Source organism: Neobacillus sp. 114 (genome assembly GCF_030127045.1).
GTDB classification, from domain to species: Bacteria; Bacillota; Bacilli; order Bacillales; family Cytobacillaceae; genus Neobacillus; species Neobacillus rhizophilus.
Window position 1 is genome coordinate 100001 of sequence record NZ_CP126144.1, and the last position, 56438, is coordinate 156438.

Below are 56438 nucleotides of genomic sequence, written 5' to 3' on the forward strand. Positions count from 1 at the left end.
GGCAGAGGATTCACCATATGGTGCCGTTTTATTATCCGAAAATGAAGAAGTTAGTATAATGATTAATGAAGAGGATCATATTCGGATTCAATGCCTATTTCCTGGGCTGCAGCTAAAAGAAGCATTAGATGCTGCCAACGAAATAGACGATTGGCTTGAAAGACATCTCCAATATGCTTTTGATGAAAAATACGGTTATTTAACAAGCTGTCCAACAAATGTCGGAACTGGTCTTCGGGCATCGGTGATGATGCATTTGCCGGGTTTAATTTTAACGCAACAGATTAACCGGATTATTCCAGCTATCAATCAATTAGGGTTTGTGGTTCGAGGAATTTACGGTGAAGGAAGTGAAGCACTCGGCAATATTTTCCAAATTTCCAATCAAATTACCCTTGGAAAATCTGAAGAAGACATGTGCCGCGATTTAATGGGTGTTGTCAGCCAGTTAATTTCACAGGAAAGGTCGGCACGTGAAGCATTACGAAAAACTTCGAACATACAATTAGAAGACAGGGTGTTCAGGTCCCTAGGGGTCCTAACCAACAGCCGGATTATTGAAACGAAGGAAGCTGCAAAATGTTTATCGGATGTTCGTCTTGGAATAGATATGGGATATATAAATTATGTATCAAAGAACATCTTAAATGAATTGATGATTTTAACGCAGCCTGGTTTTCTTCAGCAATATGCTGGAGGACCATTAAGACCGCATGAAAGAGACATAAGGCGGGCGGCATTAATTCGGGAACGTTTTATAATGGAATCTAAAAATATTGGTGAGGAGTGATAGTATGATGTTCGGCCGTTTTACTGAAAGAGCACAAAAGGTTCTAGCTTTAGCACAGGAAGAAGCAATTCGTCTTGGGCATAACAACATTGGAACTGAGCATATTTTATTGGGATTAATCCGCGAAGGTGAAGGGATTGCAGCTAAAGCTCTTTATGGCCTTGGATTAGGCTCAGATAAGATTCAAAAAGAAGTGGAAAATTTAATTGGCAAAGGGCAGGAAGCCTCACAGATTATTCACTACACTCCGAGAGCCAAAAAAGTTATTGAACTTTCAATGGATGAAGCGCGCAAACTAGGACATTCCTATGTCGGGACAGAGCATATTCTGCTTGGACTGATCCGTGAGGGAGAAGGGGTGGCTGCCCGCGTCCTTAATAACCTAGGGGTAAGCTTGAATAAAGCGCGCCAGCAAGTACTGCAATTATTAGGCAGTAATGAGAGTGGCGGGCAGCATGGCGGTGCATCCGTCAGTGCCAATACGCCGACACTTGACAGCTTAGCAAGAGATCTAACAGCCATCGCCAGGGAAGGCAGCCTTGACCCAGTGATTGGCCGCAGCAAGGAAATTCAGCGCGTGATCGAAGTGCTGAGCCGTCGGACTAAAAACAACCCGGTATTGATTGGTGAGCCAGGGGTTGGTAAAACAGCCATTGCGGAAGGCCTTGCCCAGCAGATTGTCAATAATGAGGTGCCAGAGATCCTTCGCGATAAGCGTGTTATGACACTTGATATGGGGACGGTAGTTGCCGGAACGAAGTATCGCGGCGAGTTTGAAGACCGTCTGAAAAAAGTAATGGATGAAATCCGCCAAGCCGGAAATATCATCCTGTTCATTGATGAATTGCACACATTAATCGGTGCCGGCGGTGCAGAAGGTGCCATTGACGCTTCCAATATTTTAAAACCATCGCTTGCCCGCGGCGAGCTGCAATGTATCGGGGCGACAACCCTTGATGAATATCGCAAATATATTGAGAAGGATGCTGCCTTAGAGCGCCGCTTCCAGCCGATTCGGGTGGATGAACCGACTGCGGAAGAATCCGTTCAAATTTTAGAAGGGCTGCGTGACCGCTATGAGGCCCACCATCGTGTTTCCATTACCGATGAGGCGATTGAAGCAGCGGTAAAGCTTTCCGACCGATATATCTCAGACCGTTTCCTGCCAGATAAAGCGATTGATTTAATCGACGAAGCAGGGTCGAAGGTTCGCCTCCGTTCTTACACCACACCGCCAAACTTAAAAGAGTTGGAAGTGAAGCTTGAGGAAGTGCGGAAGGAGAAAGATGCAGCCGTGCAAAGCCAGGAATTCGAAAAGGCGGCATCATTAAGAGATTCAGAGCAGCGCCTGCGTGAGCAACTTGAAGAAACGAAGAAAAGCTGGAAGGAAAAGCAGGGCAAAGAAAATAGTCAAGTAACAGTTGAAGATATTGCTAGCGTTGTATCCAGCTGGACTGGAATTCCGGTCTCCAAACTTGCAGAAACAGAAACGGCAAGACTGCTTAACTTAGAAGAAATCTTGCATTCCCGCGTGATTGGCCAAGAAGAGGCAGTCTTGGCTGTGTCCAAAGCGGTCCGCCGTGCGAGAGCAGGATTAAAAGATCCAAAGCGGCCGATTGGCTCCTTTATCTTCCTTGGCCCAACTGGGGTGGGGAAAACAGAATTAGCCCGTGCCCTTGCTGAAGCAATGTTTGGCGATGAGGATGCGATGATCCGTATCGATATGTCAGAATATATGGAGAAGCATTCGACATCCCGCCTTGTTGGTTCTCCTCCAGGATATGTAGGATATGAGGAGGGCGGACAATTAACCGAGAAAGTCCGCAGAAAGCCATATTCAGTTATCCTCCTTGATGAGATTGAAAAGGCGCATCCAGATGTGTTTAATATCCTTCTTCAGGTATTGGAAGATGGACGCTTAACTGACTCGAAGGGAAGAACAGTCGATTTCCGGAATACGGTTTTAATTATGACTTCTAACGTTGGTGCGGAAGCCCTGAAGCGGAATAAGTATGTTGGCTTTAATATTCAGGATTCTGCCGCTCAGGACTACAAGGACATGAAGGGCAAAGTCATGGAAGAACTGAAGAAAGCATTCCGTCCTGAATTCCTGAACCGGATTGATGAAATTATCGTCTTCCATGCGCTTGAGAAAAAGCATCTGGAGGAAATTGTCACCCTATTATCTGATCAGTTAATTAAGCGATTAAAGGAACAAAATATTGATATTGAATTAACACCTGCGGCAAAAGGGAAAATTTCCGAAGAAGGCTATGACCCTGAGTATGGGGCAAGACCACTTAAACGGGCTATTCAAAAACATATTGAAGACCGCCTGTCCGAAGAGCTGCTAAAGGGAAATTTATTGACTGGCCAGCTTGCTATTATTGACGTCGAGAATGGTGAATTTGTTGTCAGGTCAGCTGAGCACACGAGCTTGGCAAAATAATCATGTAAGATGAAACCAACTAAGGGAGGTACACGTAAATAATGTAAAATCGTGTACCTCTTTTTCCATGTAAGGGAACGTCTTTTTCGCACAGAGAGGAAGAGCAAGAATGGTAAAGCGAAAAACAAAATTCATGTGTCAGGACTGCGGATATGAGTCACCAAAATGGATGGGAAAATGCCCAGGGTGTGGCGGCTGGAATCGAATGGTCGAAGAAGTAGAGGTTACCGGGACACAAAGACGGGGAGCATTTGCCCATTCTCAGGGCGGTTCAGGCATTCTTTCTAAACCAGTTCCGATCACTTCGATTGAAACGGTCAGCGAGCCGAGAATCCATACTGATTTAAAGGAATTGAACCGCGTTCTTGGCGGCGGAGTCGTTAAGGGGTCATTGGTGTTAATTGGAGGCGACCCGGGCATCGGAAAATCAACGCTCCTTCTGCAAGTATCTTCACAGCTAGCAAAAAAAGATCATCAGGTATTGTACATATCCGGTGAGGAATCCTTACGGCAAACCAAGCTTCGGGCGGAACGATTGAACATCGCCTCGCCAAATTTAATGGTATATGCGGAGACAAACCTTGAGGAAATTAACAGGACCATTGAAAGCACTAATCCAAGCTTTGTCATTATCGATTCCATCCAGACGGTTTACCACCCGGAGGTTACCTCAGCACCCGGTAGTGTTTCTCAGGTTCGCGAATGTACGGCCGAATTAATGAGAATTGGCAAAACGAAAGGGATTGCTATCTTTATTGTCGGGCATGTTACAAAAGAAGGGTCGATTGCCGGTCCTAGGCTGCTCGAGCATATGGTGGATACGGTCCTTTATTTTGAGGGTGAAAGACACCATACCTACCGAATTTTACGTGCTGTAAAAAACCGCTTTGGATCTACAAATGAAATGGGAATATTTGAAATGAAGGAATTTGGTCTTGAAGAAGTCGAAAATCCATCGGAAATATTTTTGGAGGAGCGCTCTAGAGGTGCGGCAGGATCGACTGTTGTCGCTTCGATGGAAGGAACCCGCCCTGTTCTTGTGGAAATCCAAGCACTTATTTCGCCCACCAGCTTTGGGAACCCGAGAAGGATGGCAACAGGGATTGACCACAACCGGGTACCGCTCTTAATGGCTGTTCTAGAGAAGCGGGTCGGAATGCTTCTCGCCAATCAAGATGCCTATTTAAAGGTAGCCGGCGGAGTGAAATTGGATGAACCGGCAATTGATTTGGCGATTGCCGTAAGCATTGCTTCGAGTTTTAGGGACAAACCAACAAGGCCGACAGATTGTATTATTGGGGAGGTCGGCTTAACGGGAGAAGTCAGACGAGTTTCAAGAATCGAGCAGCGTGTTCAGGAGGCTGCCAAAATGGGATTTGAGCGGGTTATCCTGCCGGCTAATAATCTTAGTGGCTGGAATGGGCCAATAGGTGTAGAACTCATCGGTGTTTCGTCGGTCAGCGAGGCGCTGAAGGTGGCTTTGGGAGGGTAGCGGATGGACAATAAAAGATCAGGGGAACTATCCATTCATGATGTAGTACAGTTAATTGCACCGGGTACCCCTATTCGAGAAGGACTTGATAATGTTTTACGGGCCAATACCGGCGGCTTGATTGTAATTGGCTATAACGAAAAAGTAAAAGCGATTGTCGACGGGGGATTTGAAATTAATTGTTCCTTTTCACCAAGCTTTTTATATGAATTGGCGAAAATGGACGGGGCAATAATCTTAAATGAAACCGGAAATAAAATTTTGATTGCTAACGCCCAACTTGCCCCAGATACTGATATTGCCTCTACGGAAACAGGGATGCGGCACAGAACAGCCGAACGGGTAGCCAAGCAGACAAAAGCGCTTGTGATTGCAATTTCCCAGAGAAGAAATGTTATTACTTTGTATCAGGGGAATTTTCGTTATGCCCTCAAAGACATAGCTGTCATTTTAACAAAGGCGAATCAGGCCATTCAAACACTGGAAAAATATAAATCCGTCCTGGAACAAAGCATTACCAATTTAAGTATTTTAGAATTTGAGGATTCTGTTACGTATAATGATTTTCTGCTTGTCCTCCACCGCTTCGAAATGGTCTTAAAGATTAAAAATGAACTACTTGGTTTCCTGTATGAACTGGGGACTGAAGGCCGGCTGATTCGGCTGCAGATGAATGAAATATTGACAGAACTGGAAGAAGAAATGATGCTGATTATGAAGGATTATGCGTTTAATAGAGATGTAAAACCAAACGAAGTCCTGCAGCGGATGCAGACTATGACGTCGAGCGGGACCATAGACGACATAGTTTTGTTAAGGCTATTGGGGTACCTCGGCTATGTGCACCTCGATGAATACCGCAATCCGTGTGGATACCGGATTCTTAATAAAATCCCCAGGCTTCCTGCTGTCATCATCGAAAATCTTATCAATAACTTTGGTAATCTGACAAATATTCTTAATGCAACAGTTGAAGACCTTGATGACGTGGAGGGCATAGGGGAAATACGTGCGAATAAAATCAAAGAGGGCTTCAAATTAATTAGAGAGCGATTATATACGGATCGACATCTATAAAACTATTGAAATAATCTAAAAGGCTATGTTAAAATAAATGTTTTTCATTTATTTGACACTCCTATTTTTCGATGCTACCCTAGATTTTAACGTAACAAATTTGTTTCAAAATCAATACAATTTGGAAAAATAATCTTACTTGCAACGTTTCAATTTTCCTATTGTGTTTATAATGAAAAAGAGGAGGTGAAGGAATGTTAAAACGAATTGTGCAGGCGTGCTTTCTCATTACAGGGGGAACGCTTGGAATTTTGTTTTTGCCGCAATTACTTGTTCTACTTCATCTAAATGATAGCCAACTTATCAATAATTCCTATGTCACTGCTATTTTAGGTGCTATTATTTTTTATCTTATAACCTTTTGGGCAGTAGATTACGTTATTAATTTTATTAAATGGGCGGAAGATTCATTAGTAAAGATTCCTGTTACAGATGTTTTATTTGGAAGTATTGGTCTAATATTTGGCTTGTTGGTTGCCTTCTTGATCGGCTTTGCCCTAAATGCCGTACAAGTACCAATCTTAAATGAAGTGGCCCCGATTCTATTGACCTTGCTATTTGGGTATTTAGGATTCCAGGTGGGATTTAAAAAACGCGATGAACTTCTCGGTTTGTTTGGCCGAGGCAGCGGCAAGAAAAAGGCCTCTGAAGAGGAAACCGATAAGGCAGAATTTAAATCTTTAAAAATATTGGATACAAGCGTCATTATTGATGGACGCGTAGCTGATATTTGCCAAACGGGATTCTTGGATGGGACGATTGTCATTCCCCAATTTGTGCTTGAGGAATTGCAGCATATTGCGGACTCTTCTGACGTGTTGAAACGCAATCGCGGCAGACGAGGATTGGATATCTTAAATAGAATCCAAAAGGAGCTGGCTGTAAAGGTAGAGATTTACGAGGGAGATTTTGAGGAAATTCAGGAAGTCGACTCGAAGCTCGTTAAGCTGGCGAAAATAACGAACGGAATTCTTGTGACGAATGATTTTAACTTAAATAAGGTTTGTGAATTGCAAAATGTCTCCGTTTTGAATATCAATGACCTGGCAAATGCTGTGAAGCCTGTCGTTCTTCCAGGAGAGGAATTAACTGTTCAAGTAATCAAGGATGGTAAAGAATATCATCAAGGTGTTGCCTATTTGGATGATGGGACGATGATTGTCGTGGAAGAAGGAAGAGAATATATCGGCAAACGAATTGATGTCCTCGTAACGAGCGTCCTGCAGACATCTGCCGGCAGAATGATTTTTGCCAAACCGAAACTTTTAGAAAAAGCATTATAAAAAAGGATTGTGTTATATATGACTTACAAAGTCATTCTCCCTGCCGCCGGTTCTGGAAAACGAATGGGGGCGGGGAAAAACAAGCTTTTGCTTGAACTTGAAGGTGTGCCAATCCTCATTCATACACTTAAAGTTTTTGCGGATGATGAGGATTGCGAGACCATTATTTTAGCGGTAAATCCGCAGGATGAAAAAGAATTCACGGATTTAATCAATAAACATCATATTGAAAAGTCCGTCAGTATGGTTCCGGGCGGTTCTGAACGCCAGCACAGCATTTATAATGCGTTAAAAACCATCAAAACCGATGGAATAATTCTTGTTCATGATGCCGCCAGACCGTTTATCAAAAAAGAGCATATCCTCCGTTTAACGGGAGTAACAGAGGAGGCGGGTGCTGCCATTATTGGCGTGCCTGCAAAAGATACGATGAAAAAAGTCATGGGCGGTACTGTAACAGAGACTGTGGAACGTTCAAGCTTGTGGGCAGTGCATACCCCGCAGGCTTTTCGCATTTCCCTCCTCCATGAGGCCTATGAAAAAGCAGAAATAGACAGCTTTCTCGGCACTGATGATGCCAGTTTGGTAGAAAGATTGGGACATCCAGTGGCGATGGTGGAAGGCGATTATGATAATATCAAAATTACAACACCAGAGGATTTATTTTTTGCAGAAGCGATTTTAAAAAAGAGAAATATAAAAGCGGAAGCGCCTTGACCAGGGGTGACAGGCAGAAGACAAGCCTTCTTGACGGATTGGCTTCTGACCCCGAACCCCTAGGCGCTGTAGCTGGATAAAAAGGAGTTTGAATTATGTTTCGAATTGGTCAGGGCTTTGATGTTCATCAATTAACCGAGGGACGCCCTCTGATTATTGGTGGTATCACTATTCCGTATGAAAAAGGGCTGATGGGGCATTCCGATGCCGACGTATTATTACATACCGTCTCCGATGCCTGTTTAGGGGCAATTGGCGAAGGTGACATCGGAAGGCATTTTCCTGATACCGATCCAAACTTTAAGGACGCTGATTCGGCCAAGCTGATGGAGCATGTCTGGGGAATCGTGAGAGAAAAAGGTTATGAGCTTGTTAATGCTGATTGTACAATCATTGCCCAAAAACCAAAGATGGCTCCCTATATTGGCGAGATGCAGGCGCGGATTGCCGAGCTTCTCGAGGCATCTCCGGAGCAGGTCAATGTGAAAGCGACCACAACCGAAAAGCTCGGGTTTCCTGGAAGAGGTGAAGGGATTGCGGCCCAGGCGGTTGTTTTGTTAAAAAAGGTTGGGGTTTAGACTTTATTGAGGTTCTGCCAAGTGATAAAATATATCGGTATGAGAACCAAATGGAAAAAGTGGAGGCATTATGATGTCAAATGATATTAGAGTAAGGTACGCTCCAAGTCCAACCGGACATTTACATATCGGGAATGCCCGTACGGCACTGTTTAATTATTTGTTTGCCCGCAATAAAGGCGGCAAGTTTATTATCCGAATTGAGGATACCGATAAGAAACGTAATATTGAAGGCGGCGAGCAAAGCCAATTAAAATATTTAAAATGGCTTGGAATGGACTGGGATGAAAGTGTTGATGTCGGCGGTGAATACGGTCCGTACCGCCAATCGGAAAGAAACGATATTTATGAAACCTACTATAAGCAGCTTTTAGAGAATGGAAAGGCTTATAAATGCTACTGTACAGAAGCGGAATTGGAGAAAGAACGGGAAGAGCAAATTGCCCGTGGTGAAACCGCCCATTACTCCGGTAAGTGCCGGCATTTAACTCCGGAAGACCGTTCCCGTTTGGAGGCAGAAGGCCGCAAGCCAAGCATCCGCATTATTGTTCCGGAAGGGGAGACGTATACCTTTGATGACATGGTTAAAGGAACCGTATCCTTTGAATCAGATACGATTGGCGGAGACTGGGTAATGGTTAAAAAGGATGGAACGCCAACCTATAACTTTGCGGTTGCCATCGATGATCAACTCATGGAAATCTCGCATGTTCTGCGCGGTGATGACCATATCTCCAATACGCCAAAGCAATTGGTGGTATACCAGGCATTGGGCTGGGAGCCGCCAATTTTCGGACATATGACACTAATTGTGAATGAAAGCCGTAAGAAATTAAGCAAGCGGGACGAGTCCATCATTCAATTTATCGAGCAATATGAGGAATTAGGATATCTGCCAGAAGCATTATTTAACTTTATTGCTTTGCTCGGCTGGTCGCCTGCAGGGGAAGAGGAGATTTTCGCGAAAGAAGAATTTATTCAAATCTTTGATGCGCAGCGACTGTCCAAATCACCGGCATTATTTGATAAACAAAAGCTTGCCTGGATGAACAATCAATATATGAAAAAAGTAGAGCTAGAGCGGGTAGTGGAACTTTCCCTGCCGCATCTATTCAAGGCCGGCCGTGTCAGCGAGAACCTGTCAGAGGAAGAACAACAATGGGTCCACACTTTGGTTTCTCTCCTTCAGGAAAAAATGAGCTTTGGCGCGGAAATCGTCGAGCTTTCGGATATGTTCTTTAAGGATGAGGCAGACTATGAGGAAGAAGCGAAGGAAGTACTCGCAGGCATTCAAGTTCCTGAAGTGTTAAAGGCTTTTGCACAGGAGCTTGATCAGCTTGCTAGCTTCCAGGCAGAAGGCATTCAGGCCGCGATGAAGGCTGTCCAAAAATCAACAGGTCAAAAGGGGAAAAACCTGTTTATGCCAATACGAGCAGCTGTTACCGGGCAAACCCATGGACCAGATTTGCCAAAATCGATTGAACTTTTAGGCCGCGAGAAAGTTCAAAATAGAATTAAGCAAATTATTAGTTAACATTCAAGAAAAAATGTAATATAGTATAAGTATTATAAAACGAGCTAAAGCTTTGATGAGGAAAAGTAGAAAAATGATGCTTGAAAGAGAGAACCATCACCGGCTGAAAGTGGTTTAAGCCGCTCATTTTTTGAAAATGCACCTCTGAGCCCCGCTTCGAAACAGATTGCCTCTGGAGTAGATTTGGGCGGAACCTTTCCGTTAACAGGTAGAGTGAGGCCATATAAAATGCGCACACAGTTTCTGTGTTAGTATTCATTGTGACCTAATCAGAGTGGAACCACGTTAAAATCAAGCGTCTCTGTCTTTATGACAGAGGCGTTTTTTATTTTATAAAAAGGGGTATAAAACAAAAGGGGGAGTATCAATGTTCAAAACATTGAAGGAGGATATTGATGTAATATTTGACCAGGATCCGGCAGCAAGAAGCTATTTGGAAGTAATTCTAACTTATTCAGGTCTGCATGCCATTTGGGCTCACCGCTTGGCGCATGGGTTCTATAAGAGAAAATTGTTTTTCATTGCTCGAGTTATTTCACAAGTAAGCCGCTTCTTCACAGGAATTGAAATTCATCCAGGGGCAAAAATAGGCAGGAGATTTTTTATCGACCATGGAATGGGTGTTGTTGTTGGGGAAACCTGTGAAATTGGCGATAATGTTACGATTTATCAAGGGGTCACACTAGGCGGTACAGGGAAAGAAAAAGGAAAGCGTCATCCGACTATTAAGGATAATGTTCTCATCTCCACTGGTGCCAAGGTTTTAGGCTCGATTACCATCGGTGAAAATTCCAAAATCGGCGGCGGATCGGTAGTTTTAAAGGAAGTTCCGCCAAACTCCACGGTCGTGGGAATTCCGGGAAGAGTCGTCATGAAGGACGGCATTCGTGTTGGTAAAGATTTAAACCATTCCGACTTGCCAGACCCGGTTGCGGATCGCTTTAAAGATTTGCAAATGGAACTGGATCATATGAAAAAGGAACTGGCAGAATTAAAAGAGGAAAGGACAAAAGTCAATGGCCATTCAACTGTATAATACACTTACCCGCAAGAAAGAGAACTTTGTACCGCTTGAAGAAGGCAAGGTCAAAATGTATGTTTGCGGGCCAACTGTCTATAATTATATCCATATCGGAAATGCGCGCCCGGCAATTGTATTTGATACGGTCCGCCGTTATTTAGAATACCGTGGTTACGACGTCAAATATGTATCCAACTTTACGGATGTCGATGATAAATTGATCCGCGCTGCTAATCAGCTCGGAGAAGATGTTCCAACGATTGCGAATCGGTTTATTGAGGCCTATTTTGAAGATGTTTTGGCACTAGGCTGCAAAAAGGCAGATGTCCATCCGCGTGTCATGGAAAACATGGATATCATTATCGACTTTATCAGCCAATTAATTAAGAAGGGCTACGCCTATGAGTCTGAGGGGGATGTTTATTACCGGACGCGCCACTTTGAGGAGTACGGCAAGCTTTCCCACCAGCCAATTGATGAACTGCAGGCAGGAGCTAGAATTGAAGTAGGCGAGAAAAAAGAAGATAACCTGGACTTTGCTTTATGGAAAGCAGCCAAGGAAGGGGAAATTTTTTGGGAGAGCCCGTGGGGTCCGGGAAGACCGGGCTGGCATATCGAATGCTCAGCGATGGCGAAAAAATATCTTGGTGAGACCATTGATATCCACGCTGGCGGACAGGATTTAACCTTCCCGCACCATGAAAATGAAATTGCCCAATCCGAGGCATTAAGCGGAAAAACCTTTTCCCGTTATTGGATGCATAATGGCTATATTAATATTGATAATGAAAAAATGTCAAAGTCACTTGGCAACTTTGTGCTGGTCCATGACATTATTAAGCAAATAAATCCGCAGGTGTTACGATTCTTTATGCTGTCCGTTCACTATCGCAATCCAATCAATTACAGTCAGGAGCTATTGGAGAGCACAACGGCAGCCCTTGAGCGGTTAACCACCTCCTATCAAAATTTAAAACACCGCCGTGAGAATAGCGCAAACTTGACGGAAAATAATCAAGAATGGCTTGATAAAATCAGCAGACACCGCGATGAATTCATCGAAGCGATGGACGATGATTTTAATACAGCCAAGGCCATTTCAGTTTTATTTGAGTTATCGAAACTGGCAAATTATTACCTCATGGAAAAAAATACAGCGGTAGAAGTCATTGATGCGTTTACAGCGCAATTCGAAGAGCTGTTTGCTGTTCTTGGTCTAACTTTTGAACAAGAAGAGTTACTGGATGAAGAAATTGATGACCTAATTGAACAGCGGATTCAGGCCAGAAAGGACCGTAACTTCCAATTGGCTGACCAAATTCGTGACCAGTTAAAGGAAATGAATATCATTTTAGAGGATACCCCACAAGGTACAAGGTGGAAAAGAGGCTAATTTAAATGCTTGATTACGATAAAACAGTCGATGCCAGCCAATTGAATAGTCTCGCACTTGCTTACATGGGTGACGCTGTTTATGAAACATATGTAAGGCGTCACCTCTTGTTCAGCGGGCGAGTTCGGCCTCATCAGCTGCACAGAGAAGGGACGAGGTATGTTTCTGCAAAAGCACAATGCCAGATTCTTTTTCAAATGATGGATGAAGGGCTTTTGCTAGAGGAGGAGATGGCGGTTGTTATGCGCGGCAGAAATGCGAAATCAGGAACTGTCCCGAAAAATACCGATGTTCAAACCTACCGATATAGCACTGCCTTTGAAGCCTTAATCGGCTATTTATATTTAACAGGAAGGAAGGACCGCTTAGAAGAACTCGTCCGTCAGTCGTTTTTCTATGTGGAAAATAAGAAAGGAGGAACGCCAACATGAATCAGGAACAAGAATACATCGTAGGTAAAAATCCGGTGATTGAGGCGCTAAAATCAAAACGGGATATCAATAAAATTTTAATTGCAGAAGGGTCACAGCGCGGGCAAATGCAGCAGATTACCCAATTGGCCAAAGAAGGAAATGTCCTCGTGCAATTTGTCCCAAAGAAAAAAATTGACCAGATTAGTGACCAGAACCATCAGGGTGTCCTTGCCTATGTCGCAGCCTATCAGTATGCCGAATTGGATGATTTGTTTGCGGCAGCGGAAAAGAAAAACGAGCCTCCTTTCTTTTTACTGCTGGATGAGATTGAGGATCCTCATAACCTTGGCTCGATTATGAGAACTGCGGATGCAGTCGGAGCGCACGGAATCATTATTCCAAAGCGAAGGGCGGTTGGCTTAACGGCAACAGTCGCCAAAGCTTCGACAGGCGCCATTGAATATATACCGGTTGTCCGGGTAACAAACATGTCGCGTACTATTGATGAACTAAAGGAACGGGGAGTCTGGATTGCCGGGACAGATGCGAAGGGAAAACAGGATTACCGGCAAATGGACGGAACGCTTCCGCTTGGCCTTGTGATTGGCAGCGAAGGAAAAGGAATGGGGCGGTTAATCCGTGATAAGTGTGATTTTCTCATTAATCTGCCAATGGCGGGTCATGTTACATCCTTAAATGCTTCTGTTGCGGCGGCACTGCTGATGTATGAGGTATACCGGAAACGGCACACTTTAGAGGGATAGTATATGGATATCCTGCTAGTCGATGGCTATAACATTATCGGGGCGTGGCCGGAGCTTAAAGCATTAAAGGACCGGGACCTTCCGGCAGCAAGGGACCGATTGGTGGAAAAAATGGCCGAATACCAGGCCTTTTCCGGCTTTCGGGTAATCGTTGTCTTTGATGCCCATTATGTAAAAGGAACGGAAAAAAAGTATAAAAATCACATGGTCGAAGTCATTTTTACGAAGGAAAATGAATCAGCGGATGAACGGATTGAAAAAATGGCGATCAGCCTGAGTAATCGAAGAACACAAGTTCATGTGGCCACTTCTGATTTCACAGAGCAATGGCAAATTTTTGGACAGGGTGCTTTAAGAAAATCTGCCCGTGAATTAGAAATAGAAATGTCTTCCATTGAAAAAGGCATTGAGAAAAAGGTAAAAAAAATTCAAGAGAAAAAACCTTTCTACAAAATACCGATTAGCGAGGAAATGGCAGAAATTTTTGAAAAATGGCGTCGAGGACAGAAGTGAGCTCTCGACTTCAAAAATTTTCTAATGTATAATAATACTATCTATGCTTGTTCGGTGGAGGGGATCTTAAGTTGAGTGCGGACTTCGGGACAAATGTTAACGAGCAGTTTTTCGTAATGGAAGACGAGGAAATTGTCGATTTGGTTCACCAAGGCGACAGCGAAGCATTGGATTTTTTAATCCATAAGTATCGAAATTTTGTACGTGCGAAAGCAAGATCCTATTTTTTAATTGGCGCGGATAAGGAAGATATTGTTCAAGAAGGAATGATTGGTCTGTATAAGGCGATTCGCGATTTTAGGGAGGACAAGCTGACCTCCTTTAAAGCATTCGCCGAATTATGCATTACACGGCAAATCATCACAGCCATCAAAACGGCAACAAGGCAGAAGCATATTCCGTTAAATTCCTATGTTTCTTTGGACAAGCCTATTTACGATGAAGAATCAGACCGAACGTTGATGGATGTATTATCGGGTGCAAAGGTTCTCGACCCGGAAGAGCTAATCATCAACCAGGAAGAGTTTGACCATATAGAAGTAAAAATGACGGAATTGCTAAGTGATTTAGAACGAAAGGTATTGGCCTTGTATTTGGACGGGCAATCGTACCAGGAAATTTCTGAAGAACTTAACCGTCATGTGAAATCGATCGATAATGCCCTGCAGCGTGTAAAAAGAAAGCTAGAGCGGTACCTGGAGTTTCGTGAGTTTTCACTATAAAGTTTGTATGCGCTCCCAGAATTATGTCAGTTCATTGAATCTCCTGTCGAATGTTATTGACAATAAATAGGTGTCATGTTACATTTTTAAGGATATATTGAGGGTGTCTAAGAATGAGTAAAAAGAGAGTTCTTGCCTGCACAGTCTGCGGCTCAAGAAATTATTCCACTGTCAGTAAGGATACACAAACTGAGAGATTGGAATTAAATAAATATTGTAAAACCTGTGGTGAGCATACTGTCCATCGTGAAACGAAATAAAAGATTAACATTCTAGCATTGCTATTTACGATAGTTGGGGGTTTACTAAATGTCTCGCATAAAGAATTTCTTCAGTGACGTAGTTCGTGAAATGAGAAAGGTCAGCTGGCCAAAACGCGGAGAACTGACTCGCTCTACTGTTACCGTTATAACAACTGTTGCTTTTTTCGCCGTTTTCTTTGCTGTTTTAGATTTGGGAATTTCAAAATTGATTCGTTTAATTCTTGAATAATAACTTGTACTTCATGGTATAATGGAAAACACAAGGAATTTTTAGCAGAAAACCCGTCATTAGCGGGTTTTTTAATTTGCTCAAAAAAATAATTGAATTTAAATTAGGGAGGGACGGACGCACAAGTCCTCTTAAATGGAAAAGAATTGGTATGTTGTTCATACTTACTCAGGCTATGAGAATAAGGTAAAGGCTAATTTAGAAAAACGTGTGGAATCCATGGGCATGGCAGATAAAATCTTTCGTGTCGTAGTTCCGGAAGAAGAAGAAACAGAAATTAAAAACGGTAAGAAAAAGGTTGTCAAACGTAAGGTATTCCCTGGTTATGTGTTGGTTGAGCTAGTGATGACCGACGATTCTTGGTATGTCGTACGGAATACACCGGGTGTAACAGGGTTCGTTGGTTCTGCTGGATCAGGTTCAAAACCGACGCCGCTGCTTCCGGAAGAAGTGACCGGTTTGCTAAAACGTATGGGCGTAGAAGAAAAACGTGTTGACGTTAACTACGAAATCGGCGAAACCGTCAAAGTTAAAGAAGGCCCATTCGCCAACTTCACAGGAGTCGTCGAAGAAATGGACAAGGACAAAGCCAAACTTAAAGTACTAGTCAACATGTTCGGCCGCGACACCCCAGTAGAACTTGAATTCACACAAATTGATAAGCTTTAAATAAAAATAATAATAAAAAGTTGAAGATAGGTTTTCTCCCCTGTTGATTGGAGTGGAGGGCACGAAGACTCCTGCGGGAGTACGGTTCAGGGGAGACCCCGCAGGCGCGATAGCGCCGAGGAGGCTCCCCGAAACGCCCGCGGAAAGCGAAGTGCCCGGAGCTCCAATCAACAGCCCTTTTTCGGAGCATAAAAAGCCAATTTTAAAGAAATATTATCTGATATTGTAAAAAAACTTGAAATCAGTTTTAAAAAATGATAATATTTCATAGGTCAGTATGTCTAAGGAAAACTCCTTGGACAAGACTTTTGTCAAGCTCTTTGTATTCATATAAAGACTTCAGATGAGTGGGAGGGTTAATACCCTATTAACCACATCACGGACTTTAAGGAGGTGTGTCTCGTGGCTAAAAAAGTAATTAAAGTTGTTAAATTACAAATCCCTGCTGGTAAAGCAAACCCTGCGCCGCCAGTTGGTCCTGCACTAGGTCAAGCCGGTGTAAACATCATGGGATTCTGTAAGGAATTTAACGCTCGTACAGCAGATCAAGCTGGATTGATTATTCCTGTTGAAATCACGGTGTTTGAAGACCGTTCATTTACATTTATTACGAAAACTCCTCCTGCTGCCGTTCTTTTGAAAGTAGCAGCTGGAATCCAGTCTGGTTCAGGCCAGCCTAACCGTAATAAAGTAGCAACAGTAAAGCGTGATAAAGTACGCGAGATTGCGGAACAAAAAATGCCTGACCTAAACGCAGCTAGCGTTGAAGCAGCAATGCGCATGGTTGAAGGTACTGCACGCAGCATGGGTATCGTTATCGAAGACTAATCCATGTAAGTAACTGTTATGTTGTAATGAAGGGGTTGCGCAGTTTTAAAACACTCGCAACCTTTTTCGTGGGAGTTATACGACGTTAAAACCACAATTTAGGAGGAAATAAAAATGGCTAAAAAAGGTAAGAAGTACCTAGAAGCTGCAAAGCTTGTAGATCGCTCAAAAGCTTACCCAATTGCAGAAGCAATTGAACTTGCTAAGCAAACAAATTTTGCAAAATTCGATGCAACTCTTGAAGTTGCCTTCCGCTTAGGCGTAGATCCTAAGAAAGCTGACCAGCAAATCCGTGGAGCAGTTGTGCTTCCAAACGGAACTGGTAAAACTCAACGCGTATTAGTATTCGCGAAGGGTGAAAAAGTGAAAGAAGCAGAAGCAGCTGGCGCTGATTATGTTGGCGATGCAGAATACATCAACAAAATCCAACAAGGTTGGTTCGAGTTCGATGTAATCGTAGCAACACCTGACATGATGGGTGAAGTTGGTAAATTAGGTCGTACTTTAGGACCTAAAGGCTTAATGCCAAACCCTAAAACAGGCACAGTTACATTTGATGTAACAAAAGCAATCAATGAAATTAAAGCAGGTAAAGTTGAATACCGTGTTGACAAAGCTGGAAATATCCACGTGCCTATCGGTAAATCTTCTTTCGAAAACGAAAAGCTTGTTGAGAACTTCACTACTGTGTTCGAAACAATGTTAAAAGTAAAGCCATCTGCTGCTAAAGGTACTTACATGAAGAACGTAACTGTTACTTCAACAATGGGACCTGGAATCAAGGTAGATCCTTCTACTGTTGCAGCAAAATAAGGTAACTAATTTTACCAATTGACAATCGAAATTAGATTTTATATAATCAATTTTGTTGTTTAATATAACAAACATTTGTACCGTAGACAGCAGGGGCTTATGTGCTTAATAATCCTGCCGAGGTTATGCGATAAATTAAGCTATCTTTTTAGCTGATTATGCTGCCTCTATGTCTAATTTATGATATAGAGGCATTTTACTGACCGGTATAAATGTAGACATTCTACAGGAGGTGTTAAGATGAGCAGTGCAATCGAAGCTAAAAAACAGGTTGTCGAAGAAATTGCTGAAAAACTAAAAGCTAGCGTATCAACAATTGTTGTTGACTACCGTGGTCTTACAGTTGGTCAAGTGACTGAACTTCGTAAACAGCTTCGCGAAGCTGGCGTTGAGTTCAAGGTTTATAAAAACTCTATGACTCGCCGTGCGGCTGAAGAAGCAGGTCTTGCTGGCTTAAACGATGCATTAACAGGTCCTAACGCAATCGCGTTCAGTACTGAAGATGTAGTAGCACCAGCGAAAATCTTAAACGATTTTGCTAAAAAGAACGAAGCGTTAGAATTAAAAGCGGGTGTTATCGAAGGTAACGTCGCAACTGTTGAAGAGGTTAAAGCTCTTGCTGAACTTCCTTCACGCGAAGGCTTGCTTTCTATGTTACTCAGCGTGCTTCAAGCACCAATCCGCAACCTTGCTCTTGCAGCAAAAGCAGTTGCAGATCAAAAAGAAGAACAAGGCGCGTAAGTTAAAACTTATCGCTTAACCAATAACGGAATGAAAATTAAGGAGGAAAATTAAAATGACTAAAGAACAAATCATTGAAGCAGTTAAATCTATGACTGTTTTAGAACTTAACGATCTTGTAAAAGCAATCGAAGAAGAATTCGGCGTAACTGCTGCTGCTCCTGTAGCAATGGTTGGCGGCGCAGGTGCTGCTGCTGTTGAAGAGCAAACTGAGTTTGATGTAATCCTAGCTTCTGCTGGCGATCAAAAAATCAAAGTTATCAAAGTTGTTCGTGAAATCACTGGTCTTGGACTTAAAGAAGCAAAAGACCTTGTTGACAACACTCCAAAGCCTGTTAAAGAAGGCGTCTCTAAAGAAGAAGCTGAAGAAATCAAAGGCAAACTTGACGAAGTTGGAGCAAACGTTGAAGTTAAGTAATCTTAACGTTATAAAAAAGTCCGCTGCATAAGCGGGCTTTTTTTGGCTATCTTAAAAAAGGTCCTGGTACCTCATTGTCTTCTATCCTATATCCTCGGGAGGTGAGTCGTTTGACTGAACACTACTATTCTCGTACCCAAAAGGTTGAAAGTGACCCGAAGTATTGGGACTTCACCTTAAAAAACCATCAATTTCGGTTTAAAACGGATAACGGAGTTTTTTCAAAAAGAGAGGTAGATTTTGGCTCACGTCTATTAATTGAATCTTTTACGATTCCGGAAATAAACGGTCCCATTCTAGATGTTGGCTGCGGATATGGCCCCATTGGTTTATCTATTGCAAAGGCCAACCCTGACCGGATTATTCATATGGTTGATGTGAATGAACGGGCTCTTGAATTGGCGGGGGAAAATGCCCTTCTCAACAAAATACAGAATGTAAAAATCTATGAAAGTGACCGGCTGCTTAGTGTAAAGGAAGATTCTTTTTCCGCTATTTTAACTAATCCCCCCATTCGTGCCGGGAAAAAGACTGTTCATGATATTTTTGAACAAGCTTATGAGCGTCTTGCTTCCCGCGGTGAATTATGGGTAGTCATTCAAAAGAAGCAGGGAGCTCCCTCAGCGATGGAGAAAATGAAAGAACTGTTTTCTAATGCTGAAGTAATTGACAAATCAAAAGGATATTTCATCATAAGGGCTAAAAAACAGTTGACTTGATATTGTCGTTGTGATAGCATTATAAAATGCCATCATAATATTTACCGAATTATTCCTATAAATACATTTTGCCAGTATAAAATAGGGATAAAAAGGAAATGATGACAAAATAATACTCAAAATGTGAAAATGTGGTTTTTGGGAAAAAACCCTTTTTCTTTTTGTCTTTTGGATAGGGCTTTAAAGCGCTGCTCAAAAGATGTGCATAGATTTTTAAATTACGCTTGATTTGAGGGGTGAATCAGTTGACAGGTCAACTAGTTCAGTATGGACGCCACCGGAAGCGGAGGAGTTACGCACGAATCAGTGAAGTTTTAGAGTTACCAAATCTTATTGAAATCCAAACCGCTTCTTATCAGTGGTTTCTTGATGAGGGATTGCGTGAAATGTTCCAGGATATTTCACCGATTGAAGATTTTACAGGTAACCTATCACTGGAATTTATTGATTACAGTCTTGGCGATCCAAAGTATTCTGTAGAAGAATCAAAAGAACGGGACGTTACATATTCTGCTCCATTGCGTGTCAAAGTACGTCTTGTAAACAAAGAAACAGGCGAAGTGAAGGATCAAGATGTATTCATGGGTGATTTTCCGTTAATGACGGAAACCGGCACGTTTGTTATTAATGGTGCAGAACGCGTTATTGTTTCGCAGCTGGTGCGCTCACCGAGCGTTTATTTCAGCGGAAAGACCGATAAAAACGGAAAAAAGGGCTACACAGCTACTGTCATTCCGAACCGCGGCGCATGGCTTGAATATGAAACAGATGCCAAGGATGTCGTATATGTCAGAATCGATCGTACTCGGAAACTGCCCGTTACGGTTCTTTTGCGTTCGCTTGGCTTCGGCTCTGATCAAGAAATTCTTGAATTGATTGGTGATAACGAATACCTCCGCAACACGCTTGAAAAAGATAATACGGAAGGTATTGATAAAGCGTTACTTGAGATTTACGAACGTCTTCGTCCAGGTGAACCTCCGACTGTTGAAAATGCGAAGAATTTATTAATTTCTCGTTTCTTTGATCCGAAACGATATGACCTGGCTAATGTAGGCCGCTATAAAATTAATAAAAAGCTTCACATTAAAAACCGCCTTTTCAATCAGCGCTTGGCGGAAACGCTGGCAGACCCTGAAACAGGTGAAATTATTGCAGAAAAGGGAACTGTTTTGGACAGAAGAAACCTCGACAGGATCCTGCCTGCACTTGAGAAAAATGTCAATTTCAGAAGCTACAACCCTGTTGGTGGTGTGGTGGAAGAAGAAATCATTATGCAGGGCATCAAGATTTACGCTCCTGGCGATGAAAATGAAAAGGTTATTAATGTCTTAGGCAATGCCTATGTGGCAGAACCGATTAAAAATATCACTCCTGCCGATATTATTGCGTCAATCAGCTACTTCTTTGATTTGCTGCACGGAGTAGGCGATACAGATGATATCGACCATTTGGGGAACAGACGTCTTCGTTCTGTTGGTGAGCTTTTGCAGAACCAATTTCGAATTGGATTGTCCCGGATGGAGCGTGTTGTTCGTGAGAGAATGTCTATTCAAGACACAGCAACGATAACGCCGCAACAGTTAATCAATATTCGTCCAGTTATTGCTTCCATCAAAGAGTTCTTCGGAAGTTCACAGTTATCACAGTTCATGGATCAGACAAACCCGCTTGCGGAATTAACCCATAAGCGTCGTTTATCAGCGCTTGGACCAGGTGGTTTAACACGTGAACGTGCCGGTATGGAAGTTCGTGACGTTCACTACTCTCACTATGGCCGGATGTGTCCGATTGAAACACCGGAAGGTCCGAACATTGGCTTGATTAACTCATTATCAAGCTATGCAAAAGTTAATCGCTTTGGATTTATAGAAACACCTTACCGCCGTGTTGATCCTGATACAGGTAATGTGACAGACCGAATTGATTATTTAACAGCCGATGAAGAGGACAATTATGTTGTCGCTCAGGCGAATGCCCGTCTTGGTGATGATGGCTCCTTCCTTGATGAAGATGTTATTGCCCGCTTCCGTGGTGAGAACACGGTTGTTAGACGCGACCGGGTCGATTATATGGACGTATCACCAAAGCAGGTTGTTTCAGCTGCAACGGCATGTATTCCGTTCCTTGAAAATGACGACTCCAACCGTGCACTGATGGGTGCAAACATGCAGCGTCAGGCTGTGCCATTAATGCAGCCTGAGGCGCCAAGAGTTGGTACCGGCATGGAATATGTCTCCGGAAAAGACTCCGGTGCAGCGGTTGTTTGTAAGCATGATGGTATTGTGGAACACGTTGAAGCCCGTCAGGTATGGGTGCGTCGTGTGAAAGAGATAGATGGTCAAGAGGTTAAAGGTGACCTCGATAAATACCGGATGTTGAAATTTATCCGTTCCAACCAAGGAACATGCTATAACCAGCGTCCGATTGTGGCTGTTGGCAACCGTGTCAAAAAAGGTGAAATTCTTGCTGATGGTCCATCTATGGAGCTTGGCGAATTAGCGTTAGGAAGAAACGTTCTTGTTGCATTCATAAATTGGGATGGATACAACTATGAAGATGCGATTATCATGAGTGAACGTCTTGTAAAAGACGATGTCTATACTTCTATTCATATCGAGGAATATGAATCTGAATCTCGTGATACAAAGCTTGGACCAGAGGAAATTACTCGTGATATTCCTAACGTTGGTGAAGATGCCCTTCGCAATCTTGATGAGCGCGGTATTATCCGCATTGGTGCAGAAGTAAAAGACGGAGACCTTTTAGTGGGTAAGGTTACACCAAAAGGGGTAACAGAATTGACCGCTGAAGAACGTCTCTTACATGCTATTTTCGGTGAAAAGGCTCGTGAAGTCCGTGATACTTCTCTTCGTGTTCCACACGGCGGAGGCGGTATTGTTCTGGATGTAAAAGTCTTTAACCGTGAAGATGGCGATGAACTGCCTCCAGGCGTTAATCAGTTAGTCCGTGTCTATATCGTTCAAAAGCGGAAAATCTCCGCAGGCGATAAAATGGCTGGACGCCACGGGAATAAAGGGGTTATCTCAAGAATTTTACCGGAAGAGGATATGCCATTCCTTCCAGATGGCACACCGGTTGATATTATGTTAAATCCATTAGGGGTACCTTCTCGGATGAATATCGGGCAGGTTCTTGAGCTTCACTTAGGTATGGCTGCCAGAGCTCTTGATATTCATGTTGCAACGCCAGTTTTTGACGGTGCACGTGAGGAAGATGTATGGGCAACGATTGAGGAAGCCGGCATGGCCCGCGATGCCAAAACGGTTCTTTATGACGGCCGTTCGGGTGAACCATTTGATAACCGTGTATCAGTCGGGGTCATGTATATGATCAAGCTTGCCCACATGGTTGACGATAAATTGCATGCACGTTCAACAGGTCCTTACTCACTTGTTACACAGCAGCCGCTTGGCGGTAAAGCCCAGTTTGGCGGACAGCGTTTCGGTGAGATGGAGGTATGGGCGCTTGAAGCATATGGTGCTGCATACACGCTGCAGGAAATTCTTACGGTTAAATCGGATGACGTGGTTGGCCGGGTAAAAACATATGAAGCCATTGTAAAAGGCGAAAATGTTCCAGAACCGGGCGTTCCTGAGTCATTTAAAGTATTAATCAAAGAACTTCAAAGTTTAGGTATGGATGTCAAAATCTTATCCGGTGATGAAGAAGAGATTGAAATGCGCGATATGGAAGATGAAGAGGACATACAACAAGTTGACACATTAAACATCGTTCCTGACGCACCAAGCTTTGAATCCGAAAAAGTAGGTTCAAAAGAGTAATCCATTCTTAGTTTAAGCGCACTTAAGAGAATAGCTCCTGCTGTGAACAAGCTATTGCTGTTCCTTGGTGCGCTTTTAAGCTTTTATATAAGGGTAAAACCTGGACATAAATAGGGAGGTAGGCCCCTTGCTGGACGTTAATAATTTTGAGTACATGAAAATAGGTCTTGCTTCACCGGATAAAATCCGTTCTTGGTCATTCGGTGAGGTTAAAAAACCTGAAACCATTAACTATCGTACGTTAAAGCCAGAAAAGGACGGTTTATTCTGTGAAAGAATTTTTGGTCCTACAAAGGATTGGGAATGTCATTGCGGAAAGTACAAGCGTGTCCGTTATAAAGGTGTTGTCTGTGACCGATGCGGTGTTGAAGTTACTCGTGCAAAGGTCCGCCGCGAACGAATGGGGCATATTGAACTTGCCGCACCTGTTTCGCATATCTGGTATTTTAAAGGCATTCCAAGCCGAATGGGGCTTGTTTTAGACATGTCTCCAAGGGCGCTTGAAGAAGTCATTTACTTTGCTTCATATGTAGTGACAGAATCAGGTGACACTGCACTTGAAAAGAAACAGCTTTTATCAGAAAAAGAATATCGTGCCTATCGTGAAAAGTACGGTAATAAATTCCAAGCATCTATGGGTGCAGAAGCCATCAAGAAACTGCTATCAGATATCGATTTAGACAAAGATGTTGATGGTTTAAAAGAGGAGCTTAAAACAGCTCAAGGCCAACGCCGTACACGTGCGATTAAACGTCTTGAGGTTCTCGAAGCATTCCGTAATTCCGGGAACGAACCATCTTGGATGGTGTTAGACGTTCTTCCGGTCATTCCACCGGAGCTGCGTCCAATGGTTCAATTGGATGGCGGAAGATTTGCGACTTCTGACTTAAACGATTTATATCGCCGTGTGATTAACCGCAACAACCGTTTAAAGCGTTTATTAGACTTGGGTGCGCCTAGCATTATCGTTCAAAACGAAAAGCGGATGCTCCAGGAAGCAGTCGACGCTTTAATTGACAACGGCCGCCGCGGCCGCCCAGTTACAGGTCCTGGTAACCGTCCATTAAAGTCACTGTCCCATATGTTGAAAGGTAAGCAAGGGCGTTTCCGTCAAAACTTGCTTGGAAAACGGGTTGACTATTCCGGACGTTCGGTTATCGTCGTAGGTCCTAATCTAAAAATGTATCAATGCGGGCTTCCGAAAGAAATGGCACTTGAATTATTTAAGCCATTTGTGATGAAGGAGCTTGTTGAAAAGGGATTAGCCCATAATATTAAATCAGCTAAGCGCAAAATTGAAAGAGTGTCCCCAGATGTTTGGGATGTGCTTGAAGATGTCATTAGGGAGCATCCGGTTCTATTAAACCGCGCCCCAACTCTTCACCGTTTAGGGATTCAGGCGTTTGAGCCGACATTGGTTGAAGGACGCGCGATTCGTCTTCACCCGCTTGTATGTACTGCATACAATGCCGATTTTGACGGAGACCAAATGGCTGTGCACGTACCGCTTTCTTCAGAAGCGCAGGCGGAAGCCCGCCTTTTAATGCTTGCTGCACAAAACATTCTTAACCCGAAAGATGGTAAACCGGTTGTTACTCCTTCACAGGACATGGTATTAGGAAACTATTATCTAACTCTTGAAAGAGAAGGTGCCGTCGGTGAGGGCATGGTGTTTAATGATACGGACGAAGCCCTTCTTGCCTATCAAAACGGCTATGTTCACCTGCATACAAGGGTTGCTGTTAATGCCGGTAAATTAGGAAATGAGACTTTTACAGAAGAACAAAACAACAAGCTGTTAATCACAACCGTTGGTAAGCTTGTGTTTAATGAGATTCTTCCTAAATCATTCCCTTATATCAATGAACCAACTAAACACAATTTAGAGGTTGAAACTCCTGCTAAGTACTTTGTTGAAAAAGGCGAGGATATCAAAGAAAAGATTAAAAATATGCCTTTGATTGATCCGTTTAAGAAGAAAATTCTTGGTAATATCATTGCGGAAGTATTCAAGCGTTTCAAAATTACCGAAACATCCAAAATGCTCGACCGCATGAAGGATTTAGGTTTCAAATATTCAACTAAAGCCGGTATTACTGTTGGTGTTGCCGATATCGTCGTACTTAAAGAGAAAGAGCAAATTCTTCATGATGCGCAGGCTAAGGTTGATAATGTTACTAAACAGTTTAGACGTGGTTTAATTACAGAGGATGAGCGTTATGACCGTGTCATCTCTATTTGGAGCCAGGCGAAGGATACTATTCAAGGTAAATTGATGAAATCTTTGAATAAGACTAACCCAATTTTCATGATGAGTGACTCTGGTGCCCGTGGTAACGCCTCTAACTTTACACAGTTAGCTGGTATGCGTGGTCTGATGGCCAACCCGGCAGGACGTATCATCGAGTTGCCAATCAAATCAAGTTTCCGTGAAGGATTAACAGTATTAGAGTACTTTATCTCCACTCACGGTGCCCGTAAAGGTCTTGCTGATACGGCGCTTAAGACAGCTGACTCAGGTTACTTAACCCGTCGTCTCGTTGACGTTGCTCAGGACGTTATTGTCCGTGAAGATGACTGTGGAACAGACCGCGGCTTTACTATCAGCGCTTTAAAAGATGGTACAGAGGTTATTGAAACACTTGAAGAGCGTCTAATTGGCCGATATGCCCGTACGCCTATTAAACATCCTGAAACAAAGGAAATCCTTGTTCCGGAAAATGGCCTAATTACAGAAGACATTGCCACTGTCATTGTGGAGGCTGGAATCGAAGAGGTTAAAATCCGTTCGGCATTTACATGTAACACCCGCCATGGTGTTTGTAAAAAATGTTACGGCCGTAACCTAGCGACTGGTCAAGAGGTTGAAGTGGGTGAAGCGGTTGGTATTATTGCCGCCCAGTCTATCGGTGAGCCAGGAACTCAGTTAACGATGCGTACATTCCATACAGGCGGTGTTGCGGGGAACGATATTACGCAAGGTTTGCCACGTATTCAGGAAATTTTCGAAGCGCGTAACCCTAAAGGGCAGGCTGTTATTTCGGAAATTGATGGTGTGGTCATCAGCATTAACGAAGGCCGCGACCGCCAGCATGAAATTACTGTTCAAGGTGAAGTTGAGCAGCGCAATTACACTGCTCCGTATACTGGACGTCTGAAGGTTGCTGTCGGAGACCGGATTGAACGAGGTCAGGAATTAACCGAAGGATCAATTGATCCAAAAGAACTGATTAAGGTGAAAGATGTAATTTCCGTTCAGGAATACCTCCTTCGTGAAGTGCAAAAGGTTTACCGGATGCAAGGTGTTGAAATTGGCGATAAGCACGTTGAGGTTATGGTCCGCCAAATGCTCCGCAAAGTGCGTGTAAGTGAGGCTGGAGATACAGATGTATTACCGGGTACACTACTAGACATTCACCAGTTTACGGATGCCAATGAATCAGCTTTACTAAATGGCAAAATTCCGGCTACAGGGCGTCCTGTATTACTTGGTATTACCAAAGCATCTCTTGAAACTGATTCGTTCTTGTCTGCGGCATCCTTCCAAGAAACAACAAGAGTTCTTACCGATGCAGCAATTAAGGGCAAGCGCGATGAATTGCTTGGTTTAAAAGAGAATGTTATCATCGGGAAACTGGTTCCTGCCGGAACAGGTATGCAGCGCTACCGCAAAGCTGAGCCAGTCCTTCGGGATACAACTTCAGAAGAACCGGTAACAATTGATTAAATAAATGTCAGAGGCTGACCTTAGTCAGCCTCTATTTTAAGAAAAAATTTAAATGTTGTGTTGACATCTATTTTCTAAGATGTTACTATATCAAAGGTGCTCCTATACACCTGATACTTTGGAGGATAGCAATCATGTCTTATGAAAAAGTATTGCAGGCGAAGAGTTTTATTATAGGGACAAAACAAGCAGTGAAGGCACTAAAGGAAGGAAAAGTCGAAGAGCTGATTATCGCGGCAGATGCTGACCAAAAAGTTACGGCACTTGTGGTCACAACAGCTCAAGACTTAGATGTTCCTGTTCAGTATGTCGATTCCATGAAAAAACTTGGTAAAGCATGCGGAATACAAGTTGGTGCGGCCGCTGTTGCAATTATCCGTTAAAAACTGTTTTTGTAGATAGAGTAGTCTGCAAAAACTTTGTTTTTGCAAAAAAATGAACCACCTGGATGTGTGGGCTTACAATAAATGAAGGGAGGAAAATAACATGCCTACAATTAACCAATTAGTGCGCAAACCACGTCAGTCAACGACTGAGAAGTCAAAATCACCTGCGCTAAATAAAGGTTATAACAGCTTCAAAAAATCACAAACAAATGTATCTTCACCACAAAAACGCGGGGTATGTACTCGTGTTGGTACAATGACTCCAAAGAAACCAAACTCAGCGTTACGTAAATATGCTCGTGTACGCTTGACAAATGGTATCGAGGTGACTGCATACATTCCTGGTATCGGCCACAACCTTCAAGAGCACAGTGTTGTTCTTATCCGTGGCGGACGTGTAAAAGACTTACCAGGGGTACGTTATCACATCGTACGCGGAGCGCTTGATACAGCTGGAGTTAACAACCGTATGCAAGGCCGCTCAAAATATGGTACTAAGAGACCAAAAGCAGCTAAGAAATAATCATACTAAATAGAAGCTTCTTTGAAAGGAGGAAAAAGCATGCCACGTAAAGGTCCTGTAGCAAAGAGAGACGTGTTACCAGATCCACTTTACAATTCAAAATTAGTTACTCGTCTTATCAACAAAATGATGATTGACGGTAAAAGAGGTAAATCTCAAGAAATTCTTTACTCTGCATTTAATACAATCCGTGAGCGTTCTGGGAAAGAACCTATGGAAGTATTCGAAGCAGCAATGAAAAATATCATGCCAGTTCTAGAAGTAAGAGCACGCCGTGTCGGTGGTGCTAACTACCAAGTTCCAGTTGAGGTGCGTCCTGACCGCCGTACAACTCTTGGTCTTCGCTGGTTGGTAAACTATGCGCGTCTTCGCGGTGAAAAAACAATGGAAGAGCGCTTAGCGAATGAAATCATGGATGCAGCAAACAACACTGGTGCGTCTGTTAAGAAACGTGAAGATACACACAAAATGGCTGAAGCAAACAAAGCGTTTGCTCACTATCGTTGGTAATCTAACCTTCAAATATAAAAACTTTCTACTAGGAAGGAGAAAGACCCAATGGCAAGAGAGTTCTCCTTAGAAAATACTCGTAATATCGGCATCATGGCTCACATCGATGCCGGTAAAACGACTACCACTGAGCGTGTCCTTTATTACACTGGTAAGATTCATAAAATCGGTGAAACACATGAAGGTGCATCTCAGATGGACTGGATGGAGCAAGAACAAGAACGCGGAATCACAATCACTTCCGCTGCAACAACTGCACAATGGAAAGGCCACCGTGTTAACATCATCGACACTCCAGGACACGTAGACTTCACTGTTGAAGTAGAACGTTCCCTTCGTGTACTTGATGGTGCGGTAGCTGTACTGGATGCTCAGTCAGGTGTTGAACCACAAACTGAAACAGTTTGGCGTCAAGCAACTACTTACGGAGTACCACGTGTAGTATTCGTAAACAAGATGGACAAAATCGGCGCAGACTTCCTGTACTCTGTGAAAACATTACATGAGCGTCTGCAAGCGAATGCTCATCCAATTCAGTTACCAATCGGTGCTGAAGACCAATTCTCAGCCATCATTGACCTTGTGGAAATGAACGCTGTATTCTACGGAAACGACTTAGGAACTGATATTGAAGTTCGTGAGATTCCAGAAGAACACCGTGCACAAGCTGAAGAATATCGTGAAAAATTAGTTGAGGCAGTAGCTGAACTTGATGAAGAGTTAATGGAAAAATACCTTGGCGGAGAGGAAATCTCAAAAGAAGAGTTAAAAGCCGCAATCCGTAAAGGTACTGTTAACGTTGAATTCTACCCAGTTATCTGTGGATCAGCTTTCAAAAACAAAGGTGTTCAGTTAATGTTAGATGCAGTTATCGATTACCTTCCATCTCCATTAGATGTACCTGCCATCAAAGGTCATGCTGTGGATGATGAAGAGGAAATCGTTGAGCGTCACTCAAGTGACGAAGAGCCATTCTCAGCTCTTGCATTTAAAGTTATGACAGACCCTTATGTTGGTAAATTAACGTTCTTCCGCGTTTATTCTGGTACTTTAGAGTCTGGATCATATGTTCAGAACTCAACTAAAGGAAAACGCGAACGTATCGGACGTATCCTGCAAATGCACGCAAACAGCCGTCAAGAAATCTCAAAGGTTTATGCCGGTGATATTGCTGCTGCTGTAGGTTTGAAAGATACAACTACTGGTGATACTCTATGTGACGACAAAAACCCTGTTATCCTAGAGTCTATGCAATTCCCAGAGCCAGTAATCCAGCTTTCAGTTGAACCTAAATCAAAAGCTGACCAAGATAAAATGACAACTGCTCTACAAAAGCTGCAAGAAGAAGATCCGACTTTCCGTGCACATACTGACCAGGAAACTGGACAAGTAATCATCGCTGGTATGGGTGAGCTTCACCTAGATATCATCGTTGACCGTATGCGTCGTGAATTCAAAGTTGAAGCTAATGTAGGTGCACCGCAGGTTGCTTACCGTGAAACATTCCGTGCTTCTGCACAAGTTGAAGGTAAGTTCGCTCGTCAGTCTGGTGGACGCGGTCAATACGGACACGTTTGGATCGAATTCTCACCTAACGAAGAAGGAAAAGGATTCGAGTTCGAAAACGGTATCGTCGGTGGTGTTGTTCCTCGTGAATACATCGCTCCAGTCCAAGCTGGACTTGAAGATGCTCTACAACGCGGTGTTCTTGCTGGATATCCATTAGTTGATATTAAAGCAAGATTATTCGACGGGTCTTACCATGATGTTGACTCCTCCGAAATGGCGTTTAAGATTGCCGCTTCACTGGCTCTTAAAAATGCTGCTTCTAAGTGTCAGCCTGTAATTCTTGAGCCTATGATGAGAGTTGAAGTTGTTATCCCTGAAGAATATCTAGGTGATATCATGGGACAAATTACTGCTCGTCGTGGACGCGTAGAGGGTATGGAAGCTCGTGGTAATGCACAAGTTGTTCGTGCTATGGTACCTCTATCAGAAATGTTTGGTTATGCAACTGCACTTCGTTCTAGCACACAAGGTCGTGGAGTATTCTCTATGCACTTTGATCACTACGAAGAAGTACCTAAATCAGTTTCTGAAGAAATCATCAAAAAAAATAAAGGTGAGTAATTGATTTTCACCTGTCTTTAAAGTATAACTACTTATGTAAGAATGGAAACTGTGAAATGAGGATAACCTCTTTACAGTTTCCGCTTAAATATACTTAATTTTTATAATCCAAAGGAGGATTTTCCAAATGGCAAAAGCTAAATTCGACCGTTCAAAGCCACACGTTAACATTGGTACAATCGGACACGTTGACCATGGTAAAACTACTTTAACTGCTGCAATCACTTCTGTACTTGCAAAACAAGGTAAAGCAGAAGCTCGTGCATACGATCAAATCGATGGTGCTCCAGAAGAAAGAGAACGTGGTATCACAATCTCTACTGCACACGTTGAGTATGAAACTGATGCACGTCACTATGCACACGTTGACTGCCCAGGACACGCTGACTATGTTAAAAACATGATCACTGGTGCTGCACAAATGGACGGCGGTATCTTAGTTGTATCTGCAACTGATGGTCCAATGCCACAAACTCGTGAGCACATCCTTCTTTCTCGTCAGGTAGGCGTACCTTACCTTGTTGTATTCATGAACAAGTGTGACATGGTTGACGACGAAGAATTACTTGAATTAGTAGAAATGGAAATTCGTGATCTTCTTTCTGAATATGATTTCCCTGGCGATGACACTCCAGTTATCAAAGGTTCTGCTCTTAAAGCATTAGAAGGCGATGCTGCATGGGAAGAAAAAATTATCGAACTTATGGATGCTGTTGACAGCTACATTCCAAACCCAACTCGTGACACTGACAAGCCATTCATGATGCCAGTTGAGGACGTATTCTCGATCACTGGTCGTGGTACAGTAGCTACAGGACGCGTTGAGCGTGGCGTAGTTAAAGTTGGTGACGTAGTTGAAATCGTTGGTTTCACTGAAGAGCCAAAATCTACAACTGTAACAGGTGTAGAAATGTTCCGTAAGCTTCTTGACTTTGCTGAAGCTGGTGACAACATTGGTGCCCTTCTTCGTGGTGTAGCACGTGAAGAAATCGAGCGTGGACAAGTTTTGGCTAAGCCAAAGTCCATCACTCCACACACAAAGTTCAAAGCACAAGTTTACGTATTATCTAAAGAAGAAGGTGGACGTCATACTCCATTCTTCTCAAACTATCGTCCACAATTCTATTTCCGTACTTCTGATATCACTGGTATCATCATTCTTCCAGAAGGTACTGAAATGATCATGCCTGGCGATAACACAGAAATGACTGTTGAGCTTATCGCTCCAGTTGCGATTGAAGAAGGAACTAAGTTCTCTATCCGTGAAGGTGGACGTACTGTAGGTTCAGGTTCAATCACTACAATCGTTGAGTAATCAAACAATAACGGAAGCAGCTGGGTGACGATCCAGCTGCTTTTTTATATTATTCATTTAAAAATATTCCGTGTTTCTTCTATATAATTATGAATGTCTAAATGTAATTAAATTAGGAGATTACTGGAGATTAATATTATGTGTTGAAATCATGTATATCAGCCGTTATAATAATAAAAGTGTTTAGGACATAAGACTAAAAAAAATCGTAATAAATGTTGCGTTTGCTTTATGTTTTATGTATAATAGACAATGTTGGTCTTTGACTGCGATGATGTGAGAGGTTGCTGACACACCCGGCCGCTTTGCCATGGCGCTGTGTTAGGGAAATTCTCACTGAGAAATGTCTATTTTAAAAATAGGCGAATAAAGGAGGGAAAATAATGGCAAAACAAAAAATTCGTATCCGCTTAAAAGCATATGATCACAGAATCCTTGATCAATCTGCAGAAAAAATCGTTGAAACAGCAAAACGTTCAGGTGCAGCAGTGTCTGGTCCGATTCCGCTTCCAACTGAAAAATCTGTATATACGATTCTTCGTGCGGTTCACAAGTACAAAGATTCTCGTGAGCAATTTGAAATGCGGACACATAAGCGTCTAATCGACATCGTTAATCCAACTCCACAAACAGTTGATGCATTAATGAGATTAGATTTACCATCCGGTGTAGATATCGAAATCAAATTATAATCAAATAAATTTATACAAAATTAGGAGGTGTGACTTACATGACCAAAGGAATCTTAGGAAGAAAGATTGGTATGACTCAAGTATTTGCTGAGAACGGAAACTTAATTCCTGTAACAGTAGTTGAGGTAGCTCCAAACGTTATTCTTCAAAAGAAATCTGCGGAAACTGATGGCTACGAGGCTATTCAGGTAGGTTTCGAAGATAAACGTGAAAAGTTAGCTAACAAACCTGAAAAGGGACATGTTGCAAAAGCGAATACTGCTCCTAAGCGCTTCGTTCGCGAATTCCGCGGAGATGACTTAGCAGGCTTTGAAGTTGGTCAAGAAGTCAATGTTGATATTTTCGCTGCAGGCGATTTAGTAGATGTAACAGGAATCTCAAAGGGTAAAGGTTTCCAAGGCTCTATCAAGCGCCACGGACAATCTCGCGGCCCAATGGCTCACGGCTCTCGTTACCATCGTCGTCCTGGTTCAATGGGACCAGTTGCTCCAAACCGTGTATTCAAAGGTAAATTATTACCTGGACGTATGGGCGGAGAGCAAGTTACTGTTCAAAACCTTGAAGTCGTTAAGGTTGACACTGAGCGTAATCTTCTTTTAATCAAAGGTAACGTTCCAGGTGCGAAAAAAGCATTACTAAAAATCAAAGGTGCGGTTAAAGCATAATCACTTCATAAGAAAGGAGGAACATAGGAATGCCGAAAGTAGCATTATTTAACCAAAGCGGTTCACAAGTTGGTGAAATCGAGTTAAACGAATCCGTATTTGGTATTGAACCTAACCAACACGTATTATTTGAAGCGATCATTATGCAAAGAGCTTCTTTACGTCAGGGAACTCATAAAGTTAAAAATCGTTCTGAGGTAGCCGGCGGTGGTCGTAAACCATGGCGCCAAAAGGGAACAGGTCGTGCTCGTCAAGGGTCTATCCGTTCTCCACAATGGCGCGGAGGTGGTACTGTATTTGGTCCACAACCACGCAGCTACAGCTATAAATTACCGAAAAAAGTTCGTCGTTTAGCAATCAAATCTGCATTATCTTCTAAAGTTCTAGAAGAAAAAGTGTTAGTACTTGAAAGCTTAGCTTTCGATGCACCAAAAACAAAAGACTTCAAAGCTGTTTTAAATGGTCTTTCTGTTGAGAAAAAAGCATTAATCGTTACAGCTGACCTTGATGAAAACGTAGCATTATCTGCTCGCAACATTCCTGGTGTGACAGTTGTAACTGCTGATGGAATCAACGTATTAGACGTTGTAAATCATGATAAATTAATCATGACAAAAGCAGCGGTTGAAAAAGTAGAGGAGGTGCTTGCATAATGGATGCACGCGATATCATTAAGCGCCCCGTTATCACTGAACGTTCTACTGACCTAATGGCTGAAAAGAAATATACTTTTGAAGTAGATGTTAAGGCTAATAAAACTCAAGTTAAAGATGCTGTCGAAGAAATCTTTGGCGTAGAAGTTGATAAAGTCAACATCATGAACTACAAAGGTAAGTTCAAGCGTATGGGTAAATTTGGCGGTTACACAAACAAACGCCGCAAGGCAATCGTTAAACTAACTGCTGACAGCAAAGAAATCGAATTCTTTGAAAGCTAAAATCTAATATAAGAGGAGGGAAATAAAATGGCGATTAAAAAGTACAAACCTACCTCTAACGGACGTCGTGGGATGACTGTTTCTGATTTCGCTGAAATCACAACAAGCACACCTGAAAAATCACTTTTAGCTCCTTTAAAGAGCAAAGGCGGCCGTAACAACCAAGGTAAGTTAACTGTTCGTCATCAAGGTGGCGGCCATAAGCGTCAATATCGTTTAATCGACTTTAAACGTAACAAAGATGGCATTCCTGGACGCGTTGCCACTATCGAATACGATCCAAACCGTTCTGCAAACATTGCACTAATCAACTATGCTGATGGTGAAAAGCGTTATATCTTAGCTCCAAAAAATCTTGAAGTAGGCATGGAAGTAATGTCGGGCCCTGAGGCAGATATTAAAGTGGGTAACTCACTTCCATTAGCAAATATTCCTGTTGGTACAGTAGTACACAACATCGAATTAAAACCAGGTAAAGGCGGCCAGTTAGTTCGTTCTGCTGGAACAAGCGCTCAAGTACTTGGTAAAGAAGGTAAATACGTACTTGTACGTTTAACTTCTGGTGAAACACGCATGATTCTTTCTGAATGCCGTGCATCTATCGGTCAAGTAGGAAACGAACAGCATGAACTTATTAAAATTGGTAAAGCTGGTCGTTCTCGCTGGTTAGGCAAGCGCCCAACTGTCCGCGGATCTGTTATGAACCCTAACGATCACCCACACGGTGGTGGTGAAGGACGTTCACCAATCGGACGTAAGTCTCCAATGACTCCTTGGGGCAAACCGACTCTTGGTTACAAAACTCGCAAGAAGAAAAACAAATCCGACAAACTTATTATTCGTCGTCGTAAAAAATAACGTGATTGAACTACGGTTCAAAGACAGAGCCGTAGACCACTCACGAAGGGAGGTTCATTCATGGGTCGCAGCTTAAAAAAAGGACCATTCGTTGATGATCATTTAATGGTTAAGGTTGAAAAGTTAAATGAATCCGATAAGAAGCAAGTGATTAAAACTTGGTCTCGTCGTTCTACGATTTTCCCACAATTTATCGGTCATACGATCGCCGTTTATGATGGCCGTAAACATGTGCCTGTGTATGTTACTGAAGACATGGTAGGACACAAGCTTGGAGAATTCGCTCCAACACGTGCTTACAAAGGTCATGGTAACGATGATAAGAAAACAAGACGTTAAGAGAGGAGGGCATCCCAATGCAAGCTAAAGCTGTTGCAAGAACAGTCCGTATTGCTCCTCGTAAAGTCCGCTTAGTCGTCGATTTAATTCGAGGAAAGCAAGTTGGTGAAGCGGTGGCGATTTTAAATCTGACTCCGAAGGCTGCTTCTCCAGTTGTTGAAAAGGTTTTAAAATCCGCTATGGCAAATGCTGAGCACAATTATGAAATGGACGTAAATAACTTGGTTGTATCCCAAGCATTCGTTGATGAAGGTCCAACCTTAAAACGTTTCCGTCCACGCGCTATGGGCCGTGCAAGTCAAATCAACAAGCGCACAAGCCACATTACAATCGTTTTATCAGAGAAGAAGGAGGGATAAGCTGTGGGTCAAAAAGTAAATCCAGTCGGTTTGCGTATCGGGATCATCCGTGATTGGGAATCTAAATGGTACGCAGGTAAAGACTTTGCTGATCTTTTACACGAAGACATTAAGGTTCGTGAATACATCACGAAGCGCTTAAAAGATGCTTCTGTGTCTAAAGTTGAAATCGAACGTGCTGCGAACCGTGTTAACGTCACAATCCATACAGCGAAGCCTGGTATGGTAATCGGTAAAGGCGGTACTGAAGTGGAATCACTTCGTAAAGCATTAAACCAATTAACTGGCAAACGCGTTCATATCAACATTCTTGAAATCAAGAAGGCTGATGTTGATGCGAAGTTAGTTGCTGAAAACATTGCTCGTCAATTAGAAAACCGCGTATCTTTCCGCCGCGCACAAAAGCAAGCAATTCAACGTGCTATGCGTGCTGGTGCAAAAGGTATTAAAACAATGGTATCCGGTCGTCTTGGTGGTGCCGATATCGCTCGTTCAGAACATTACAGCGAAGGAACTGTTCCACTTCATACACTTCGCGCTGATATCGACTATGCTACAGCAGAAGCTGATACTACTTATGGTAAACTTGGTGTAAAAGTATGGATCTATCGTGGAGAGATCCTTCCTACTAAGAAGAAAACTGGGGAAGGAGGCAAATAATCATGTTATTGCCAAAACGCGTAAAATTCCGCCGTCAACATCGTGGTAACATGCGTGGAAACGCAAAAGGCGGTACTGAAGTATCATTCGGTGAATTCGGTCTGCAATCAATGGAAGCATCCTGGGTAACAAACCGTCAAATCGAAGCTGCTCGTCGTGCGATGACTCGTTACATGAAACGTGGCGGTAAAGTTTGGATTAAGATTTTCCCTCACAAGCCATATACTGCAAAGCCTCTAGAAGTACGGATGGGTTCCGGTAAAGGTTCACCTGAAGGCTGGGTGGCAGTAGTTAAGCCAGGAAAAATCATGTTTGAAATTGCCGGCGTTTCTGAGGAAATTGCTCGTGAAGCTCTTCGTCTTGCAGCACACAAACTTCCTGTAAAGTGCAAGTTTGTAAAACGTGAAGAAATTGGTGGTGAATCAAATGAAAGCTAATGAAATTCGTGACCTTACCACTGCTGAAATTGAACAAAAAGTAAAATCTTTAAAAGAAGAGCTTTTCAACCTTCGCTTTCAATTGGCGACTGGACAACTTGAAAATACAGCTCGTATCCGTGAAGTACGCAAATCAATCGCTCGCATGAAAACTGTGATTCGCGAGAGAGAAATCAGCGTTAATAAGTAAAATCCGAGAGGAGGTTCACGAGTGATGAGTGAACGTAACCAGCGCAAGGTTTACACTGGACGCGTTGTTTCTGACAAAATGGATAAGACTGTAACTGTTCTTGTCGAAACATACAAAAAGCATCCCCTTTACGGTAAACGCGTAAAGTACTCTAAAAAGTACAAAGCTCATGATGAGCAAAACCAAGCAAAAGTTGGCGACATCGTACGTATTATGGAAACTCGCCCGCTTTCAGCTACAAAACGCTTCCGTTTAGTTGAAGTAGTAGAAAAAGCAGTTATTATTTAATTGTTCGGAGATAGTTTTTCCGAAGGGAGGTTACACACATGATTCAACAAGAATCACGTTTAAAAGTTGCTGACAACTCTGGTGCTCGTGAAGTGCTTACCATTAAAGTTCTTGGTGGTTCTGGCCGCAAAACGGCTAACATCGGCGATATTATCGTTTGTACAGTGAAACAAGCAACACCTGGTGGCGTTGTTAAAAAAGGTGATGTTGTTAAGGCTGTTGTTGTTCGTACAAAGAGCGGTGTCCGCCGTCCTGACGGTTCCTACATCCGTTTTGATGAAAATGCATGTGTAATTGTAAAAGAAGATAAGAGCCCACGTGGAACTCGTATCTTTGGACCAGTTGCCCGCGAACTTCGCGACAATAACTTTATGAAAATTGTTTCTCTAGCTCCAGAAGTACTATAATTATAAATTCCAATTGCCTTTAAGGAGGTGCTTACGGATGCATGTAAAAAAAGGTGATAAGGTCAGAGTCATCTCTGGTAAGGATAAAGGCAAGACAGGTACAATCCTGGCTGCTTATCCTAAAGAAAGCCGTGTTCTTGTAGAAGGCGTGAACATCGTGAAAAAACACGCTAAACCTTCACAAGCAAACCCACAGGGCGGCATTATCAGCTTCGAGGCTCCAATTCATGTATCAAATGTAATGCCTATCGATCCTAAAACAGGTAACCCTACACGTGTAGGTTACAAATCGGTTGATGGCAAAAAAGTCCGAGTAGCAAAATCCGGTGAATTATTAGATAAATAGTCTAAAGAAGAAGGGAGGTACACTCAATGAACCGCCTAAAAGAAAAGTATGTAAAAGAAATCACTCCTGCTCTTATGAGCAAGTTCAACTATAAATCCATTATGCAAGTACCTAAGATTGAAAAAATCGTTATAAACATGGGTGTTGGTGACGCAGTTCAAAATGCTAAAGCCCTTGATAATGCAGTTGAAGAATTAGCAATGATCACTGGTCAGAAGCCTTTAGTAACTCGTGCGAAAAAGTCTATCGCTGGTTTCCGTCTTCGTGAGGGAATGCCGATTGGTGCAAAAGTCACTCTTCGCGGTGAGCGTATGTATCAATTCCTTGATAAGTTAGTTTCTGTTTCCTTACCACGTGTACGTGACTTCCGTGGTGTTTCTAAAAAAGCATTTGATGGTCGCGGCAACTACACATTGGGTATTAAAGAACAGCTAATTTTCCCTGAGATTGATTACGATAAGGTAAGCAAGGTTCGTGGTATGGATATCGTTATCGTAACAACTGCAAATTCCGATGAAGAGTCTCGTGAATTATTAACTCAAGTCGGAATGCCGTTCCAAAAGTAATCGCTAAATAAGGAGGCGAAAACGTGGCTAAGAAGTCAATGATTGCGAAACAAAAGCGCACGCCTAAATACAAAGTACAAGAGTACACACGCTGCGAACGCTGTGGCCGTCCACACTCTGTATATCGTAAATTTAAGCTTTGCCGTATTTGTTTCCGTGAATTAGCATACAAAGGACAAATTCCTGGTGTTAAAAAAGCTAGCTGGTAAAACTAGAGTTTGTGGAAGGAGGTAAAAAACAATGGTCATGACAGATCCAATTGCTGATTTGCTCACTCGCATTCGTAATGCGAATATGGTGCGTCACGAGAAATTAGAAGTACCTGCTTCTAATATCAAAAAAGAAATCGCTGAAATTCTAAAGCGTGAAGGTTTCATCCGTGACGTGGAATATATCGAAGACAATAAACAAGGTATCATCCGTATCTTCTTAAAATACGGTGCAAATAACGAACGTGTTATTACTGGATTGAAGCGTATAAGCAAGCCTGGTCTTCGCGTTTATGCAAAATCTAACGAAGTACCGCGTGTTTTAAATGGACTTGGTATTGCGCTAGTATCTACTTCAACAGGCGTGATCACTGATAAGGAAGCTCGTGCTAAACAAATCGGCGGAGAAGTTTTAGCATACGTTTGGTAAGAGATTTTTTGAATGAATGGAGGTGCACTAAATGTCTCGCGTAGGAAAAAAACCTATTGAAATCCCAGCAGGTGTAACAGTTGCTGTAAATAACAACACTGTTACTGTTAAAGGACCAAAAGGCGAGCTTTCTCGTTCTTTTAATCCAGATATTACAATCAATGTTGAAGAGAATCTTGTAACCATCTCTCGTCCATCAGATGTGAAAGAACACCGCGCATTGCACGGTACAACTCGTGCGGTACTCGCAAATATGGTCGAAGGTGTTTCTAAAGGCTTCGAAAAGAAATTAGAGTTGATCGGGGTTGGTTACCGTGCTCAAAAGCAAGGTACCAAGCTTGTACTAAACGTTGGATACTCTCATCCAGTTGAAATCGAACCTGAAACAGGCCTTGAAATCGAAGTTCCTGCAAATACAAAAATTACTGTAAAAGGTACTGACAAAGAACGTGTTGGTGCATTAGCAGCAAATATCCGTCAAGTTCGTCCTCCAGAGCCGTATAAAGGCAAAGGAATCCGTTACGAAGGCGAATTTGTTCGTCGTAAAGAAGGTAAAACAGGTAAGTAATGCCGCATAAGTAAACGAAAGGAGTGACGTAAATGATTACGAAGCAAGATAAAAACGCTACTCGCCGTAAAAGACACGCTCGTGTTCGTGCGAAGCTTAGCGGTACCTCTGCTCGTCCACGTCTAAACGTGTTTCGTTCTAACCAGCATATTTATGCACAGGTAATCGATGACACTAAGGGAGTTACTTTAGCAAGTGCTTCTACATTAGATAAAGAACTTAGCCTTGAGTCAACTAGCAACACTGAAGCTGCACAAAAGGTTGGAGAATTAGTCGCTAAACGTGCGGTAGAAAAAGGAGTCTCTGTAGTCGTATTTGACCGTGGAGGATACCTTTACCATGGACGTATTCAAGCATTAGCTGATGCTGCCCGCGAAAACGGCTTACAATTTTAATAGACAAAGGAGGGACAAATTAGATGCGTCGCATTGATCCAAACAAACTTGAACTTGAAGAACGCGTAGTTACGGTTAACCGTGTTGCGAAGGTTGTTAAAGGTGGACGTCGCTTCCGTTTCTCTGCACTTGTCGTAGTGGGAGATAAAAACGGCCATGTCGGTTTCGGTACTGGTAAAGCGCAGGAAGTACCTGATGCAATCCGCAAAGCTATCGAAGATGCAAAGAAAAACTTAGTAGAAGTGCCAATGGTTGGAACAACTGTTCCTCACCAAGTAATTGGACGTTTTGGTGCTGGTGAAATACTTCTAAAGCCTGCTTCTGAAGGTACAGGAGTTATCGCCGGCGGTCCTGTTCGTGCAGTACTAGAATTAGCAGGTGTTCAGGATATCCTATCAAAATCATTAGGGACTAACACACCAATTAACATGGTACGTGCTACTGTAGAAGGATTAAAACAACTAAAACGTGCTGAAGACGTAGCAAAATTACGTGGTAAATCAGTAGAAGAACTGTTAGGATAAGGAGGGAAATCAAATGGCGAATAAACTTTTAGTTACCCTCAGCCGCAGCGTAATCGGTCGTCCACAAGACCAACGCGAAACAGTTAAAGCGCTAGGTTTACGTAAATTAAATCAAACAGTTGAGCATCAAGATAACGCTGCTATTCGCGGTATGATTACTAAAGTTGCTCACCTTGTAACAGTAAAAGAACAATAATTCATTGTTTTCTTTCATAAGGAGGTGCCAATATGAAACTTCATGAATTAAAGCCTACCGAAGGTTCTCGTCATGAGCGTAAGCGTTTAGGCCGTGGTATCGGATCTGGCCAAGGTAAGACTGCAGGTAAAGGTCATAAAGGTCAAAATGCTCGTTCAGGCGGCGGTGTCCGTATCGGTTTTGAAGGTGGTCAAACACCATTATTCCGTCGTTTACCTAAACGCGGTTTCACAAATTTCAACCGTAAAGAGTATGCCGTTGTTAATCTTGATGCATTGAACCGCTTTGAAGAAGGTACAGAAGTTACTCCAGAACTTCTTATCGAATCAGGTGTGGTAAGTAACGAAAAAGCAGGAATCAAGGTTCTTGCTAAAGGGAACGTAGAGAAAAAGCTTACAGTTAAAGCTCATAAATTCTCCTCTGCTGCTAAGGAAGCGATCGAAGCTGCCGGTGGAACTACTGAGGTGATCTAATGTTCCAGACAATCTCCAATTTTATGCGCGTGGGTGATATACGTCGAAAGATCATATTCACCCTTTTAATGTTAGTCGTATTTCGAATCGGCACTTTCATTCCAGTTCCGAATGTAAATGCTGAAGCACTAGCTGCACAAGATAAGCTAAGTGTCTTCGGTGTATTAAATACATTCGGCGGAGGCGCATTAAAGCAATTCTCTATTTTTGCAATGGGGATTATGCCTTACATCACTGCTTCAATTATTATACAGCTCCTACAGATGGACGTTGTTCCAAAGTTTACGGAGTGGTCAAAGCAAGGTGAAGCAGGGCGCCGGAAGATTGCCCAATTCACTCGATATTTCACCGTCGTGCTTGGGTTTATCCAAGCATTAGGTATGTCATACGGCTTTAACAATTTGTCCCAAGGACAATTGATTGAAAACCCTGGAATTGGAACGTATTTATTAATTGCTGTTGTGCTTACTGCCGGTACATCGTTCTTAATGTGGTTAGGGGAGCAAATTACTGCTAAAGGTGTTGGAAATGGTATTTCTATCATCATTTTTGCAGGTATTGCTGCAGGTATCCCTAATGTGCTAAATCAGATTTATGTTCAGCAGTTTGAAAATGCCGGCGAGCAATTATTCTTACGTATTGTGACTGTTGTTCTAATTGCATTAGCAGTAATTGCAATTATAGTGGGTGTAATTTTCATCCAACAGGCAACTCGGAAAATTCCAATTCAATATGCGAAACGGATGGCAGTAGGACGTAATCCTGTGGGCGGCCAGTCTACCCATATGCCATTAAAAGTAAATGCAGCTGGAGTAATCCCTGTCATCTTTGCCGTTTCGTTTATTGTTACGCCAAGAACGATTGCATCCTTCTTCCCAACGAATGATGTAACGCTTTGGATTATGAAAGTCTTTGATTATTCTCATCCAATCGGGATGACACTTTATGCAGCGTTAATTATTGCGTTTACTTATTTTTATGCCTTTATTCAAGTTAACCCTGAACAAGCAGCGGAAAACTTACAAAAGCAGAGCGGCTATATCCCTGGAATTCGTCCGGGTAAGAGCACGCAGGAATATTTAACACGCGTCCTATATCGGTTGACTTTTATCGGCGCCATTTTCCTTGCTATTATTGCAGTACTTCCAGTTTTATTTATTAAAATTGCGAATCTGCCACAATCGGCACAAATTGGCGGAACAAGCTTGCTGATCGTCGTCGGTGTTGCACTTGAAACGTATAAGCAGCTTGAAGCACAATTAGTTAAACGTCACTATAAAGGATTTATTAAATAAAAGGGTTTTGCGGGACCCTTTAATGGGCCCCAATAAACCTCACATATAGCACGAGGGGGAATATGTGTGAATTTAGTATTAATGGGGCTACCTGGTGCAGGTAAAGGCACTCAGGCTGAAAAAATTGTTGAACAATACCGCATCCCTCATATCTCAACTGGAGATATGTTCCGTGCAGCAATGAAGGAAGGAACTGAACTGGGTTTAAAAGCTAAATCATTCATGGACAAAGGTGAGCTTGTTCCTGATGAAGTAACAATCGGCATCGTTCGTGAACGGTTAAGTAAAGAAGACTGTCAAAATGGCTTTTTACTTGATGGCTTTCCTAGAACAGTACCTCAAGCAGATGCATTAGAAAATTTACTAGTTGATTTAAATAAAAAAATCGACTACGTAATCAATATAAATGTTGATAAAAGCATTTTAATGGAGCGTTTGACTGGACGTCGTATCTGTAAGGAATGTGGATCAACCTATCATCTAGTATTCAATCCTCCTGCAAAAGAGGGTGTATGCGACCGTTGCGGCGGAGAGCTATATCAGAGAGCAGATGATAACGCTGAAACAGTTCAAAATAGATTAGATGTCAATATCAAACAGCAAGAACCATTATTATCTTTTTATGAAGAGAAAGGGTACTTGCGTACTCTTGATGGTCAGCAGGATATTAACAAAGTATTTGCTGATATTGAAGAACTTTTGCGGGGTCTTCGTTAATGCTCATCATTCCAAATTGGCACGCGACTCTCGCTTTTCTCTCATAGAATTCAATTGTATGTGCAAGTAACTGGCTTTTCTATTGTACTGGGTATGCAGAACCGAGAGTTGGGCAAGAATGACTGAAGAAATTATTCTTCTTTTATGCAGAAATTACTTGCGGACAAAGACACAACAATATGTTAAAATTGTAGGGTTGCTAACTACGTACGAATGAGAAGACTCGCATTACATTACTAGTCTTACGAACGATAATTCTTTAAAGAGAAGGGGGACGAGACTGTGGCCAAAGATGATGTAATTGAAATTGAAGGTAAAGTCATTGAAACTTTGCCGAATGCAATGTTTAAGGTAGAATTGGAAAATGGTCATACTGTGCTGGCTCACGTTTCTGGGAAAATCCGCATGCACTTTATCAGGATCTTGCCAGGTGACAAAGTGACTGTTGAGCTTTCTCCATATGACTTAACGCGCGGTAGAATTACGTACCGTTTCAAATAATTGTTTGCACTCCGAAACTCAAGGAGGTTAGGATAATGAAAGTAAGACCATCTGTTAAACCGATCTGCGAAAAGTGCAAAGTTATCCGCAGACGCGGCAAAGTAATGGTTATCTGTGAAAACCCTAAACATAAACAAAAACAAGGTTAATCGACAAGGAGGTGCACATTTATGGCACGTATTGCTGGTGTAGATATTCCACGTGAAAAACGTGTAGTTATCTCTTTAACTTACATTTATGGTATTGGCAAAAAAACTGCACAAAAAATCTTAGCAGAAGCTGCTGTTTCTGAAGATACTCGTGTACGTGATTTAACAGAAGATGAATTAAACAAAATCCGTGATATCGTTGACAAGCTAAAGGTTGAAGGTGACCTTCGCCGTGAAATTTCACTTAACATTAAGCGTCTAATGGAAATTGGCTGCTACCGCGGATTGCGTCATCGTCGCGGCTTACCGGTTCGTGGACAAAATACGAAAAACAACGCCCGTACACGCAAAGGTCCTCGTAAGACTGTTGCGAACAAGAAGAAGTAATCGGCAAAGGAGGTTAAATTAAATGGCTCGTAAAACTAATACACGTAAGCGTCGTGTTAAAAAGAATATTGAAGCTGGGGTTGCTCATATCCGCTCAACATTTAACAATACGATCGTAACCATCACTGATGTTCATGGAAATGCAATTTCTTGGTCTAGTGCAGGTGCGCTTGGATTTAAAGGTTCTCGTAAATCTACTCCATTCGCAGCGCAAATGGCAGCTGAAACTGCAGCAAAAGCATCAATGGAACATGGTATGAAAACTTTAGAGGTAACAGTTAAAGGCCCTGGTGCAGGCCGTGAAGCAGCTATTCGTGCTCTTCAAGCTGCTGGTCTTGAAGTTACGGCAATTAAAGACGTTACTCCTGTTCCACATAACGGATGCCGTCCGCCAAAACGCCGTCGTGTGTAATTTTTCTGTATAGAATTTATATCATCTGTCTATAATGGGATATGATATGAATTTATTGCCTTTTATACAGAAATTTTATTCCAGTTGTTGTGCACAAAACGGGAACGTATACATGGGGGAATTTCGATTAGAACTCTAATCGAGGTTTCGACGTTTTGAAGGAGGGTTATTGGATGATCGAAATAGAAAAACCAAAAATCGAAACGGTTGAGATCAGCGAAAATGCCAAATACGGCAAATTCGTCGTAGAGCCACTTGAGCGTGGATATGGTACCACTTTGGGTAACTCCTTACGTCGTATCCTATTATCTTCACTCCCAGGTGCCGCTGTTACTTCGATTCAGGTCGATGGGGTACTTCATGAGTTCTCAACAATTGAAGGCGTCGTAGAGGATGTAACATCCATCATTTTAAACATTAAAAAATTAGCTTTAAAAATCTATTCTGATGAAGAAAAAACACTTGAAATTGATGTTCAAGGTGAAGGACCTGTTACTGCTGGCAACATTACGCATGACAGTGATGTGGAGATTTTAAATCCAGACCTTTATATTGCAACATTATCTGCAAATGGACATCTTCATATGCGTTTGACTGCTAAACGCGGCCGCGGATATACGCCTGCTGACCAAAACAAAAGAGAGGATCAGCCAATTGGTGTCATTCCGATTGATTCCATTTACACTCCTGTTGCTCGTGTTTCTTATCAGGTAGAAAACACCCGTGTAGGTCAATTATCAAACTATGACAAGCTAACGCTTGATGTTTGGACAGATGGAAGCACTGGGCCAAAAGAAGCGATTGCTCTTGGTTCGAAAATATTGACTGAGCATTTAAACATCTTTGTTGGTCTTACTGATGAAGCACAAAATGCTGAAATCATGATTGAAAAAGAAGAAGATCAGAAAGAAAAAGTTCTTGAAATGACCATTGAAGAACTCGATCTATCCGTTCGTTCTTATAATTGCTTAAAGCGTGCAGGCATCAACACTGTTCAGGAATTAGCGAATAAGACTGAAGAAGATATGATGAAGGTACGTAACTTAGGCCGCAAATCACTTGAAGAAGTGAAGGCAAAACTAGAAGAGCTTGGATTAGGCTTACGTAAAGACGACTAGTCTAAATCCGTTCAACGACTTCAAAAAGGAGGGAACCCTTCATGGCATACAGAAAGTTAGGACGCACAAGCGCACAGCGTAAAGCTATGCTTCGTGATTTAACAACAGATTTAATCATCAACGAGCGCATTGAAACAACAGAAACTCGCGCGAAAGAACTTCGCTCAACTGTTGAGAAAATGATCACTCTTGGCAAACGCGGTGACCTACATGCCCGTCGTCAAGCTGCTGCATACGTTCGTAACGAAGTAGCAAATGCTGAAACAGGTACAGATGCATTACAAAAGCTTTTTACTGACATTGCTCCACGTTACCAAGAGCGCCAAGGCGGCTATACCCGCATTATGAAACTTGGACCACGCCGCGGTGATGGTGCACCAATGGTTATTATCGAGTTAGTTTAATATTATCTAACAGACAACAAGGGTATTGGACAGTTTAAGAACAAACTTGTTCTTGCCCTTTTTCTGTAAAAACAAGTATATACGTACGAACCAAGCCAAAAAGAGCGTTACGATGAGCGTGACTCCACTAGTTGGAGCGAAATAAGCAAGATCCATTTGCTTCCGGAAAGATTAACTTTTGTAATCTTTTTTGCGACTCGTCTAGCTCATGCACCTCCTCCTATTTCCTTTATGGAAATGTCTTGTAAAGGCAGTTGAAAATCGTTCCTGCCTGGGGATGAGGTGCAGGCTTTTTTTGTATATATAGGTTTTTTATAATAGATTGAGAAGAGTTGAGGCGAGGGGGGAAGCAGGATGAAAAAGTCAATCGTCAGCTTGAGGGAAGTTTCATTTCAATATGATGATCAGGAACGGTATGCTTTAAATAATGTTACATTTGATATTTTTGAAGGTGAATGGCTGGCAATCGTCGGTCATAATGGTTCCGGTAAGTCTACGATGGCCAAGCTTCTTAATGGGCTACAGTTTCCTAAGTCCGGTGAAATAACCGTTTGCGGCTTACCTCTGAATGAAGAGACAATCTGGGATATCCGAAAACAACTGGGAATGGTTTTTCAAAATCCAGATAATCAATTCGTCGGGACCACAGTCCAAGATGATGTGGCTTTTGGTTTAGAAAATATGGGGGTACCACGGATTGAAATGGTTCATCGTGTTGAGGATGCCTTAAAAAAGGTAAAGATGGATCAATTTCTATATCAAGAGCCCCACCATCTCTCGGGCGGTCAAAAGCAGCGTGTCGCGATTGCGGGTGTTCTGGCATTACGACCGGCAATCATTATTTTAGACGAAGCAACATCTATGCTGGACCCTAGAGGAAGAGAAGAGGTATTAGCAACGGTCAGAGATTTAAAGGCGGAAAAACAGTTGACGGTTATCTCGATTACTCATGATTTAGATGAGGCGGCGAAAGCGGACCGAATTATTGTGATGAATAAAGGAGAGGTTTACCGGGAGGGCACTCCTGAAGAAATCTTCTCACTTGATGAGGAATTAATTGAACTGGGGTTAGATATTCCATTCTCAGTGAAAATGACAAAGGCATTTCGTCAAATGGGTCTTACGTTTACAAAGAATTATTTATCGGAAGAAGAGTTGGTGACAGAGTTATGGACATCTCGCTTAAATCTGTAGAGTACCGTTATCAAGCTAATACCCCATTTGAAAGACTTGCTATTTCCGATGTTTCGATTGATATTCCATCCGGAACTTATCTCGCTTTAATCGGCCATACCGGCTCAGGTAAATCCACTGTTTTGCAGCATTTAAATGCTCTTTTGCAGCCGACAGAAGGAACAGTGCTAATTGGCAGCCAGGAAATAAAGGCTCATCAAAAAAATAAAAATTTAAAGGCAGTCCGGCAAAAGGTCGGAATTGTATTCCAATTCCCTGAACATCAATTATTTGAGGAAACAGTGGAAAAGGATATTATTTTTGGCCCGATGAATTTTGGTGTTTCCGAATCAGAGGCAAAAAGGCGGGCACGAGTTGCTTTAAAACAGGTTGGACTCGGTGAGGAAATCTTAGAAAAATCACCATTCGATCTCTCCGGCGGACAAATGCGACGGGTTGCAATTGCCGGTGTATTGGCAATGGGTCCTGATGTCATCGTTTTGGACGAGCCTACCGCTGGTCTGGACCCGCGCGGCCGAAAAGAGATTATGGATATGTTCTACTCGCTTCATAAGGAGAGGGGCCTCTCGACTATTCTTGTCACTCACAGTATGGAGGACGCGGCAAGGTATGCTGACCAAATCGTCATTATGCAGCAGGGCAGGGTCGCCAAAAAGGGCACTCCGGAAGAGATTTTCTCAGAGACCGCTGAATTAATTCAAATGGGATTGGATGTACCTGAGGTCGTTCGTTTTCAGCTCAAGCTTGAAGAGAAATTAGGCAGTAAGCTGGATAAAATCTACCTTTCCATTGAAGAGCTATCGGCTGCCGTTTCAGAACGTTTAAAGAGAGGTGTCCGCTCATGATGGAAAAAATGATTTTTGGACGCTATGTACCGGCTGATTCTGTTATTCATAAAATGGACCCTCGTTCCAAACTGATTATTATTTTCTTCTTTGTCTGCGTAATCTTTTTGGCAAACAATGGGGTAACTTATGCACTTATTGGTATATATACTTTTTTAATGCTTGGATTTTCAAAAATTCCTATTCGGTTTTTATATGGCGGTCTGAAGCCGATCATATGGCTTGTCCTGTTTACCTTTATTCTGCAATTGTTTTTTACTAAAGGAGGCAGTCTTATTTTTCACTGGGGGCCCGTGAAGATCTACGAAGAAGGCCTCAAGATGGGAATTTTTATTTCCTTGCGATTTTTCTTTTTGATTTTAATGACTTCCTTGTTGACGTTAACGACGACTCCGATTGAGATAACGGATGGATTAGAAACATTATTAAATCCTTTAAAGAAAGTCCGTTTTCCTGTTCATGAAATGGCACTAATGATGTCGATTTCATTACGGTTTATTCCAACTCTGATGCAGGAAACCGACAAAATTATGAAAGCGCAAATTGCCCGCGGTGTGGAATTTGCGAGCGGTCCTCTAAAGGAGCGGATCAAGGCTGTTATCCCGCTTCTCATTCCGCTGTTTGTCAGTTCCTTTAAGCGTGCCGAGGAGCTGGCTGTCGCCATGGAAGCTAGGGGCTATCGCGGCGGAGAAGGCCGGACGAAATACCGCCAGTTAAGCTGGGCTGCGGCAGATACCGTACAAATCGTTTTACTAGTGGTATTAACGATTTTGTTGGTCTTATTACGTTCATAATGGAGATAGACTGATGCAGAGGTATAAAGCGATTATTGCATATGATGGCACCGAATTTTTCGGTTATCAGGTTCAGCCTAAGGGGCGGACGGTACAGGCAGAGCTTGAAGCAGCCCTGGCGAAAATTCATAAGGGCGTCTCTGTTAAAGTAACTGCCTCCGGCCGTACGGATGCAGGGGTCCATGCCAAGGGCCAGGTGATTCATTTTGATTCACCGCTGGCAATTCCTGAGGATCGCTGGGGAGTTGCCTTTAATTCTTTGCTTCCAGAGGATTTGGCCGTTTTATCTGTTAAGAAGGCAGATAACGCGTTTCATGCACGTTTTGATGCTGCGGGAAAGGAATACCGTTATCAATTGCAATTATCCGGTTTTAGGGATCCGTTTCAGCGGAATTATGTGTACCGCTATCCCTATGCTTTGAACTTGGAGACAATGCGCGAGGCAAGCAGGTATTTGCTTGGAACCCATGATTTTACCAGCTTTTGCGCCGCTAAGACGGAGGTTCAGGACAAGGTCAGGACAATTAAGGAGATTGACTTTTTATTGGATGGCAATCTTTTGACTATCCGCTTTGTCGGCAATGGTTTTTTATATAATATGGTGCGGATTCTTGTGGGGACTTTGTTGGCGGTCGGATCTGGTGACCTGTCGCCTGAAGAAATTCCTTCCATTTTGGAAAAGAAGGACCGGTCTGCTGCCGGAAAAACCGCTCCAGCACGTGGGTTGTACCTGTGGGAAGTGTTTTATTAACCCTTTTTAGCTAATAAGGGAGTATAAAATTTTTCCAAATTTTACACTCCCTTAACGCATAAATTCAACTACGCCTCATGAACCGGCCTAACGGACTTGCCAATTGGCGAGTTTTCATTTAAAAACAACCCATCCAGGTGTAACATCTTCTTGACAATTTCACCTCAAGTATTTATTATATTATATGTGTGTGTTTTTAATCCCACGATAAAGCCCCGGAAAGTCTTCATCGTGATTGAAAATATAGCTTTTGAAAATGACTGCACAAGTCGGCGTTTCCTGTTCATTCCCGGAACAGAATCGAACGGAAATAGCCAATGAAGGTGCGAAAATATTATTTTTACGATTTAATAGGAGGGAAACTCATGCGTACAACGTTTATGGCAAATGCCAACAATATCGAGCGCAAATGGTACGTAGTTGATGCTGAGGGCAAAACTCTTGGACGTCTTGCTTCTGAAGTAGCATCTATCCTACGTGGTAAACATAAGCCAACTTATACACCACATGTTGACACTGGTGATCATGTCATCATTCTTAATGCTTCTAAGATTGAATTAACTGGTAACAAAATAAACGACAAAATCTACTACCGTCACACAAATCACCCAGGCGGTTTAAAGCAGAGAACTGCTCTTGAAATGCGTACGAACTATGCTGAGAAAATGCTTGAGCAAGCTATTAAAGGCATGCTTCCAAAGAATTCTCTTGGCCGTCAAATGTTCAAAAAATTACACGTTTATGCTGGTGCAGAACATAAACACCAAGCACAACAACCTGAAGTTTACGAACTTCGCGGTTAATTAAGAGGAGGGAATTAACTTGGCACAAGTTCAATATATCGGTACTGGCCGTCGTAAGAGCTCAGTTGCTCGTGTACGCTTAGTTCCAGGCACAGGTAAAATTGTTATTAACGATCGTGACATCGACACTTATATCCCATTCGAAGCTTTACGTGTTGTTGTAAGACAACCATTAGTAGCTACTGAAACTGTTGGCAGCTACGATGTTCTTGTAAACGTAAGCGGCGGCGGCTACACTGGTCAAGCTGGCGCAATCCGCCACGGTATTGCTCGCGCATTACTTCAAGCTGACCCAGAATACCGTCCAACATTAAAGCGCGCTGGTCTATTAACTCGCGATGCACGTATGAAAGAGCGTAAGAAATACGGTCTTAAAGGTGCTCGTCGTGCGCCTCAGTTCTCAAAGCGTTAATCTTTTGCGAACGTTCAAAGACTCTCAACCATATTGGTTGGGGGTCTTTTTTGTATTCATTTTTAATGTTTTAAAATTCTTTTCCTACTCCTTTATCTAAATTTCAAAATAGGGAAGCATAAGAAGCGTCCCCGTGCTTCAAATTAGTATATAATTAGAAGTGAATTAGTTTAGGAGGTAAACAAATTGGAGCATATGCAGCCGAAGTTGGAAGTTAGAGTAAAGAATCTGATTGAAGTCGATGGATTAAAATTTAAAGATTTAAATAATAGTGGGAAATTAGAGCCTTATAAGGATTGGCGTTTGAGTCCGAAAGAACGTGCCGAAAACCTAGTGTCATTGATGAATCTCGATGAAAAGGTCGGTATGATGCTGATTAATACCCGTCAGATGGGGCTTACTCAAAAAGATAAGAGTAAGACCAGTCATGATGGTGTATTGGATGAAGGGATTGTTGAAAAAGGCGAAAATATCTTTGCTGCTTCGAAAATATATGGAACAACCCATACTCTTGAAAATATGCACTTAAGGCACTTCATTCTGCGCGACAACTGGAGCCCGGCTGAAATGGCCGATTGGATTAATAAAATGAATGAATTATGTGAGGGTACACGTCTTGGTATTCCATGTTTGATCACATCGAATTCAAGAAATGAAAATGGGGAATCCATCTTTGGGATGAATGATGCAGTCGGGATCTTTTCCACTTGGCCAGGAACGTTAGGACTAGCCGCCGCAGCTAAAGGTGATATAAAAAATGGCGGGGATGCCTCGTTAATTAGCCAATTTGCTCAGATAGCCCATGATGAGTGGGATGCAACGGGAATTAGAAAAGGCTATATGTATATGGCTGATACTGCCACAGACCCTAGATGGCAGCGGACGTATGGCACGTTTGGTGAAGACCCGGAGTTTATTTCCGATGCGATTGGCCGCATTATTGACGCATTTCAAGGAGAGACATTAGGAAATCATAGTATTGCGATGACCACTAAGCATTTTCCAGGCGGCGGTGCACGGGAAAATGGATTTGATCCACATTATAAAGAAGGAAAGTGGAATCTATACCCAACTCCAGGCAGCTTAGAAAAATATCACCTGCCGCCATTCCGGACAGCGGTAGAGCATGGCACATCATCGGTCATGCCTTATTATTCCATCCCTAGTATCAAAAAGAGTGTGGTTCAAGAATTTGAGGGTGAAGATATTCCGTTCGAAGAAGTTGGCTTTACCTTTAATCATTATTTCTTGCAGTACATTCTAAGAGGAAAATTAGGATTCAAAGGCTATATCAATAGCGACAGCGGCGTTACAAATAAGATGAGCTGGGGCGTTGAAGATAAGACTGAGGCTGAGCGATTTGCCAAAGCCGTAAATGCTGGTACAGATCTTGTTGCTGATACAAATGATATTGAAAACCTTAAATTAGCTATCCAAAATGGATGGATTAGTGAAAAACGTATTGATGAAGCAAATGTACGGCTCCTTACAGAAATGTTTGCTTTAGGATTATTTGATGATCGTACATATGTTTCACCAGAAAATGCAACTAAAGTGATTAGTAATCCAGCTCATTGGGAAGCTGCTTACGAAGCTCATAAAAAGTCAGTAACAGTCCTAAAAAATAGTAATCAGACATTACCTTTAACTGCTGACAAGCTTGAGGGTAAAAAGGTTTATGTGGAAGCTTTCCATAAGGAACCAGAGCGGGCAGCTACTTACACGGAACAAGCAAGGAAAGAATGCGAAGAACTAGTACAGTTTACGTTGACTGATAACTATGAGGAAGCCGACATAGCTATTTTGTTATTAAGTCCAAAATCCGGAGCGTATTTTAATGCGACACCGGGTCTTTTAGAGCTTGAGCTTTGCGAGAAGAAAACACTAACTGCTTTTGATGGTTCAACGTATGAAGAAACTACTTTAAGCAATATCGATCATCTAAAGGAAGTGGCTGATAAAGTCCATATCCGAGGCGGAAAAGTCATTATGACTGTTAATTTTGTTCTGCCGTGGATTCTTGGAAATGTTGAGCCTTTGGCAGATGCTTTAATCGCAGGATACGATACGTTCTATAAGGCACAGTTTGAGGTAATTGCGGGTAATTTCAAACCAGTTGGCGTTCTGCCATTAACCTTGCCAGCAAGCGAAGCAGTTATTGCAGTCGATGAAAGTGGCGATTGCGTATCCAGAAATGATGTGCCGGGCTATGACAAAGACAAATATATGCCTGAAGGACTCCAATATGCCTATAAAGACAAAGATGGGAATGTTTATAAACTTGGTCATGGACTGACATATTAATTTTGCAAACACTCAAGGGCTCCCAACCGATTTGGTTAGGGGCTTTTTTTCCATAAAAAACGAATGTGATTCTACACCACATTCGTCCTTAGTCTACTAAGTGATTCCTGACCGCATATAAAGCAGCCTGTGTCCGATCTGCGAGTTCGAGCTTTGCAAGCAGGTTTGAAACATGAGTTTTAACTGTCTTTTCGGTAATAAAAAGAGCAGCCGCAATTTCTTTATTGCTTTTTCCCTTGGCAATTTCTTTTAATACATCAAGCTCTCTTTTTGTTAATTCCTCGATTAAATCCCGTTCAGTTTTATTTTTAGAGGACAAATTAGCCAATAAATGCGAAGTCGCTTTCGGATGAAGCTGGTTTTCTCCGCTCATGATTCTTTTAATGGACATTACCAATTCATCTGGCTGAATGTCCTTTAATTGGAAGCCTGATGCACCTGCCTCCAGAGCGGGAATCACATGGTCCTGGTCGGAAAAGCTAGTCAACATCATGATTTTGATTTCCGGCTGTTCCTTTTTAATGATGCTTGTTGCCTGAATTCCGTCCATTTCCGGCATGACCAAATCCATTAGAATAAGATCCGGCTTCAATGATTTCGCAAGTTCAACCGCTTCTTTTCCGTTTGCCGCTTCCCCAATCACATCAAGGTCGTTTTGCGTCCGCAGGAAAAAAGCCAATCCCCGTCTAACAACATGATGGTCGTCTGCGATTAGTATCCGTATACTCACTGAATTCTCCCCCTACAACGGAATTTCAATTTTGATTTCTGTCCCGCTGTCCGTTTTGCTTTTTAAATGAAAGGTTCCATTTAATGCTTCTGTCCGTGTTTTCATACTTTTTAACCCTAATGAGGGAATTTCAAGATTTTCATCATAATGGAAGCCGCAGCCGCCATCCTTTATGACCAAAAGAACTTTATCGCTGGACATCTGAAAAAATAACTGGACGGCAGTTGCTTGGGCATGCTTTTTACAATTGGCCAGTGCCTCTTGACCAATTCGCCACAATGCTTCCTCAACACTACCGGGAATGCTGGCGGCGCCTGTTACCTTAGTTTCAATCGACAACCCCAGCATTTCAGCATAGCTTCTCAAGGCGCTGACAATCCCATTTTCCAGTCCATGCGGCCGCAACTGCCAAATCAATGCCCGCATTTCACCGAGTGCTTCCTGGGCCAAATCCTGAATGTAGCCGAACGTTTGCTTTACATCATCTGTTTTTGCCATTTCCTCACCGGCTCTTGCGGTAAGACTGAGGGAAAATAACAGCTGGTTCACAGAATCGTGAAGATCCCTCGCCAGCCGGTTCCGCTCTGCAACAAGCGCCGTTTCTTGTTCCCTCTGGGTTAATTTAATTCGTTTTAAGGCCGTTCCAATTTGATAGGCAACTGCTTCAAGCAGGGCAAGTTCATTTTTTTCGAAATGGGTTTTATATGGTGAGCCTACATTTAAGATGCCGAACCGTTCTGCTCCTGCCCTTAGTGGAACGGTTGCATGGTGGGTCAATCCGCAAGTTTCTCCGGCATTTTCTTCGATGGCATCTTCAATTCGTTTACATTCCATAATATTTGTGGCCTTATTCAGTTGCCCGTTATTGTACTTGTTTACACACCAGCACTTGCCTTGGCACATCCGCCGCTTTCCATCCTGGGCTAAAGCAGGCGGGAGGGCTTTATCAGCTGCGAGCTGATACATACCATTTTCGTCCATTAAGAATATCCAGCCAGTTTGCAAGCCCGTTACATGGAGGAGTTTTTTCAATACCCCGGACAATATATCCCTTATATCTGTTCCTTCGTTTAAAAGCTCAGCGATTTCTTTTAAAATGCTGATTTCTTCGTACCCAGTCGCAGCAGACATCGAATTCTCACCCCACCGTCATTATCTCCTGTCATTATAACGTATTAGATGTTCAAAAAGTCTGTAAAAATTCAATAATTTCTTGATTTGGCCCCTCATAAAACACTGTCTCCCAGCCATTCGGAAGCTTGTAGGGACCCTCAATCCTTGTCCTGTCATCCAACTTTTTCATTACATCGGGCAGGTCGTCTACTTCAAAACAAAGGTGAGTGGTCCCTTCGTTCTGCTGGGGCCCGAAAATTAACTCAAGCCGGAAATTCTTAGATATAAGAAACACAATCTCTTCGTCCATATATGACAGTCTGCCTTCTTCCTGAAAACCACAATAGTTTTTATAAAAAGCAATGGCTTCCTCAAGTTCGTGCACTTCCAAGGCATAATGGTGAAATCGCACGCCATACCCATCCTCTCCATTAGATAATAAGGTTCATATCGCCAAACTCATGCCATAAATAACCGCAGGCTACCGCTTGCTCATAAGCTTGAAGCAAATGCTGTTCCGAAATAAAGGCCGAAAGCATGTCAAGGTGGCTTGCTTTTGGCTCATGAAAACCTGTAATGATACCATCGGCAATGTTTAAAGGAAATTGTTGGTCAATATAGAGATTTGTTACACCCGAAAGGGCATCGTTTCGGGCGGCAGTCTCGAGAGCGCGGACAACCGTTGTTCCAACCGCGATGACCCTTTTTCCGGAAGCTTTTGTCTGCCGAATTCTCTCCATTGTTTTTTTAGAAATGCGATATTCTTCCTCGTTTTCTTCTGGTGTCTGGTGCCACTGTTCGTCAAGGAGATAGCTTAATCCCGTATGCAGCTGAATAAAATCGAGTTGGATCTTTTTGCGTTTTAGTTGAAAAATTAGTTCCCAGCTGAATGCTCTTCCTGCCGAGGGCATCTCCACTGAGCCTGGATGACTCGCAAACACAGTTTGGTAGTAGTCCAGTTCCCAAGGATACTCAATATATTCGTAGCGGATCGGCTCTCCAAGAGCATAGATGATATTAAATAAGTCCGTTCCTTTCTTTGAAAACTGAATGATCTTTAACGGTGAATGTGCTTTTTCACCTATCACCATTGCGGTTAATTCAGGTGAAAATTGAAGTGCATCGCCAATTTTTACGGGATTGGCAA

At 42.5% G+C, this 56438-nt stretch carries 69 protein-coding genes and 2 other annotated features (2 of these 71 running past the window's edge); of the genes, 65 read left to right on the top strand and 4 right to left on the bottom strand.

The features are described from left to right. The 65 genes from mcsB to QNN06_RS00845 form a co-directional block, all read left to right on the top strand. Positions 1–790, top strand: partial view of a protein-arginine kinase McsB gene (gene mcsB / locus QNN06_RS00525; RefSeq protein ID WP_213121111.1) — the 3' portion only. The gene continues 293 nt to the left of window position 1, outside the view; 790 of the gene's 1083 nt are visible here — the last part of the coding sequence; its start codon lies beyond the left edge, outside the window; its stop codon occupies positions 788–790. Positions 791–794: 4 nt separating this feature from the next. Continuing rightward, a complete protein-coding gene (gene clpC, locus QNN06_RS00530) occupies positions 795–3239 on the top strand; it encodes an ATP-dependent Clp protease ATP-binding subunit (protein ID WP_213121110.1) in 2445 nt (814 codons plus the stop codon). Between the two features lie 109 nt (positions 3240–3348). Beyond that, positions 3349–4731 carry a DNA repair protein RadA gene (gene radA, locus QNN06_RS00535; protein ID WP_213121109.1) on the top strand — a complete coding sequence of 461 codons (1383 nt, stop codon included), beginning with the start codon at positions 3349–3351 and terminating at the stop codon, positions 4729–4731. Between the two features lie 3 nt (positions 4732–4734). After that, positions 4735–5808 carry a DNA integrity scanning diadenylate cyclase DisA gene (gene disA / locus QNN06_RS00540; RefSeq protein ID WP_213121108.1) on the top strand — a complete coding sequence of 358 codons (1074 nt, stop codon included), beginning with the start codon at positions 4735–4737 and terminating at the stop codon, positions 5806–5808. 194 nt (positions 5809–6002) lie between these two features. After that, complete coding sequence (locus tag QNN06_RS00545; RefSeq protein ID WP_213121107.1) at positions 6003–7091, top strand: PIN/TRAM domain-containing protein; 1089 nt, start codon at positions 6003–6005, stop codon at positions 7089–7091. 18 nt (positions 7092–7109) lie between these two features. Next, positions 7110–7808 carry a 2-C-methyl-D-erythritol 4-phosphate cytidylyltransferase gene (gene ispD / locus QNN06_RS00550; RefSeq protein ID WP_213121106.1) on the top strand — a complete coding sequence of 233 codons (699 nt, stop codon included), beginning with the start codon at positions 7110–7112 and terminating at the stop codon, positions 7806–7808. Positions 7809–7903: 95 nt separating this feature from the next. Next, positions 7904–8386, top strand: a complete 483-nt coding sequence (gene ispF, locus QNN06_RS00555; protein WP_284036743.1) for a 2-C-methyl-D-erythritol 2,4-cyclodiphosphate synthase — start codon at positions 7904–7906, stop codon at positions 8384–8386. Positions 8387–8459: 73 nt separating this feature from the next. Beyond that, a complete protein-coding gene (gene gltX, locus QNN06_RS00560) occupies positions 8460–9920 on the top strand; it encodes a glutamate--tRNA ligase (protein WP_284036744.1) in 1461 nt (486 codons plus the stop codon). Between the two features lie 43 nt (positions 9921–9963). Continuing rightward, positions 9964–10226, top strand: a binding site (T-box leader). Between the two features lie 61 nt (positions 10227–10287). Continuing rightward, a complete protein-coding gene (cysE, locus tag QNN06_RS00565; protein ID WP_213121103.1) occupies positions 10288–10956 on the top strand; it encodes a serine O-acetyltransferase in 669 nt (222 codons plus the stop codon). Beyond that, positions 10937–12334 carry a cysteine--tRNA ligase gene (gene cysS, locus QNN06_RS00570; RefSeq protein ID WP_284036745.1) on the top strand — a complete coding sequence of 466 codons (1398 nt, stop codon included), beginning with the start codon at positions 10937–10939 and terminating at the stop codon, positions 12332–12334. Before cysE ends, cysS begins: the two co-directional genes overlap by 20 nt. 5 nt (positions 12335–12339) lie before the next feature. Further along, the gene (locus QNN06_RS00575) at positions 12340–12765 is read left to right on the top strand and encodes a Mini-ribonuclease 3 (protein ID WP_213121101.1); all 426 of its coding nucleotides are present in this window, start codon (positions 12340–12342) and stop codon (positions 12763–12765) included. Next, positions 12762–13511, top strand: a complete 750-nt coding sequence (rlmB, locus tag QNN06_RS00580) for a 23S rRNA (guanosine(2251)-2'-O)-methyltransferase RlmB (RefSeq protein ID WP_284036746.1) — start codon at positions 12762–12764, stop codon at positions 13509–13511. The genes QNN06_RS00575 and rlmB overlap by 4 nt, the downstream gene beginning before the upstream one ends. Before the next feature lie 3 nt (positions 13512–13514). Beyond that, the gene (locus tag QNN06_RS00585) at positions 13515–14024 is read left to right on the top strand and encodes an NYN domain-containing protein (protein ID WP_213121099.1); all 510 of its coding nucleotides are present in this window, start codon (positions 13515–13517) and stop codon (positions 14022–14024) included. A 71-nt stretch (positions 14025–14095) separates the two neighbouring features. Next, the gene (sigH, locus tag QNN06_RS00590) at positions 14096–14746 is read left to right on the top strand and encodes an RNA polymerase sporulation sigma factor SigH (protein WP_213121098.1); all 651 of its coding nucleotides are present in this window, start codon (positions 14096–14098) and stop codon (positions 14744–14746) included. 113 nt (positions 14747–14859) lie between these two features. Continuing rightward, entirely contained in the window at positions 14860–15006 is a 147-nt protein-coding gene (gene rpmG / locus QNN06_RS00595) for a 50S ribosomal protein L33 (RefSeq protein WP_213121097.1), read from the top strand. Positions 15007–15055: 49 nt separating this feature from the next. Next, positions 15056–15238, top strand: coding sequence for a preprotein translocase subunit SecE (gene secE / locus QNN06_RS00600; RefSeq protein ID WP_213121096.1), 183 nt, complete (start codon positions 15056–15058; stop codon positions 15236–15238). Between the two features lie 135 nt (positions 15239–15373). After that, positions 15374–15907 (top strand): transcription termination/antitermination protein NusG, encoded by a 534-nt coding sequence (gene nusG / locus QNN06_RS00605; RefSeq protein ID WP_213121095.1) that lies wholly within the window; start codon positions 15374–15376, stop codon positions 15905–15907. Between the two features lie 402 nt (positions 15908–16309). After that, positions 16310–16735 carry a 50S ribosomal protein L11 gene (gene rplK / locus QNN06_RS00610; RefSeq protein ID WP_042453928.1) on the top strand — a complete coding sequence of 142 codons (426 nt, stop codon included), beginning with the start codon at positions 16310–16312 and terminating at the stop codon, positions 16733–16735. A 114-nt stretch (positions 16736–16849) separates the two neighbouring features. Beyond that, positions 16850–17548 (top strand): 50S ribosomal protein L1, encoded by a 699-nt coding sequence (rplA, locus tag QNN06_RS00615; protein WP_213121094.1) that lies wholly within the window; start codon positions 16850–16852, stop codon positions 17546–17548. Positions 17549–17610: 62 nt separating this feature from the next. Next, positions 17611–17755 (top strand) — a sequence feature (ribosomal protein L10 leader region). A gap of 33 nt (positions 17756–17788) precedes the next feature. Continuing rightward, positions 17789–18289: a 50S ribosomal protein L10 gene (gene rplJ / locus QNN06_RS00620; RefSeq protein WP_213121093.1), complete on the top strand. Its 501-nt coding sequence runs from the start codon at positions 17789–17791 to the stop codon at positions 18287–18289. Positions 18290–18344: 55 nt separating this feature from the next. Continuing rightward, a complete protein-coding gene (gene rplL / locus QNN06_RS00625) occupies positions 18345–18707 on the top strand; it encodes a 50S ribosomal protein L7/L12 (RefSeq protein ID WP_213121092.1) in 363 nt (120 codons plus the stop codon). 110 nt (positions 18708–18817) lie between these two features. Continuing rightward, positions 18818–19426 (top strand): class I SAM-dependent methyltransferase, encoded by a 609-nt coding sequence (locus QNN06_RS00630; protein ID WP_284036747.1) that lies wholly within the window; start codon positions 18818–18820, stop codon positions 19424–19426. A gap of 245 nt (positions 19427–19671) precedes the next feature. Beyond that, on the top strand, positions 19672–23232 hold the full coding sequence (rpoB, locus tag QNN06_RS00635) for a DNA-directed RNA polymerase subunit beta (RefSeq protein ID WP_217037295.1): 3561 nt from the start codon (positions 19672–19674) through the stop codon (positions 23230–23232). Between the two features lie 127 nt (positions 23233–23359). Further along, positions 23360–26959 (top strand): DNA-directed RNA polymerase subunit beta', encoded by a 3600-nt coding sequence (rpoC, locus tag QNN06_RS00640; RefSeq protein ID WP_213121089.1) that lies wholly within the window; start codon positions 23360–23362, stop codon positions 26957–26959. 134 nt (positions 26960–27093) lie between these two features. Further along, positions 27094–27342 carry a 50S ribosomal protein L7ae-like protein gene (locus QNN06_RS00645; protein WP_213121088.1) on the top strand — a complete coding sequence of 83 codons (249 nt, stop codon included), beginning with the start codon at positions 27094–27096 and terminating at the stop codon, positions 27340–27342. Between the two features lie 103 nt (positions 27343–27445). After that, positions 27446–27868 (top strand): 30S ribosomal protein S12, encoded by a 423-nt coding sequence (rpsL, locus tag QNN06_RS00650; protein ID WP_213121087.1) that lies wholly within the window; start codon positions 27446–27448, stop codon positions 27866–27868. A 39-nt stretch (positions 27869–27907) separates the two neighbouring features. After that, on the top strand, positions 27908–28378 hold the full coding sequence (rpsG, locus tag QNN06_RS00655; RefSeq protein ID WP_213148274.1) for a 30S ribosomal protein S7: 471 nt from the start codon (positions 27908–27910) through the stop codon (positions 28376–28378). A gap of 48 nt (positions 28379–28426) precedes the next feature. Beyond that, positions 28427–30508, top strand: coding sequence for an elongation factor G (fusA, locus tag QNN06_RS00660; RefSeq protein WP_213121085.1), 2082 nt, complete (start codon positions 28427–28429; stop codon positions 30506–30508). A gap of 127 nt (positions 30509–30635) precedes the next feature. Further along, entirely contained in the window at positions 30636–31823 is a 1188-nt protein-coding gene (gene tuf, locus QNN06_RS00665; RefSeq protein WP_213121084.1) for an elongation factor Tu, read from the top strand. A 383-nt stretch (positions 31824–32206) separates the two neighbouring features. Beyond that, positions 32207–32515: a 30S ribosomal protein S10 gene (gene rpsJ, locus QNN06_RS00670; RefSeq protein ID WP_007085291.1), complete on the top strand. Its 309-nt coding sequence runs from the start codon at positions 32207–32209 to the stop codon at positions 32513–32515. Between the two features lie 38 nt (positions 32516–32553). Next, positions 32554–33180, top strand: coding sequence for a 50S ribosomal protein L3 (gene rplC / locus QNN06_RS00675; protein WP_284036748.1), 627 nt, complete (start codon positions 32554–32556; stop codon positions 33178–33180). Positions 33181–33209: 29 nt separating this feature from the next. Further along, a complete protein-coding gene (gene rplD, locus QNN06_RS00680; protein ID WP_213121082.1) occupies positions 33210–33833 on the top strand; it encodes a 50S ribosomal protein L4 in 624 nt (207 codons plus the stop codon). Beyond that, on the top strand, positions 33833–34117 hold the full coding sequence (rplW, locus tag QNN06_RS00685; RefSeq protein ID WP_249367016.1) for a 50S ribosomal protein L23: 285 nt from the start codon (positions 33833–33835) through the stop codon (positions 34115–34117). Before rplD ends, rplW begins: the two co-directional genes overlap by 1 nt. 27 nt (positions 34118–34144) lie before the next feature. Beyond that, the gene (rplB, locus tag QNN06_RS00690) at positions 34145–34975 is read left to right on the top strand and encodes a 50S ribosomal protein L2 (RefSeq protein ID WP_213121081.1); all 831 of its coding nucleotides are present in this window, start codon (positions 34145–34147) and stop codon (positions 34973–34975) included. A 60-nt stretch (positions 34976–35035) separates the two neighbouring features. Next, positions 35036–35314 carry a 30S ribosomal protein S19 gene (gene rpsS, locus QNN06_RS00695; RefSeq protein WP_213121080.1) on the top strand — a complete coding sequence of 93 codons (279 nt, stop codon included), beginning with the start codon at positions 35036–35038 and terminating at the stop codon, positions 35312–35314. Positions 35315–35331: 17 nt separating this feature from the next. Continuing rightward, positions 35332–35673, top strand: a complete 342-nt coding sequence (rplV, locus tag QNN06_RS00700) for a 50S ribosomal protein L22 (protein WP_213121079.1) — start codon at positions 35332–35334, stop codon at positions 35671–35673. A gap of 3 nt (positions 35674–35676) precedes the next feature. Next, a complete protein-coding gene (gene rpsC, locus QNN06_RS00705; RefSeq protein ID WP_213121078.1) occupies positions 35677–36333 on the top strand; it encodes a 30S ribosomal protein S3 in 657 nt (218 codons plus the stop codon). Between the two features lie 2 nt (positions 36334–36335). Next, the gene (rplP, locus tag QNN06_RS00710; RefSeq protein ID WP_284036749.1) at positions 36336–36770 is read left to right on the top strand and encodes a 50S ribosomal protein L16; all 435 of its coding nucleotides are present in this window, start codon (positions 36336–36338) and stop codon (positions 36768–36770) included. Beyond that, entirely contained in the window at positions 36760–36960 is a 201-nt protein-coding gene (rpmC, locus tag QNN06_RS00715) for a 50S ribosomal protein L29 (protein WP_066321294.1), read from the top strand. Before rplP ends, rpmC begins: the two co-directional genes overlap by 11 nt. Positions 36961–36984: 24 nt before the next feature. Beyond that, the gene (rpsQ, locus tag QNN06_RS00720; RefSeq protein ID WP_066321295.1) at positions 36985–37248 is read left to right on the top strand and encodes a 30S ribosomal protein S17; all 264 of its coding nucleotides are present in this window, start codon (positions 36985–36987) and stop codon (positions 37246–37248) included. A 38-nt stretch (positions 37249–37286) separates the two neighbouring features. Further along, positions 37287–37655 carry a 50S ribosomal protein L14 gene (gene rplN, locus QNN06_RS00725; protein ID WP_038538479.1) on the top strand — a complete coding sequence of 123 codons (369 nt, stop codon included), beginning with the start codon at positions 37287–37289 and terminating at the stop codon, positions 37653–37655. A 37-nt stretch (positions 37656–37692) separates the two neighbouring features. Continuing rightward, complete coding sequence (rplX, locus tag QNN06_RS00730; protein WP_213121075.1) at positions 37693–38001, top strand: 50S ribosomal protein L24; 309 nt, start codon at positions 37693–37695, stop codon at positions 37999–38001. Between the two features lie 26 nt (positions 38002–38027). Next, positions 38028–38567, top strand: a complete 540-nt coding sequence (rplE, locus tag QNN06_RS00735; protein WP_213121074.1) for a 50S ribosomal protein L5 — start codon at positions 38028–38030, stop codon at positions 38565–38567. A gap of 23 nt (positions 38568–38590) precedes the next feature. Next, positions 38591–38776, top strand: coding sequence for a 30S ribosomal protein S14 (rpsN, locus tag QNN06_RS00740; protein ID WP_009499044.1), 186 nt, complete (start codon positions 38591–38593; stop codon positions 38774–38776). 31 nt (positions 38777–38807) lie between these two features. Further along, positions 38808–39206 (top strand): 30S ribosomal protein S8, encoded by a 399-nt coding sequence (gene rpsH, locus QNN06_RS00745; RefSeq protein WP_213121073.1) that lies wholly within the window; start codon positions 38808–38810, stop codon positions 39204–39206. 31 nt (positions 39207–39237) lie between these two features. Beyond that, positions 39238–39774, top strand: coding sequence for a 50S ribosomal protein L6 (rplF, locus tag QNN06_RS00750; protein ID WP_284036750.1), 537 nt, complete (start codon positions 39238–39240; stop codon positions 39772–39774). A gap of 32 nt (positions 39775–39806) precedes the next feature. Beyond that, positions 39807–40169, top strand: a complete 363-nt coding sequence (rplR, locus tag QNN06_RS00755; RefSeq protein WP_213121071.1) for a 50S ribosomal protein L18 — start codon at positions 39807–39809, stop codon at positions 40167–40169. Between the two features lie 23 nt (positions 40170–40192). Next, positions 40193–40693 carry a 30S ribosomal protein S5 gene (gene rpsE, locus QNN06_RS00760; protein ID WP_213121070.1) on the top strand — a complete coding sequence of 167 codons (501 nt, stop codon included), beginning with the start codon at positions 40193–40195 and terminating at the stop codon, positions 40691–40693. A gap of 13 nt (positions 40694–40706) precedes the next feature. After that, positions 40707–40889, top strand: coding sequence for a 50S ribosomal protein L30 (rpmD, locus tag QNN06_RS00765; protein WP_213121069.1), 183 nt, complete (start codon positions 40707–40709; stop codon positions 40887–40889). 32 nt (positions 40890–40921) lie between these two features. Further along, positions 40922–41362 (top strand): 50S ribosomal protein L15, encoded by a 441-nt coding sequence (gene rplO, locus QNN06_RS00770; RefSeq protein ID WP_213121068.1) that lies wholly within the window; start codon positions 40922–40924, stop codon positions 41360–41362. Continuing rightward, positions 41362–42657 carry a preprotein translocase subunit SecY gene (gene secY / locus QNN06_RS00775; RefSeq protein WP_284036751.1) on the top strand — a complete coding sequence of 432 codons (1296 nt, stop codon included), beginning with the start codon at positions 41362–41364 and terminating at the stop codon, positions 42655–42657. The genes rplO and secY overlap by 1 nt, the downstream gene beginning before the upstream one ends. Before the next feature lie 66 nt (positions 42658–42723). Next, positions 42724–43374, top strand: a complete 651-nt coding sequence (locus tag QNN06_RS00780) for an adenylate kinase (protein WP_213121066.1) — start codon at positions 42724–42726, stop codon at positions 43372–43374. Positions 43375–43656: 282 nt separating this feature from the next. Then, positions 43657–43875 carry a translation initiation factor IF-1 gene (gene infA / locus QNN06_RS00785; RefSeq protein ID WP_007085268.1) on the top strand — a complete coding sequence of 73 codons (219 nt, stop codon included), beginning with the start codon at positions 43657–43659 and terminating at the stop codon, positions 43873–43875. A 35-nt stretch (positions 43876–43910) separates the two neighbouring features. Further along, on the top strand, positions 43911–44024 hold the full coding sequence (rpmJ, locus tag QNN06_RS00790) for a 50S ribosomal protein L36 (RefSeq protein ID WP_000868344.1): 114 nt from the start codon (positions 43911–43913) through the stop codon (positions 44022–44024). Between the two features lie 21 nt (positions 44025–44045). Continuing rightward, positions 44046–44411, top strand: coding sequence for a 30S ribosomal protein S13 (rpsM, locus tag QNN06_RS00795; protein ID WP_213121065.1), 366 nt, complete (start codon positions 44046–44048; stop codon positions 44409–44411). 22 nt (positions 44412–44433) lie between these two features. After that, a complete protein-coding gene (gene rpsK, locus QNN06_RS00800) occupies positions 44434–44823 on the top strand; it encodes a 30S ribosomal protein S11 (protein WP_173062711.1) in 390 nt (129 codons plus the stop codon). Between the two features lie 173 nt (positions 44824–44996). Next, positions 44997–45941, top strand: coding sequence for a DNA-directed RNA polymerase subunit alpha (locus QNN06_RS00805; RefSeq protein ID WP_284036752.1), 945 nt, complete (start codon positions 44997–44999; stop codon positions 45939–45941). A 41-nt stretch (positions 45942–45982) separates the two neighbouring features. Continuing rightward, on the top strand, positions 45983–46345 hold the full coding sequence (rplQ, locus tag QNN06_RS00810) for a 50S ribosomal protein L17 (RefSeq protein ID WP_213148258.1): 363 nt from the start codon (positions 45983–45985) through the stop codon (positions 46343–46345). Between the two features lie 354 nt (positions 46346–46699). Continuing rightward, positions 46700–47539: an energy-coupling factor ABC transporter ATP-binding protein gene (locus QNN06_RS00815; protein ID WP_284036753.1), complete on the top strand. Its 840-nt coding sequence runs from the start codon at positions 46700–46702 to the stop codon at positions 47537–47539. Then, positions 47515–48384, top strand: coding sequence for an energy-coupling factor ABC transporter ATP-binding protein (locus QNN06_RS00820; RefSeq protein WP_213121061.1), 870 nt, complete (start codon positions 47515–47517; stop codon positions 48382–48384). Before QNN06_RS00815 ends, QNN06_RS00820 begins: the two co-directional genes overlap by 25 nt. Beyond that, complete coding sequence (locus QNN06_RS00825) at positions 48381–49178, top strand: energy-coupling factor transporter transmembrane component T family protein (RefSeq protein ID WP_213121060.1); 798 nt, start codon at positions 48381–48383, stop codon at positions 49176–49178. Before QNN06_RS00820 ends, QNN06_RS00825 begins: the two co-directional genes overlap by 4 nt. 13 nt (positions 49179–49191) lie before the next feature. After that, a complete protein-coding gene (truA, locus tag QNN06_RS00830) occupies positions 49192–49929 on the top strand; it encodes a tRNA pseudouridine(38-40) synthase TruA (RefSeq protein ID WP_213121059.1) in 738 nt (245 codons plus the stop codon). Between the two features lie 365 nt (positions 49930–50294). Then, entirely contained in the window at positions 50295–50732 is a 438-nt protein-coding gene (gene rplM / locus QNN06_RS00835) for a 50S ribosomal protein L13 (RefSeq protein ID WP_213121058.1), read from the top strand. 19 nt (positions 50733–50751) lie between these two features. Beyond that, complete coding sequence (gene rpsI / locus QNN06_RS00840) at positions 50752–51144, top strand: 30S ribosomal protein S9 (RefSeq protein WP_127484434.1); 393 nt, start codon at positions 50752–50754, stop codon at positions 51142–51144. 195 nt (positions 51145–51339) lie between these two features. After that, complete coding sequence (locus QNN06_RS00845; protein ID WP_284037871.1) at positions 51340–53448, top strand: glycoside hydrolase family 3 protein; 2109 nt, start codon at positions 51340–51342, stop codon at positions 53446–53448. 88 nt (positions 53449–53536) lie between these two features. Here the strand turns inward: QNN06_RS00845 and QNN06_RS00850 are convergent, their stop codons facing one another. The 4 genes in view from QNN06_RS00850 to QNN06_RS00865 are tightly spaced (at most 52 nt apart) and all read right to left on the bottom strand, a layout consistent with a single transcriptional unit that may run on beyond the window. After that, entirely contained in the window at positions 53537–54178 is a 642-nt protein-coding gene (locus QNN06_RS00850) for a response regulator (protein WP_284036754.1), read from the bottom strand. A 12-nt stretch (positions 54179–54190) separates the two neighbouring features. After that, positions 54191–55309: a GAF domain-containing sensor histidine kinase gene (locus tag QNN06_RS00855; protein ID WP_284036755.1), complete on the bottom strand. Its 1119-nt coding sequence runs from the start codon at positions 55307–55309 to the stop codon at positions 54191–54193. A 52-nt stretch (positions 55310–55361) separates the two neighbouring features. After that, positions 55362–55703, bottom strand: a complete 342-nt coding sequence (locus QNN06_RS00860; RefSeq protein ID WP_213121056.1) for a VOC family protein — start codon at positions 55701–55703, stop codon at positions 55362–55364. A 19-nt stretch (positions 55704–55722) separates the two neighbouring features. After that, positions 55723–56438, bottom strand: the 3' portion of a protein-coding gene (locus QNN06_RS00865; RefSeq protein ID WP_213121055.1) for an S-adenosylmethionine:tRNA ribosyltransferase-isomerase. The gene runs 313 nt beyond the window's last position; the window shows 716 of its 1029 coding nt (coding positions 314–1029); its start codon lies off the right edge, out of view; its stop codon occupies positions 55723–55725.

What these genes read in the sequence shown, in the direction of transcription:
- rplP (WP_284036749.1), top strand. Translation starts at nt 36,336, where the DNA reads ATGTTATTGCCAAAACGCGTAAAATTCCGCCGTCAACATCGTGGTAAC.
- rplB (WP_213121081.1), top strand. Translation starts at nt 34,145, where the DNA reads ATGGCGATTAAAAAGTACAAACCTACCTCTAACGGACGTCGTGGGATG.
- radA (WP_213121109.1), top strand. Translation starts at nt 3,349, where the DNA reads ATGGTAAAGCGAAAAACAAAATTCATGTGTCAGGACTGCGGATATGAG.
- rplF (WP_284036750.1), top strand. Translation starts at nt 39,238, where the DNA reads ATGTCTCGCGTAGGAAAAAAACCTATTGAAATCCCAGCAGGTGTAACA.
- rpmD (WP_213121069.1), top strand. Translation starts at nt 40,707, where the DNA reads ATGGCGAATAAACTTTTAGTTACCCTCAGCCGCAGCGTAATCGGTCGT.
- cysE (WP_213121103.1), top strand. Translation starts at nt 10,288, where the DNA reads ATGTTCAAAACATTGAAGGAGGATATTGATGTAATATTTGACCAGGAT.
- QNN06_RS00545 (WP_213121107.1), top strand. Translation starts at nt 6,003, where the DNA reads ATGTTAAAACGAATTGTGCAGGCGTGCTTTCTCATTACAGGGGGAACG.
- rplR (WP_213121071.1), top strand. Translation starts at nt 39,807, where the DNA reads ATGATTACGAAGCAAGATAAAAACGCTACTCGCCGTAAAAGACACGCT.
- secE (WP_213121096.1), top strand. Translation starts at nt 15,056, where the DNA reads ATGTCTCGCATAAAGAATTTCTTCAGTGACGTAGTTCGTGAAATGAGA.
- QNN06_RS00805 (WP_284036752.1), top strand. Translation starts at nt 44,997, where the DNA reads ATGATCGAAATAGAAAAACCAAAAATCGAAACGGTTGAGATCAGCGAA.
- rpsS (WP_213121080.1), top strand. Translation starts at nt 35,036, where the DNA reads ATGGGTCGCAGCTTAAAAAAAGGACCATTCGTTGATGATCATTTAATG.
- rpmJ (WP_000868344.1), top strand. Translation starts at nt 43,911, where the DNA reads ATGAAAGTAAGACCATCTGTTAAACCGATCTGCGAAAAGTGCAAAGTT.
- ispF (WP_284036743.1), top strand. Translation starts at nt 7,904, where the DNA reads ATGTTTCGAATTGGTCAGGGCTTTGATGTTCATCAATTAACCGAGGGA.
- rpsG (WP_213148274.1), top strand. Translation starts at nt 27,908, where the DNA reads ATGCCACGTAAAGGTCCTGTAGCAAAGAGAGACGTGTTACCAGATCCA.
- fusA (WP_213121085.1), top strand. Translation starts at nt 28,427, where the DNA reads ATGGCAAGAGAGTTCTCCTTAGAAAATACTCGTAATATCGGCATCATG.
- QNN06_RS00585 (WP_213121099.1), top strand. Translation starts at nt 13,515, where the DNA reads ATGGATATCCTGCTAGTCGATGGCTATAACATTATCGGGGCGTGGCCG.
- QNN06_RS00575 (WP_213121101.1), top strand. Translation starts at nt 12,340, where the DNA reads ATGCTTGATTACGATAAAACAGTCGATGCCAGCCAATTGAATAGTCTC.
- truA (WP_213121059.1), top strand. Translation starts at nt 49,192, where the DNA reads ATGCAGAGGTATAAAGCGATTATTGCATATGATGGCACCGAATTTTTC.
- rplQ (WP_213148258.1), top strand. Translation starts at nt 45,983, where the DNA reads ATGGCATACAGAAAGTTAGGACGCACAAGCGCACAGCGTAAAGCTATG.
- rplW (WP_249367016.1), top strand. Translation starts at nt 33,833, where the DNA reads ATGGATGCACGCGATATCATTAAGCGCCCCGTTATCACTGAACGTTCT.
- rplN (WP_038538479.1), top strand. Translation starts at nt 37,287, where the DNA reads ATGATTCAACAAGAATCACGTTTAAAAGTTGCTGACAACTCTGGTGCT.
- rpsL (WP_213121087.1), top strand. Translation starts at nt 27,446, where the DNA reads ATGCCTACAATTAACCAATTAGTGCGCAAACCACGTCAGTCAACGACT.
- rplD (WP_213121082.1), top strand. Translation starts at nt 33,210, where the DNA reads ATGCCGAAAGTAGCATTATTTAACCAAAGCGGTTCACAAGTTGGTGAA.
- rplC (WP_284036748.1), top strand. Translation starts at nt 32,554, where the DNA reads ATGACCAAAGGAATCTTAGGAAGAAAGATTGGTATGACTCAAGTATTT.
- rpsQ (WP_066321295.1), top strand. Translation starts at nt 36,985, where the DNA reads ATGAGTGAACGTAACCAGCGCAAGGTTTACACTGGACGCGTTGTTTCT.
- cysS (WP_284036745.1), top strand. Translation starts at nt 10,937, where the DNA reads ATGGCCATTCAACTGTATAATACACTTACCCGCAAGAAAGAGAACTTT.
- rplE (WP_213121074.1), top strand. Translation starts at nt 38,028, where the DNA reads ATGAACCGCCTAAAAGAAAAGTATGTAAAAGAAATCACTCCTGCTCTT.
- rpsH (WP_213121073.1), top strand. Translation starts at nt 38,808, where the DNA reads ATGGTCATGACAGATCCAATTGCTGATTTGCTCACTCGCATTCGTAAT.
- QNN06_RS00820 (WP_213121061.1), top strand. Translation starts at nt 47,515, where the DNA reads ATGGACATCTCGCTTAAATCTGTAGAGTACCGTTATCAAGCTAATACC.
- rlmB (WP_284036746.1), top strand. Translation starts at nt 12,762, where the DNA reads ATGAATCAGGAACAAGAATACATCGTAGGTAAAAATCCGGTGATTGAG.
- rpsK (WP_173062711.1), top strand. Translation starts at nt 44,434, where the DNA reads ATGGCTCGTAAAACTAATACACGTAAGCGTCGTGTTAAAAAGAATATT.
- secY (WP_284036751.1), top strand. Translation starts at nt 41,362, where the DNA reads ATGTTCCAGACAATCTCCAATTTTATGCGCGTGGGTGATATACGTCGA.
- ispD (WP_213121106.1), top strand. Translation starts at nt 7,110, where the DNA reads ATGACTTACAAAGTCATTCTCCCTGCCGCCGGTTCTGGAAAACGAATG.
- tuf (WP_213121084.1), top strand. Translation starts at nt 30,636, where the DNA reads ATGGCAAAAGCTAAATTCGACCGTTCAAAGCCACACGTTAACATTGGT.
- QNN06_RS00815 (WP_284036753.1), top strand. Translation starts at nt 46,700, where the DNA reads ATGAAAAAGTCAATCGTCAGCTTGAGGGAAGTTTCATTTCAATATGAT.
- rplX (WP_213121075.1), top strand. Translation starts at nt 37,693, where the DNA reads ATGCATGTAAAAAAAGGTGATAAGGTCAGAGTCATCTCTGGTAAGGAT.
- rplV (WP_213121079.1), top strand. Translation starts at nt 35,332, where the DNA reads ATGCAAGCTAAAGCTGTTGCAAGAACAGTCCGTATTGCTCCTCGTAAA.
- QNN06_RS00825 (WP_213121060.1), top strand. Translation starts at nt 48,381, where the DNA reads ATGATGGAAAAAATGATTTTTGGACGCTATGTACCGGCTGATTCTGTT.
- nusG (WP_213121095.1), top strand. Translation starts at nt 15,374, where the DNA reads ATGGAAAAGAATTGGTATGTTGTTCATACTTACTCAGGCTATGAGAAT.
- rpmG (WP_213121097.1), top strand. Translation starts at nt 14,860, where the DNA reads ATGAGTAAAAAGAGAGTTCTTGCCTGCACAGTCTGCGGCTCAAGAAAT.
- disA (WP_213121108.1), top strand. Translation starts at nt 4,735, where the DNA reads ATGGACAATAAAAGATCAGGGGAACTATCCATTCATGATGTAGTACAG.
- rpsM (WP_213121065.1), top strand. Translation starts at nt 44,046, where the DNA reads ATGGCACGTATTGCTGGTGTAGATATTCCACGTGAAAAACGTGTAGTT.
- rplM (WP_213121058.1), top strand. Translation starts at nt 50,295, where the DNA reads ATGCGTACAACGTTTATGGCAAATGCCAACAATATCGAGCGCAAATGG.
- rpsJ (WP_007085291.1), top strand. Translation starts at nt 32,207, where the DNA reads ATGGCAAAACAAAAAATTCGTATCCGCTTAAAAGCATATGATCACAGA.
- rplO (WP_213121068.1), top strand. Translation starts at nt 40,922, where the DNA reads ATGAAACTTCATGAATTAAAGCCTACCGAAGGTTCTCGTCATGAGCGT.
- QNN06_RS00855 (WP_284036755.1), bottom strand. Translation starts at nt 55,309, where the DNA reads ATGTCTGCTGCGACTGGGTACGAAGAAATCAGCATTTTAAAAGAAATC.
- rpsE (WP_213121070.1), top strand. Translation starts at nt 40,193, where the DNA reads ATGCGTCGCATTGATCCAAACAAACTTGAACTTGAAGAACGCGTAGTT.
- gltX (WP_284036744.1), top strand. Translation starts at nt 8,460, where the DNA reads ATGTCAAATGATATTAGAGTAAGGTACGCTCCAAGTCCAACCGGACAT.
- rplL (WP_213121092.1), top strand. Translation starts at nt 18,345, where the DNA reads ATGACTAAAGAACAAATCATTGAAGCAGTTAAATCTATGACTGTTTTA.
- clpC (WP_213121110.1), top strand. Translation starts at nt 795, where the DNA reads ATGATGTTCGGCCGTTTTACTGAAAGAGCACAAAAGGTTCTAGCTTTA.
- rpmC (WP_066321294.1), top strand. Translation starts at nt 36,760, where the DNA reads ATGAAAGCTAATGAAATTCGTGACCTTACCACTGCTGAAATTGAACAA.
- QNN06_RS00845 (WP_284037871.1), top strand. Translation starts at nt 51,340, where the DNA reads ATGCAGCCGAAGTTGGAAGTTAGAGTAAAGAATCTGATTGAAGTCGAT.
- rplA (WP_213121094.1), top strand. Translation starts at nt 16,850, where the DNA reads ATGGCTAAAAAAGGTAAGAAGTACCTAGAAGCTGCAAAGCTTGTAGAT.
- QNN06_RS00645 (WP_213121088.1), top strand. Translation starts at nt 27,094, where the DNA reads ATGTCTTATGAAAAAGTATTGCAGGCGAAGAGTTTTATTATAGGGACA.
- rplJ (WP_213121093.1), top strand. Translation starts at nt 17,789, where the DNA reads ATGAGCAGTGCAATCGAAGCTAAAAAACAGGTTGTCGAAGAAATTGCT.